Below are 54,485 nucleotides of genomic sequence, written 5' to 3'. Positions count from 1 at the left end.
AAGACCCTGACCGCCGCCACCTTGGCCCTGATCGCCGGCACCGCATCGGCCGCCAGCGTGGACCTGCTCTTCGTCAACAACTCCGGCGAGCTGGAGCTGGACACCTCCTACACCGACACCGCCGGCCGCCAGCTGGAATCCTTCGGTTATGCCACCGGGGCCCTGCAGTTCGAGAACCGCGCCGGTGCCAGCTTCTACGCCTTTTGCGTCGAACTGGCCCAGGACTACGCCAGCACCCGCCGCGGCTTCCAGACCTACTCGGAAGGCAGCTTCAGTGCCGGTGAAAACAAGCTGCTGCAAGGCCTGTTTGCCACCAGCTTCAGCAACTCGCTGAACGCCAGCCAGCAAGCCGCCTTCCAGACCGCGGTCTGGGAAATTACCCACGAAACCGCGGGCAACCCGCTCAATGTGGCCGCCGGCCAGGGTGCTTTCTTCGTGCAAGGCCTGGGCGGCGCCACCGTGGCCGAGCAGAACGCCTTTGTCGCCAGCGTCAACGGCTATCTGCAAGCCGCCGCCAGCTACAACGGCCCCGACCTTTACACCATCACCAAGCTCAGCAACGCCGACTACCAGGACCTGCTGACCGTCAGCGCCGTGCCCGAGCCGGGCAGCCTGGCCATGATCATGGCCGGTCTGGGTGTGATTGGCTTTACCGCACGCCGCCGTCGTCAAGCCTGAGTTGCTCCTCTGTCCTGAGGTCGTTCATCGCGTTCAATCCAGCCGATCCTTGGGATCGGCTTTTTTTTGCGACTTGGATCGTGACTGGCGCGCTGGTGACCCGGCTCAGTCGTGGGCCATCTGCACCGAAGATGGCAAAGCCCGAGGTCTGCAAGCCTGAGTCGATTCAAAGCACCTTCATGCTGCAACGGTCAAAGCTTGCTCCTCAGGGCCCGAGCGCGACGCACAGGCTGCTGGCCAGCAGGAGCAGAACCACAGGCAGCCAGATCCTGCGTTCGCGCGGGCTGGGGGTGATGGCGTTGGCCACGCAGCCCAGGGCGCAGTAGCCCACCACCCACCAGATCAGCGATTGGGCCTGCACTTGGAACGCCGGCCATGCCAGCCCGCTGGCGGCCAGAATGATGGCGGCCATGCCCACCATGATGAGCACGGAGAGCAGGGGGATCCAACGGGTGCGAGGAGGGAGGACGCCTCGCCACTTGCCTCCCAGGGTGAACTCTCCCCACGGGGCCCCCAGGATCAAGGCCAGCTGGAAGATGCACACCCCCAGGCACAGCAAGGCAAAGGTCAGGGCGCTGAGAGGGATGAGGGTCATGGGCGAGCTTGCGGAGAGATTCTTGGGCTGAGGCCTGCACATGGGCCCAGGCCTGGAAGGCCCCTGCAGTCTATCGGTGAGTGCCGCGGGCCCCGCCTCGATCGGCCCGGCAACGGTGCGAGCCTTGGATCGATGAATGCGGGCTGTCGCCAGCCATCTTCATCGCGCCTTCAGCTGAGGCTCAGAACGCCTTCAGCCTGGGCTTGCAGCATGGCGCTGTGTTCGCTTGGAACACGCACTCATGCTGGATTGGACGCATTTCATGTCACGCCTTGCTTCGAAGTCTTCTTCTCCCTTGCTCACCCGCACCTTGCTGGTCACCGCGACGGCGCTGCTCTGTGCCTGCGGTGGCGGCAGTGACGAGCCGCCTAGATCCGCAGACAAGCCCCGGGCCTTGCTGAGCCATTCGGCCTATGCACAGGCTCAGAGTTTCAGCGGTGTGCAGCAAACGCAGTTGCTGCGCTACCGCATGCCGGCATTGAACGGTGGGCAGACCGAGACCGAGGCCTTGTTGTTTGTTCCGCGCGCCCAGCCGGCTTCGGGCGATGTACCGCTGGTGGTCTGGGCCCATGGGACGGTCGGTGTGGCCGATGCCTGCGCACCCAGCCGCAATGCCGATGCGCACAACGAGAAGCAAGAGATCCAGGCCCTGCTCGATGCCGGTTTCGCGGTCTTGGCCCCGGATTACGAAGGTCTGGGTGGGCCGGGTGCGCACCCCTATTTGCATGTCGGCAGCCTGGGCCAGTCGATCACAGCCGCAGTCGAGGCTGTGCACCAGTTGCCCGGTCTGCGCCTGAGCAAGTCGTGGGCGCTGATGGGTCACTCACAAGGCGGCTATGCAGCCCTGGCCGGCGCTGAGATGGCGGCGCGCATGGATGCTGCCTTTCCGCTGCGCGCCACCGTGGCGCTGGCGCCGGCCTCCGATCCCGCGCGCATGGCGGCCGAGTTGTTTCAGCGGATTGATGATCTGGAGCGCGCCATGGCTGCCCAGCCTTCGCCGGAACTGGCCGAGGTTCTGGCCGGCACCGTGTTTCAACTGGCTGCCAATGGCACCGTGCTGTCGCTCGGTCTGCTGGCCCAAGACCCCAGTCTGAAGCTGGAACAGTTGGTGGAAGCCAGTTTCTTGCCGATTGCGAAGCTGGCTGCCGATGATTCCGACTGTCAGCGCTTTGAGCCGGCCCTGGACCAGGACATGATGCGACACCTGAGCAGCGGCCAAGCCCTGTCGACCTACCCCAGCCTCAAGCGCAGTGCCTTTCTGAGCGAGGCGCTGCGCCAGACCCTCAGCAAGAACCGCCCGGCGCAAGTCAAGCTGCAGAGCCCGGTTCTGATCGTGCAAGGCGTGCTGGATGAGCAGACGCCGATCCAGGCGGCGCGTGCGCTGGTGGCCGAGATGCAGCGTTTGGGCAGCTCGGTGCGCTATGTCGAGGTGCCCGACGGCAACCACGGCAGCATCACCCAAAGCCATATGCCCGAGGCCATCGCCTTCATTCGCGAGCGCCTGAATCCCTGAGCGCGTGGCCCCTGCCTTCGCCATCGAGCTGGGCGGCCTGGCGCGGCAGGCGCAAGCTGACGCACAAGCCGCCGCCCGGGGCGTCGTCCAGCTGCATCTGCCCGCCATGCGAATGCAGCACGCTCTGGACGATGGCCAGGCCCAGACCACTGCCGGCTTGGCTCTCGCCCGGCAGGCGGGTGAAGCGTTCCAGCACGGCGCTGCGCCAGGCTTCAGGGATGCCGGGGCCCTGGTCGCTGATGCTGGCGCACAGCATCTCGTCCTGAACCCAGAGGCGCACCTGCACGCTGCTGTGTTCGGGGCTGTACTTCACCGCGTTCTCCAGCAGATTGCCGAACAGCGAATGCAGTCCATCGGCATGGGCCACCAGATACATGGGCTCGCTGCCGGTCTCACAACTCAGGCTGATATGGCGCTGCCGGGCTTGCTGCTCGACCTCGGCCATCACTTCGGGCAAGAGTTGCGCGAGGTCGAGCGTTCGCCACTCGGCCTGGGGACCCTGGATGTCGCTGCGCAGCAAGCTCAGCAATTGATTGACCAGGTGGATGGCGCGTTCGCTGCTGCGCTGCATGCCCTGCCACAGGGGCTGCTGCCTCGGGTCTCGCGCCAAGGCCGCCAGAGAGTCGGCGTACAAGCGCAGCGCTGCCAAGGGCGTGCGCAGCTCGTGCGCGGCATCGGCCACAAAGCGGCGCTCGCGCGCACGCGCCTCGCGCAGTTCTTCCAGCAAGCGGTTGATGGCCTGCAGCAGCGGGCGCAACTCTTGTTCGCGCGCCTGAAGCTGGATGGGCCTGAGGTCATTGGCGTCGCGGCGGGCCACGGCGTCGCTGAGCCGCCGCCAGGGCCGCAAAGCCCAGCGCACCGACAGCCAGCTCGGGACGATCAGCAATGGCAGGCTGAAGCCCAGCGGCAGCAGCAGCAAGGCCAGGCCCTCATCGCTGAGCAGCACCATGCTCAGGTGCCGGGGGATCAAGAACGACACTCGCAGGTCTGAGTCTGCTGCCGCACTCGCAGCCGAGGCTGGGGTCTGCACGGTCAGCACTTGCCAACCCAGCTTGCCGTCGTCCACGTGTTGCAGGCCCGGAGGGAAAGGGCCGTGGAAGCGCGCCGGCAAGCCGGGCGTGGCGTACAACAGCTGCTGGTCGCGCCAGGCCAGCAGGCTGATGCGGCGCAAGGGGTCGTCTTCGCCCTGCTCGGCGCGGTTCCATTGGTCCACCTTGTCCAAGACCTGCCGAAGGGCTTCGGGGCGGTCGGCCAGATGCTGGGCGCTGCTGAGAATGGCCTCTGCCGCCGGGACCAGCTTGAGCGCGGAGGCTTCAGACACATCGGAGCGCAAGCCAATCAGCAACAGCAGGGCCCAGAGGCCACACACCAGGAAAGCCTGGGCCAGCACCAGGCCGCGCAGCATGGATGGCTCGGAGATGTATCGCCACAGCTGGGCAGCGGCGCGGCGCAAACGGCCCCTCATGCGGGCGCTGCAGGCTTGACGGGCCGCTCGATCACATAGCCCACACCGCGCACCGTGCGGATATAGCCCTCGCCCAGTTTGCGGCGCAGGCTGGAGATGTGCACATCCAGCACATTGCTCTCCGCCTGGCTGCAGCCCAGGGCATGCTCTTCCAGAAAGCGCCGCGTCAAGACCCGGTCGGCGCGCTTGACCAGAAGCTCCAGAAGCCGGTACTCGCTGGGCGAGAGCTCCAAGGGCTGGCCGTCCAGGTTGACGCGCAGCGAGGCCTGGTGAATCTGCAGGCCTCCGAGGCTCAGCGCTCCTTCCTGCAGGCCATAGCTGCGCCGGGCCAGCGCGCGCAGGCGCGACAAGAGCTCTTTCAAGGCAAATGGCTTGAGCAAGAAATCATCGGCGCCGCCGTCCAGGCCGCGAAGGCGTTCATCCAAGGCGTCGCGGGCGCTGATGATCAAGACGGGCGGCATCGCCTCGTGTGTGCGCAGCCAAGCCAGCAGGCTGTGGCCATCGCCATCGGGCAGACCCAGGTCGAGCAGCAGCAGATCTGGCCTGTGGGCCAAGATCTGGCCCTTTGCATCGGCCAGGCGCCGCACCCAGCACACCCGATGCCCTTCGGCTTCGCAGGCCAGACGTATGCCATCGCCCAGGTCCAGGTCGTCTTCAATCAGCAGGACATTCATGAACCGATTGCAGCAGAGCGATCTGAAGAAACGATGAAGCCGCGGCCCGAGTGCCCGGCGGCCTCAGCGCCCGGGCTCGCTGCCGTCGTAACGCGGCAGCGCTGCGTCCAGATCGTCCCAGCAGGCCCGCGAGCTGACGAAGTTGTGCGAGAGGGGGCGCTCAAGGATGTCGGAATCCAGGATGCCCAGTCGCAGGCGCAGCCGCTCCGGATCGTCCCGGTTGCTGCTGAACAGCGGCGAGGCGCAGACGCCGCAAAAGTGGCGCAGCCGCCCGGGCTTGACTTCGTAGCTGCGCACCTGGGCTTCACCGTGGGTGATGCGCAGGCCGCTGCGGCCGATAAAGCCGTTGGTGGCGTAGGCGGTGCCGCTGGACTTGCGGCAGCGCGAGCAGTGGCAATGGATGATGGCGTCGATGCCGCCGTGGATCTCCAGCGCGACGGCGCCGCACAGGCAGCTGGCGAGGTAGGGCGGCATGGGCGAGGGCGGCTCGGGCTGGATCATCACAGTGCGAGCTTGAAATACCAGCGCACAGAGTGGAAGAACACGGGCGCGGCGAAACAGAGCACGGCGATGCGGTCGAGCAGGCCCACCGCGCCGGTGATGGAGCTGCGGTTGCCCCAGTAGCGCACGCCGGCGTCGCGCTTCAGCGCTTTCATGACCAGGGTGCCAAAGCTGCCCGCCCCGGCGGCGATGAAGGCCATGACCAGGGCCTGGCCCACCTTGAAAGGCGTGGCCCAGTAGAGCAGGGCGCCGACGAAGGCGGCGGTCAGGGTGCCGATCCACCAGGCGCGCATCGAGAAGCTGCGGCTGATGCGCCGCGCCACCGGGCGGCGGCGCAGGCGCCGGCTGGCCACCAGCTGGGCCAGCTGGCCGCAGCTGACCACCATCACCAGGAAGAACAGCAAAAAGGCGCCGCGGCCCCGGTAGCCGGGAAAGTCCAGCAACAGCAGGGCCGGCGCATGCGACAGGCCGTAGACGCAGACCATGATGCCCCACTGGATCTTGGCGTTACGTTCCAGGAAGCGCGCCGGGTCGTCGGCCAGGGCGCTGACCACCGGGATGGCCAAAAAGGCGTAAACCGGAATCAGCACCGAGAACAGATCGAACTGGCGCAGCCCCGTCAGCGTGTACTGCAGGGGCAGGATGATGAAAAAGGCCAGGATCAGGCCGCGGTGGTCGGCGCGCCGGGTGTGCATCAGGGTGATGAACTCGCGCAGGGCTAGAAACGAGAGCACGCCGAACAGCAGGGTGGCGCCCACCGGCCCCGAGATCCAGGCCGCCCAGAACACGCAGGCACCGCCCCAGAGGAAACCGAGCTCATGGCGCAGGCCGCGCCGGCGCGGCGCCAGGGTCAGCGGCGCGCCGCCCCAGAGAGTGGAGTCGAGGTGGCTGTCCGCCTCGCCCGGGCGGTCATCGTCCTGGCTGAGGCCGCGGTGGCGGGCGCGCAGCTGCATCACAAAGCTGGCCAGGCTGAGCAGCATCAGGGCCCCGAACAGGATCACGAAGAGCAGGGCCACCTGGCCGCTGCTGTCCAGCGATTTGAGCCATTGGATCGGGTTCATCATGCGCTCCCGCCTTCGCCGCAACCCGGCCGGCAGGCCAGCACGGCCGCGCGTGCGCGGTCCAGAAAGGCGCGCTTGTCTTCCTCGGCCTGCAGCTGGATCGGCGCGCCGAAAGTGACGGTGCAGAGAATCGGCACCGGCACCACCTCGCCCTTGGGCATGACGCGCTGGACGTTGTCGATCCAGGTCGGGATCAGGCGAACCTCCGGGAACTGTTCGGCCAAGTGGTAGAGCCCGGCCTTGAAGGCCTGGGGCTCGCCCTTGTTGGAGCGCGTGCCCTCGGGAAAGATCACCAGGGAATCGCCGTTGCGCAGCGCCTCGACCAGGGGCTCCAGCGGGTCTTCATCGGGCGAGCTGCGGGTGCGCGAGACGTAGATGGCGTTGAACACCGCGCGGGTCAGCCAGCCCTTGAGCGGGCTGCTGGTCCAGTAGTCGCGAGCGGCAATCGGGCGGGTTTGGGCGCGCAGCTCGCGCGGCAGCGCGGCCCAGATCAGCACCCAATCGAAATGGCTTTGGTGGTTGGCGAAGTAGATACGCTGCTCCGCCATGGGCGGGCAGCCTTTCCAGTGGCCCTGGGCGCCGGTGATCAGGCGCGCCAGCGAAGACAGGGCCAGACCGGCCGTGGAAGCAAGAGACATCCCGAGATGGTAGCCGCTGGCCGGCCTCGCCTGGATGACGCTTCAGTGGCCGCGCAGCATCCAGTAGATCAGCAGGCCCAGCGTCAGCCCGCCCTCTGCCCAGAGTGTCAGGCGCAGCAGGCGTTGCGCGCCCGTAGCCAAACGCGCTTTCAGCAAGGATTGCAGGCTGAGGCCCAGAAGCAGGCAGACCGCCGCCAACACCGCCCAGGCCATCCAGACGATGCCGACGCCCATGCAGCCAAAGCCCTCACAGCGCAGTCGCCAGGCAAACAGCGCAGCGCACAACATCAGCAGGCTGAGCATCGCGAACAGGGCCAGCAGCAGGCCCTGTGTGAGGCTCAGGCGCTCGGGCGGTTCCACGGTGTGTCAGCGCTTCACCGCAGCAAACGGGTCGCCCGCGCGCCAGGCCGGCATGGCCTCGGCGTCGGCCACAGCGCGGCCCAGCTTGAGGGTGTACTGTGCCTGCTCGCGCATGCCGGCGAGGTCCCAGCTCGGGTCGTACTGGTCGCTGGGCTGGTGGTAGCGCTTGCCGTAGGCGCGGCGTTTCTCGGCCACGGCCGGTGATTCATCAAGGTACTGGCCGCCACTGCTGACCGAGAAGGCCGGCACGCCGGCCTTGGCGAAGCTGAAGTGGTCGCTGCGGAAGTAATAGCCGCCGACATCGACGCGCGGCGGCGCAATGCTCAGGCCCATCTGGCTGGCCACCTGCGCCGCCATCGCGCCCAGATCGCTGCGCTCGGCGCCGTGGGCGCCGATGTCGCGCGTGCGGCCGACGAAGTTGAGGGTGTCGAGATTGAGGCTGGCGGCCGTGCGGGCCAGAGGCCAGAGCGGCGCTTGGGTGTACCAGGCGCTGCCCAGCAGTCCCTGCTCTTCGGCGGCCACCCAGAGGAACATCTGGCTGCGCCGTGCCGGCTGGCGCACGGCGGCCTGCGCCATGGCCAGCAGGGCGGCGGTGCCCGAGGCGTTGTCCACCGCGCCGTTGAAGATCTGCTCCTGGCCGTCGCTGCCGCGGATCTTGCCGAGGTGGTCCCAGTGGGCGGTGTAGATGACGAGCTCGTCCTTGAGCTTGGGGTCGCTGCCCGGCACCAGGCCCGCCACATTGAACTGCTCCAGGCGCCGCACGGCGGCATGCAGTTCGCCCTTCAGGCGCAGGCCCAGGGGCACGGGCTTGAACTCGCGGGTTTCGGCCTGGGCGCGCAGCGCATCCAGGTCCAGGCCGGCGGCCTGGAACAGCTGTTCGGCGGCCGGTGCGCTGATCCAGCCCTGCAGCGGCAGGCCCGGGCTGGCGCCGTCGAGCTGGAACTGTTCGCTGAACGCGCCCTGGCTGACCACGCTCCAGCTGCTCAGGGTCGAGGCCTCGGTGTGCAGCACCAGCACGCCCTTGGCGCCGCGGCGCAGGGCTTCTTCGTATTTGTAGCCGCGGCGGCCGTAGATCGTCATCGCCTTGCCGGCAAAGCGGCCGGGCTCGGCCTTGGTGGGATAGGGGTCGTTGGCCAGCACGATCAGGATCTTGCCGCGCAGGTCCTGGCCCTTGAAATCGTCCCAGCGCTCCTCGGGCGCCGTGATGCCGTAGCCCGCAAACACCAGCTCGTCGGCCACGGCAATGAGCGCCTGGCCATTGCCGCTGCCGTAGACCCAGTCGGCGCCGAACTTCAGCACCGGCGCTGCCGTCTTGCCGCCTTCGATCTGCAGCTGGCTTTGCGCCTGCAGCGTGCGCGTGCCCAGCAGGCGCACGGCTTGGCGATAACTGCCGCCGGGCGCTGCTGGTTGCAGACCCAGCACTTTCGCCTGTGTCTCCAGATACGCCACGGTCAGATCGCCGCCGCGCTGGCCGGTGCCCCGGCCTTCGAACAGATCGGAGGACAGCAGGGCCAGGTGGGCGCGCAGCGGAGCTTCGTCCACCTCGGGCCCCTGGGCGTGCGGCTTCAGCGTTGCGGCCTGGGCTTGAGCCTGGGTGGGCATCCAGCCCCAACCCATGCAGGTAGCCAGAGTGAGAGCCAGGGGTAGGGATCGAAACAGGGAAGGCATGGTCCGTGCAGGATTGTCGCTAGGGAGTACAAGTCGGCATTAGAGCCGCAGGGCCCCAAGCACCTCTCTCGGGTTATCCCCTGGCGGCGTCCAGGGTGTCCGCACTCGGCGCATGCTTGGGCTTTGACTTTGCAGCCGGCAGCTCGCGGTGGGTCGTCCGCCAGATCGGGAAGCGCACCGTTGGCACCTCTTCCAACTCGATGAAATCATGCCCACGGCAACACCCGGCTATTGCTTGCGCTAGCGCTGAACGCGGCAATCTCCCTTCAGGCCCGTCTGTCGGGCTATCGAGCTATCGGGCTATCGGGCTATCGGGCCAGGGGCTTGTCGAGCTGGTCCCAGCCATAGGCGGCAGCCACGCGATTGCGAATTTCACGAATTGCAGCGCCTCCGCCTTCGCCGTTGCTCATGATCACCACACCATAGCCCTTGAGCACATGGCCGCTGAGATCGCATTGAAAGCCCCAGTTGGAGCCCCCGTGCATGAAGTACCAGCCTTGGCCGATCATCTCCAGCTGCAGGCCCACGGCAAATGCGCCGCTGCCCACCGGGCTGCTCATCTCCAGCGCACCGAGTGGCGTCAGCAGCTTGCCTTTGCCGGGGCCGCGACGGGTTTGCTGCACTTCAATCATGAAGCGCGCCAGGTCTGAGGGCGAGGTCCACAGCCCCGCCGCTGCTTGCTCCGGGTAGACATGCCAGGGCGCGCCCATGCGTTGACCTTTCTGGTTGTGGGCATAGGCCAGGCGCGGCGCCCAATCGGCGCGAGGCGGCTGCTGAAAGCTGCTGCCCGTCATGCCCAGAGGCCCCAGCACGGTGCTTTGCATCAGCTCGGCAAAAGGCTGGCCGCTCAGGTCGGTGAGGGCCTGCTGCATGATGAGCGAGCCGCCGCCGGAGTACTTCATCGCTTGGTAAGGCGGGCGGCTGAAGCGCACGCCGCTGACATTGGCCAGCTTGTTGTCCCCTTGGATGATCTGCACCACGCTGGGCAAGGGCGCGTCGGGCGCATAGCCAGGAAATCCGAAGCCATCATCCGAGCCTGAGGTGTGGCTCAAGAGTGCGCGCGGCGTCACCGGCTGCGCGCGGGTCAGCTCGGTCTGCGGCACCTTCCAGGCGCGCAGCATCGTGTTGACATCAGCATCGAGCGACAAGCGTCCATCTTGCGCCAGCTTGACCACCGCCATGGCCATGACAGGCTTGGAAATCGACGCCGCCTGGAAGGCTGTGTTCACATCCACCGCTCGCCCAGTTTCCACATCGGCCACCCCGTAAGCCTTGGCCCAGTGAATCTTGAAGTCTTTCACCACCGCAATGCTCAGGCCCGGCAGGCCAAACTTTTTCATCACCTCCTGCAGCGTGAAGCCATCGAGCCCGCCGCGGTTGGGGCTTTGCGCGGCTTCGATCTGGGCGATCAAGGGGGCGAGGGCTGCCGCAGGGTCCTGCGCCTCTGCGGCTTGCGCATGGTGGAGCGTTGCCGTTGCAGCCAGCGTCAGGGCGAGCAGCGGGGCCAGAGCTTTGAATGTGGGCATGAGGGCTGAGCTGAATGAGGGCGGATGCCGGGTCTGCAGGCTTGGGACCGATGCCTGGACAGGGCCCTCAGGTTCACGGTCTGCCCGACCCGTCCTTGTTTCCCTTGGAATGCACTTGTTCGCCGTTCCAGCCATGGCGGGTGAGGCTGCGCGCGCTCGGGACCGCAAAGTGTGCCACGGGTGATGCGCGCATCGGGCGCCTGCTGGCATGATGCCGCAGTTCTCATTCTGCCCACTTGCCCTCCATGCCCACCCCCGCACCCTTCGCCGCTCAAGCTCGCCGTCACGTCCTTCGCACGTTTGTCACCGGCTTTCTGACGGTGCTGCCCTTGGTGGCCACGCTGGTGTTGCTGGGCTGGGTGATGTCTCTGTTGATGGACTATCTGGGGCCGAAGAGCGTGCTCGGCCATGCGCTGGGGCGCTTGGGCTTGCGCTTGACCGAGTCGCCACTGGCGGCGTATCTGATCGGTCTGGGCTTGGTGTTGGTGTTTGTCTATCTGCTGGGCTTGCTGGTGGAGACTCAGTTGCAGCGTCGGGTGAAGGCGCTGTTGGAAACCTTGATTGCGCGCATTCCGGTGATCAGCACGGTCTACGACCTGCTCAAACGCATGATCGAGATGGTGTCCACGCGCGACGAAGCCGGCGTGCGGGCGATGGCGCCGGTGTGGTGCCATTTCGGTGGTATCAAGCCCGAGGGCGGTGTGTTGGTGCTGGGCTTGCTGTCCAGCCCGGAACCGGTGGACATTGGCGGGAACGCCTACCTCGCCGTGCTGGTGCCCACCGCGCCGGTGCCGGTGGGTGGCGGCTTGCTGTATCTGCCGCGCGATTGGGTGCGACCGGCCGAGATCGGCATGGACGGTCTGAGCAGTTTGTATGTGTCCATGGGCGTGACCACGCCCGAGGTGCTGGGCAGCGGCAAGAAGGCGCGCTGAGCCGGGCGGCCTGAAGAACTCAGGCTGGAAACAGCTGCAGGCGCAAGCCCTCGCAAGCGTCTTCGACGATGTCGAGCACCTGCTCAAAACCTTCGTGGCCGCCGTAGTAAGGATCGGGCACAGCCCGGGCAGATTGGCGCTGGCAAAAGTCGGTCAGCAGGCGCAGCTTGCTTTGTGGTTGGTCGGCCGGGCAGCGCTGGCGCAGCAGGGCGAGGTTGTCGGCGTCCATGGCCAGCAACAGGTCAAAGTGGGCGAAGTCGCTGCTTTGCACCTGGCGGGCGCGCAGCTTGGACATGTCGATGCCGCGTTGCCGTGCATGAGCCTGCGAGCGCGGATCGGGCGGCTCGCCCACGTGATAACCGTGCGTGCCAGCGGAATCCACCTCGCAGCGCTGCGTCAGGCCATGGGCGCGCAGCTGCTCGCGGAGCACGGCTTCGGCTGTCGGGCTGCGGCAGATATTGCCCATGCAGACGAACAAGATGCGGATCGGATCACGAGGCATGGCGGAGCGCCCGGCTTGGCCTGGAGGCTGTGGATGCAGCGGGCATTGTGCCTGGCAGTCTTACTTACCTGCTCAGCTCTGGCTCGGCGAGAACAGGCGCACCTCACGGCCGTTCAGCCGCCGGGCGAGCCCCGCCGTCATGCGCGCCGCCTGGCTGTACACCGTCATCTGCGGATTGGCGCCGATGCTGGTCGGGAAGGTCGAGCCGTCGTGCACCGAGACATTGCGCAGCTGCCAGTGCTGGCCGTCGGGCCGCACCACGCCGCGTGCGGCATCGGCCGCCATGCCACAGCCGCCCATCACATGGGCGCTGGCAAAGCCGGTGATGAAGGGCTTGTAGGGCAGGGCCTGGATGGCCGCCTTGGCCTCGGCCCAGCTGCGATAGTCCTGCGCCAGCTCGTGCACCGGGTGCACGCTTCTCGCACCGGCGGCGAACTGCACCTCGGCCATGGTCAGGTGGGCGCGGCGCGCGCCTTCCAGCAGATAGGCGTTGACGGGGTAGTCCAGGGCCGGGCTGCCGTCGCGGCGCAGCTTCACGCTGCCGCCGATCGAGTCGGGGTGGAAGCCATCGCGCAGCAGGCCGATCAGTACGGCAGTCTGTGGCAGGGCACGGGCGCGCTCGGCCAGTTTGCTGCCGATGCCACCCAGATTGGTCAGCACCAGGCCCGGGTGCACCGGCGCGGTTTCGAGCTTGTAGCCGATCACCCCGTCCATCGCCTGGGTGCTGAGGAAATGGTCGGAGTAGACCGCCAGCGGTGCACCGGCCCAGCCATTCACCACCTCGGGCATGACACTGCAGCTGGCCACGGTGGGGTGCAAAAAGGTGCGGCGGCCGAGCAGATTGAAAGGGTCGGGCGCATCCGAGCGCAGCAGCAGGGCGGGCGAATTGATGGCGCCACCGGCCACCACGAAATGCTTGGCGCGCACGCGCAGCGGCGCGCCGGCCGGGCTGCCATCGGTCTGGATGGGCTGGCAGATCAGGGCTTCAGCCTCGCGCTCATCGCTGTTGCCCAGCTTGCTCTGCAGCTCGAAGCGCTCGGCCCGGGTCTGCACCAGCAGGGTCGCACCCAGGTCCAGAGCGGCCGGGATGGTGGTCACCAGCATGGACTGCTTGGCATTGGTCGGACAGCCCAGGCCGCAGGAACCCAGGTTCCAGCAGCCTTTGACATTGCGGTTGATGGTGGGCGCAGGAACGCCGACCTTCTCCAGGCCGCGGCGCAGCACCTGGTTGTTGGCGTTGGGTTCGGTCAGCCAGGGCGAGATGTTCAGGCGCTTCTCCACCTGCTCGAACCAGGGTTGCATGGCGTCGAAGTTCAGCGTGCTCAGGCCGAAGCGCTCACCCCAGAAGGCCAGGGTTTCGGCCGGGGTGCGGAAGGAGCCGGCCCAGTTGACGGTGGTGCTGCCGCCGACGCAGCGGCCTTGCAGCACGGGGATGGCCTGGTCGGCGGTTTTGCGGCCGCCGCCTTCCTGGTAGAGCTGGGTGTAAGCGTCGGATTCGCGCTGGCGGAAGTCGCGGCTGGATTTGAGCGGGCCTTCTTCAATGATCAAGACCTGGAGGCCGGCGCGCGCCAGCATCTCGGCCGTGATGCCGGCGCCGGCGCCGCTGCCGATGATGGCGACATCGCAGTCGATGCGCTCGGGCAGGGCACCATGCGGGCCGCCGCGCACCTTCCAGCCGCGTGCCAGGCCTTCTGCAATGGGGTCTGGGATGCCAGTGATCGCGCCGCTGGGGCCGTCGTTGTCACGGATGTCACTGCTGCTCATGCTCAATTCGTCCTCGGACCGGGGTAGCCGACCAGGGCCCAGCTGGCCGGGTCGTTGAAGAACACCAGGCAGTTCAGGTCGCGCAGGGCATGGAAGACCTGCTGACGCAGGGCCAAGCTGGAGTGGCCCATGACTTGCAGCCGGGCCTGCACTTCGGCCGCAGAGGCCTCGGCCCAAGGGCTGCGCAAGCCCATCAGGCCCAGGCGGCCTGGCGCCGTGCCCAGCAGGGTCAGCAATTGGCCCAAGTCGCCGCGCAAGGCGGGCGGGAAGCCGGCAATCTGACGGTCCAGTTGGTCCATGTGTCGGGCCAGGCGTGTTTCGCGGGCCGGACCCTCGGGCGGCAGCAGATCGCCGCAGACGGCCACGGTGATGGCGCGCATCAGCTGGCGCGAGGGCGCGCTCAGGCGGCCTTCAACCAGGCCAGGCTTGCTCAGCAAGGCAGTGCCGGCACCGGCCACAGCCAGCAAGGCCGTGGCCCCCAGGCCTAACTTCAGAAAGCGGCGCCGCTGCATTGAGGCTGGGGAGGACATCGGGGTGGCGTTCATGCGATCTTCTTCAGCAAACCCAGCAGGCGGTCAAAGGTCTTGCCGTAGGGTGGGAAAAACAAGCGCGTGCCGGCCCAGCGCGATTGGTGGAAGACTGGCTTCTCCTTGCTGAAGCTGCGGAAGCCGAATTCGCCGTGGTAGGCGCCCATGCCACTGGCGCCAACGCCGCCGAAGGGCTGTTCCTCCTGGCCGAGGTGCCAGATGCAGTCGTTGACCGTCACGCCGCCGGCCTGGGTCTGGCTCAGCACATGCTCGCGCATGGCGGCATCGCGGCCGAACCAGTACAGGGCCAGGGGCTTGTCGTGGCGGTTGATATAGGCGAGGGCATGGTCCACCTCGACGTAGGGCACGATGGGCAGCAGGGGGCCGAAAATCTCCTCCTGCATCACCGTCATCTGCTCGTTCACGCCCAGCAGCAGCTGCGGCACCAGGCCGCGGCCGACGGTTTTTTCCTCGTGGCTGGGGATGATCTTGGCGCCCTTGGCGCGGGCGTCGTCGAGCAGGCCTCGCAGCCGGGCCAGGTGACGCGGCGTGGCGATGTGGGTGTAGTCGGGGTTGCCGGCGATCTTGGGGTAGAGCCGGCGCATGGCAGCGCGGATCTCCTGCACCAGGGGCTCGACCATGTCCTTGGGCACCAGCAGGTAGTCGGGCGCCACGCAGGTCTGGCCGGCGTTGAAGAGCTTGCCATGCGCGATGCGGCTGGCGGTGAGCTTGAGGTCGCAGCTGCGGTCCACCAGGGCGGGTGACTTGCCGCCCAGCTCCAGCGTCACCGGGGTCAGGTTTTGCGCTGCCGCCTGCGCGACGATGCGGCCCACGGCGGTGGAGCCGGTGAAGCACAGATGATCAAAGGGCAGGGCGGTGAAGGCGCGCGCCAGCTCGGCTTCGCCATTGACCACGGTCATCTCCTCGGGCGCAAAGAACTCGGCCACCATGGCGGCCATCAGCTCACCGGTGCGCGGTGTCAGCTCCGAGGGCTTGATCATCACCCGGTTGCCCGCGGCCAGGGCGCCCACGGCCGGGCCCAGGGCCAGGTAGTAGGGGTAGTTCCAGGGCGCCACCACGCCGACCACGCCCAGAGGCTGGCGCATCAGCAGATTGCGGGCCGGCTGGAAGTGCAGGGCGGTGGGCTGGCGGCGCGGGCGCATCCAGTCACGCAGATGCTTCTGCGCATGGCGGGCGCCCGATTCGACCGTGAAGATGTCGGCCAGCAGGGTTTCCTGGCGGGCGCGGTGACCGAAATCGGCCGAGATGGCTTTCACCAGGGCTTCGCTGTGCTGGGCCGTCATGCGGCGCACGCGTTCCAGCCGGTCCAGGCGGACCTCGCGGCTGGGCGCCATCTCGGCGCGGAAGGCGGCGCGCTGCTGTTCCAGCACGAGATGCAGACGCTCTTGCAGCGTTTGATCCATTGAAAGTGTCTCCTGGCGGTCTTTTCCTGTTTGCCGCCAAGGCTAACCGCAAGCGCACCCCCTGCCTAGCGAATCAGCCCTCGGCTAGAGGCAGGTGTCTAGTCGCGTCGGGCGGGCCCGTCGTTCAGAGGCTCGGCGCGTAGCCGCTGTCCTTCAGGATCTGCTGAGGGTCGCGCCGTTCCAGCAAGACCTGCAGGGCGGCCGCCTTGTCGCTGGCGCGGGCGTAATAGGCTTCGCAGATGCGCTTGCCTAGCCAGTAACCGAGGTCGGGCGGTGCGCCGTTCAGTTCTTTCTGGTAGGCCTCGCTGTTGTTGTAGAACCAGTGGCGCAGCCGGCTCTCGTCGGCCATGTCGGCCTGGAAGCGCCGCCAGAGCTCCGCCTCGTGGGCCAGGCCGTAGCGGGCGCGCTCATGGTCGCTGCCGGCGCGGTTGCCGGTGGCCAACTCGGCCACGAAATCGGCAAAGCCTTCATTCAGGGCGACGGCCAGCAGATGCAAAGGGCCACCGGGCCGCTTGACGCGGTCTTGGTAGACATGGGTCACCTCATGAGCGATGAACTCGGTCAGGATGGCGCGGGCTTCGGCTTCGGTGCTCACCTTGCGGCACAGCACTTCCAGCCCCAAGACCAGGCCGTCCCGGCCGGCCGTGCCACCCGAGTTGTTGCCGCCAAAGAGCATGTAGACGGTGGCCGGCTCGCTTTGCTTCAGCAGCCCTTGCACCTGGGCCAGGGTGGCAGCGGCGTCGACACTCATGCCCCGGGCCACGGGCAGGCAGAGGTCCAGGGCTTTGCGGTAAGTCGCCGGGTTGGCTGCCACTTTGGCCGCCAGGTTGTCGGCGTTGATGATGCGGTAGGGCGTGAAGATCTTCAGCCCGGCCGATCCCGGCGCGATGTAGTCGGCTTGCAGCTGTGCGGCGTTGGGCGTGGGATGGGCGTCTAGAAGGCGGGCAAAGCGATCGGCGTCCTCGAAGTGCAGCGGGTTGGCCGCGCCGCTGGTGGCTGCGGGCGCTGAAAACACAGCGGCCGACGGCACCGCAGTGGTGCAGCCGGCCAGCAGGAGACCCAAGCAGGCCAGAATGGCCAGCGGTCGAACTCGAAGACGCGTGACAGGAAAGGGGCGGGCTTGGCTCAGCATCCCGCCATCATGACGCGTCCCCTGCTCAGTGGCGGAAGTGACGCACGCCGGTGAAGACCATGGCCAGGCCGCGCTCATTGGCGGCGGCGATCACTTCGTCGTCGCGCATGGAGCCGCCTGGCTGGATGACGCAGGTGGCGCCGGCATCGGCCAGCACGTCCACGCCGTCGCGGAAGGGGAAGAAGGCATCGCTGGCGACCACCGAGCCCTTCAGTTCCAGGCCGGCGTTGGCGGCCTTGATGGCGGCGATCTTGGTCGAGTCGACACGGCTCATCTGGCCGGCGCCCACGCCCAGGGTCATGCCGCCGCCGCAGAAGACGATGGCATTGCTCTTCACATACTGGGCCACGGTCCAGGCGAACATCAGGTCATCGAGCTGCTGGGCGCTGGGCTGCAGGGTCGTGACGATCTTCAGGTCTTCCTTCTTGAGGAAGTGGTTGTCGGCGCTTTGCAGCAGGATGCCGGAACCAATGCGCTTGCTGTCGCCCAGATTGCGGCCTTGCAGCCAAGGTGTCGAGCCGCCCGGGGGCAGGTCGATTTGCAGCAGGCGCACATTGACCTTGGCCTGGAAGATCTCCAGCGCTTCGGCGCTGAAGCTCGGCGCCATCAGCACTTCGACGAATTGCTTGGAGACATGAGCGGCGGCCGCGCCGTCCACCTCGCGGTTGAAGGCGATGATGCCGCCGAAGGCGCTGGTCGGGTCGGTCTTCAAGGCCTTGGCATAGGCCTCGGCCGCGTTGGCAGCCACGGCCACGCCGCAGGGGTTGGCGTGCTTGACGATCACGCAAGCGGGCACATCGAAGCTCTTCACGCATTCCCAGGCGGCGTCGGAGTCGGCGATGTTGTTGTAGCTGAGTTCCTTGCCTTGCAGCTGCTTGGCGGTGACCAGGGAGCCGGGGGCGGGGTAGAGGTCGCGGTAGAGCGCGGCGGTCTGGTGGCTGTTCTCGCCGTAGCGCAGGTCTTGCACCTTGACGAAGCTGCTGTTCATCTGGCCGGGGTACTCGGACAGCGTGCCTTCTTCGGTGCGTGCGCTCAGGTAATTGCTGATCGCAGCGTCATATTGAGCGATGCGGTTGAAGGCGGCCACGGAGGCGGCAAAGCGGGTCTTGTCGCTGGTCTTGCCGTGAGCCTTCAGCTCGGCCAGCACTTGGGCGTACTGGCTGGCGTCGGTCAGCACGGTGACGTCTTTCCAGTTCTTGGCCGCGCTGCGCACCATGGCCGGGCCGCCGATGTCGATGTTCTCGATTGCGTCTTCCAGCGTGCAACCGGGCTTGGCGACGGTGGCCTCAAAGGGGTAGAGGTTGACAGCCAGGATGTCGATCATGGTGATGCCGTGCTGAGCGGCGGCAGCCATGTGTTCGGGGAAGTCGCGGCGGGCCAGCAGGCCGCCGTGCACCTTGGGGTGCAAGGTCTTGACGCGACCGTCCAGCATCTCGGGGAAGCCGGTGTGATCAGCCACCTCGGTCACTGGCAGGCCGGCATCGGCCAGCAGCTTGGCCGTGCCGCCGGTCGACAGCAGGCGCACATTCAGGGCGTGCAGCTCCTTGGCGAATTCGAGGATGCCGGTCTTGTCGGACACGGAGATCAAGGCAGTCAGTTGCGTCATGGCAGGTGCTCGTCGGGGAGTGTGGATTCGTGGCGTGTGCTGTGTGCGGGGCTCACAGCATCTGGTGTTCGGTCAGCTTGCGGCGCAAGGTGTTGCGGTTGATGCCCAGCCATTCGGCCGCCTTGCTCTGGTTGCCCTGGGCTTTTTGCATCACCACCTCGAGCAGGGGCTTTTCCACCAGCTTGATCAGCATCTCGTGCATGGAATGCGGCTCCTCGCCTTCCAGGTCGCTGAAATAGGCCTGCAGGTTCTCGCGAACGCATTGATCGATCGGGGTGGGCGTGGTGCTCATGCAGAAGCTTTCGGTGCGTGTTCTTTTTGTGAGGAGGCGTCGTCGGTGTCGCCGCCATCGTCCCCGAGGGGCAGCGTCGACACAGGCAGCCGTTCATGCTGGTCGGCCAGCTCGGCGAACCACTGGCGCAGGGCGATGACCTGGGCCTCGCAGCTCTCCAGCAGGTTCATGTGCTGGCGGAAGGCTTCGCCGCCGGGCAAGCCGCGCACGGCCCAGCCGATGTGCTTGCGCGCGCTGCGCATGCCGGCCAGGGCGCCGTAGAGGCTGTAGTGGTCGTGCAGGTGTTCGATCAGCCAGTCGCTGGCGTCCTGCACGCGCGGCGGTGGCAGCGCTTCGCCGGTGCGCAGGAAGTGATCGATCTCGGCAAAGATCCAGGGCCGGCCTTGGGCAGCGCGGCCGATCATCAGGGCATCGGCGCCGGTGCGATCGAGCACGGCCTTGGCTTTCTGAGGCGAATCGATGTCGCCATTGGCCACCACCGGGATCTGTAGCGCGGCCTTGACCGAGGCCACCGTGTCGTACTCGGCCAGGCCTTTGTAGCCCTGCTCGCGGGTGCGGCCATGCACGGTGACCATGGCAATGCCGGCGTCCTGTGCGGCCAGGGCCAGGCGCTGGGCGTTCTTCTCGGTTTCGCACCAGCCGGTGCGCATCTTCAGCGTCACCGGCACGCCGAAGGGCGCGGCCGCTTCGACCACGGCGGCCATGATCTCGGTGGCCAGGGGCTCGTCCTGCATCAGGGCCGAGCCGGCCCATTTGGTGCAGACCTTCTTGGCCGGGCAGCCCATATTGATGTCAATGATCTGGGCGCCGCGCTCGATGTTGTAGCGGGCGGCCTCGGCCATCATGGGCGCGTCGGTGCCGGCGATCTGCACGGCGATGGGCCCGGCTTCACCGTCGTGGTTGGCGCGGCGCGAGGTCTTGAGGCTGTTCCAGAGGTCTTTGCGCGAGGTGACCATCTCGCTGACCGCATAGCCCGCACCCAGGCGCCGGCAGAGCTGACGGAACGGCCGATCGGTGACGCCGGCCATGGGCGCCACGAACAGTCGGTTGGGCAGGGAATGGGCGCCGAGGCGGAGCGACGGCAGGGCGGCGGGCATGGAGAAGGCGGCGGGCGAAAAAGAAGCGTTGGAGCGGCGGGGCGCCAGCGCGGCGGCCGCACTGGCAGGCAGCTGGCGAGCCGTTCACAGCCCTCAATCTGCCCAAAAAAGAGGCAGGATTATATGCCGCGGGTGCCCGTCCAGGCGGCTTGGCCCGCTGCTATTTATTTCACGTTCGGGCTGTGCAGGCGCCAGAGCTGGATGTTCTTGTCCAGCAGTTCGGGCAGCGGGTTGGCGCCGGCCAGCTTGTGCAGGGCGCGGGCGATACGTCCCCGCAGCTCGCCGGTGTTGCAGGGCGATTTGTGGGCCAGAGTCAGGTGCAGGGCCTCATTGGCCACGGCCGGCGTGAGCATGCGCACACCCTGGATGTCCAGTTTGGCCAGAAAGGCCTGGCCGGGGCTGTCTTCATAAATCAGGTAATCGGCCCGACCACGCTGCAGCATCTGGATGGCCTGCTCCAGGCTGGCCACCTGGGTGATCTTGAGGGCTTGGCGGGCGTAGCGGTCGAAGGCCTCGCCAAAGCTGTTGTTGATGACCGTCACGCCCTGCTGGCCGACCAGATCGCTCCATTGGCGGTAAACCAGGCGTGACTTGGCGTTCACCCAGATCACCGAGCGTGTCTGGTGAAACGCCGGGGTGAAGTAGTCCATGTACTCGGTGCGCGGCTGGGTCCAGAAGGCCCCGGCGATCAGATCGATGCGGCCGGCCTTGGCCTCTTCCTGCACCCGGCCCCAGGGGCCGACGTAGCGCATCTCGATGGTCACGCCCAGCTCCTGGGCCAGACGCTGCATCAGGTCGGCATTGGCGCCGACCAGGCGGCTTTCATCGGCTGGATCGCGCCAGAGGTAGGGCGGGTATTGCGGGTTGCCCGAGGCCACCAAGGTTTTGCAGACGGCGGGTTCGGCCCAGGCGCCCGAGCTGCCGCCCAGCCACAAGCCCGCGAGCAGGCACAGCCAGCGGCGATGCTGCTGCCAGGCTCGGCTCAGGGGGGCAGGGGAGGTAGGGCGGGCGCTCATCCGGGCCTCAGGATAATGCCTTTGATGGAAACCGCTTTGCAAAACATGATTCACGGCCTGCTGGCCTGGGCCGCGCTGCCGGCGGTGGGCCTGCCGGCGGTGTTCCTGATCGCCCTGGTCTCGGCCACCTTGCTGCCCCTGGGTTCGGAGCCGGCCGTGTTCCTGCTGGTCAAGGCCGATCCGGCCATGTTCTGGCCGGCGGTGCTGGTGGCCACGGTGGGCAACACCCTGGGCGGCGCCATCAGCTGGTGGATGGGCCGAGGCGCCGAGCTGGCCTACGAGCACCGCGTCAAGCGGGCTCCGCCCAACCCGCGCGCCCTGGCCTGGCTGCAGCAGTTCGGGGCCAAGGCCTGTTTGCTGAGCTGGCTGCCGGGGGTGGGGGATCCGCTGTGTGCCGTGGCGGGCTGGTTGCGCCTGCCCTTCTGGCCCTGCGTGGCCTATATGGCGGTGGGCAAGTTCTGCCGCTATGTGCTGATGACGGCGGCCCTGATCTGGGTCTTCCCGGGTTCGGCGCCCTGACTTGGGGCACGGGCCGGTCGAACGTGGACAATGCGCCCCAGTTCCAACTCTTCGCGAACCGCCTCATGAGCACGCCCGCCTACACCGAACTGTTCCAGCGCCACCAGCGTCTGCACCGCCTGGGTCATCTGCAATCGATCGCGCAATGGGACCAGTCGGCCAATATGCCGCCCAAGGGCAATGAGGCGCGCTCGCTGGCCCTGGCCGAAATGGGCGGCCTGCTGCACCAGCTGGCCACCGAGCCGCAGCTCAAAAGTCTGCTGGAGCAGGCCGCAGCGGAAAACCTGGAGGCCGACCAACGCGCCAATCTGCGTGAGATGGGCCGCGCCTGGCGCGCGTCCAACGCCTTGCCGCAAAGCCTGGTCGAAGCCAAGTCTTTGGCCAACTCTCGCTGCGAACATGCGTGGCGCGCGCAGCGCCAGGCCAATGACTGGGCCGGCTATGTCGAGAACCTGCGCGAGGTCGTGCGTCTGACCCGCGAAGAAGCGACTCTGCTCGCCGATGGCACGGGCCTGTCGCGCTATGACGCGCTGCTCGATCTGTACGAGCCCGGCATGCGCAGCGCCGAAGTGGACCGCGTGTTTGGCGACCTGCGCAGCTGGCTGCCGGCCCTGATCCGGCAGGTGCGCGAGAAGCAGGCGCAGGAGACCGTGATCCGCCCGGTCGGCCCCTTCACGCAAGCGGCGCAAAAAGCCCTGGGCCTGGACGCCATGCGATTGATGGGCTTTGATTTCGAAGCCGGCCGCCTGGACGAGAGCAGCCACCCCTTCTGCGGCGGCGTGCCCGAAGACGTGCGCATGACCACGCGCTACCGCGAGGACGATTTCCTGCCCAGCCTGATGGGCACCATCCACGAAACCGGCCACGGTCGCTACGAGCAGAACCTGCCGCGCGAGTGGCTGGGCCAGCCTTTGGGCCAGGCCCGCTCCATGGGTTTGCACGAAAGCCAGAGCCTGTCTTTCGAGATGCAGCTGGGCAGCCATCCGGCCTTTGCCCGCCTGCTCAGCCCACTGGTCAGCCGCCATCTGGGCGAGCAGCCGGCTTTTGAGCCGGGCAATCTGAATCGCCTGCTGACCCGTGTGAACCCCGGCTTCATCCGTGTGGATGCTGACGAGGTGACCTACCCGGCCCATGTGATCCTGCGCTACGAGATCGAGCGGCCTCTGGTCGAGGGCGAGATCGAGGTCGAGGACATCCCGGCCCTGTGGGACGCCAAGATGATGGAGCTGCTGGGTCTGGACACCCGTGGCAACTACAAGGACGGCTGCATGCAGGACGTGCACTGGGGTTGCGGCCTGATCGGCTACTTCCCCTGCTACACACTGGGCGCCATGTATGCCGCCCAATGGTTCGCCACCATGTGCCGCGCCATGCCCGACCTGGACGCCCGCATCGCCGCCGGCGATCTGGCCCCGGTGTTCGACTGGCTGCGCGAGAACATCTGGCTGCAAGGCAGCCGCTACGAGACGCCCGAGCTGGTGCGCCGCGCCAGCGGCGAGACGCTGAATCCGGCGCATTTCAAGGCCCATCTGCAGTCGCGCTACCTCGGCTGAGGCCCGCAGTCACGGCCGCTGCAAAAGCAAAGGGCGCCCCCGCGAGGAGGCGCCCTTTTTTGGTTCCGCTTTTCTCTTCTCTTCTTTTCTTGTCGTTTCAGGACCCACGACGTCCCGGTGTGCGGATTGTGATCAGTTCAGGCGCCGGCGGCGGGCCAGAAAGCTGAGCGCGGCCAGGCCGCCCAGCAGCAGGGCGGCGCTTTGCGGCTCCGGCACGGCCGTGGTGATGCTGACCTGGTCCAGCGAGGTGCCCAGACGGTCGCTGCTGCCGCTGGCGCGGAAGTAGAGCGTGGTCGCGCCCGTGGCATTGAAGTCGAACTGCAGCTGCTTCCAGTCGTGGCTGTTGCCACCGGTGCCGCTGCTGACCGCGTTCCAGTGGCTGCCGTCCAGGCTCCAGTCCAGGCCGTTGCTGGCCTGGCTGTTGCCGATGCGGTCGGCGTAGAAAAAGCTCAGGGTGTAGCGCTGGCCGGCCTGGGTGGCCACGGTCTGGAACATGCTGCTGTTGGCCGTGGTGTCCAGCTCCACGAAATTGACGCCGTCGCGGGCCAGGCCCACCGCGTTGTTGCGCACCTCGATGCCGGCGCTGCCGCCAGTCCAGCCGCTGATGTTGCTGAAGATGTCCCAGCGATTGCTGGAGTTGATGACCACGGATTCAAAGCTGCCGTTGACCACCAGATTGCTGGCGCTGTCGGCCTGGCTGAGCAGCGGGGTGGCGAGCAGCAGGGCGGAGAGGAGCATCGTGCGCATGGGGACTTCCTTGAGGCGGGCCGCCGGTGCGGAGGCCCTGGAAGCCATTGTTGCGAGGCCTGGTCTGCGGGAATACCCCTGGCTGGAGGGGCTGCAGGGCGCGAACGTGACGGGGGTCACGCCGCAGCGGCCTGTGCGCTCAGGCGTGGCGCGCTTCCAGCAGGCTCAGGGCCGCGCGCAGGCGGCGCAGAGCATCTTCGGTGCGGGTGGCCGCGGGCTCGCTGAGCAGGCGTTGGCCTGGCTCGTTCAGTGCTTCCAGGTTGAGGCTGAGGCCATGGCGCTGCAGGGCGGCCTGCAACTTGGGCGCGCGGCGGCGCAGGCGCGCCCGCGTGGTCTGGTAGGCGTGCTCGGCCAGATGGCGGCGCTGCGAGTAGCTGAAGGTGTTGGCCAGGAACATCTCGGCATCGCGGTGGTCGGGCTCGAAGAGCAGGATGTCGGTGCCGGGGTGGGTGTGCTCGTAGCGCTTCATGCCCAGCTCCAGCCGCGAGTGGATCAGCGAGCGGAAGGTCTGGCTCATCACCAGGGGCAGGCCGCCGTCCACGAGGTGGGGGATGGAGGTTTCCTGGGGCCCTTGGCCCCGTGCCGGCATCTGTTGCGCCAGCGGATGCTCGCGGTCCGATTCATAGGGCACCAGCGGGTTCAGGCAGATCAGCAGATCCACGCCTTCCTGCAGCAGCAGCGAGGCATGCAAGGTCTTTTTGAGGGCGCCGTCCACATAGTGACGGCCGGCGATCTTGACCGGCGGGAACAGGCCCGGCAGGGCGGCGCTGGCCTGCACGGCGCGCGAGATGGGCACATCGTCCCAGCCGGGCAGACCGAAGGGCACAGCCTCGCCGCTGTCCAGATCGGTGGCCACCAGCACCAGGCGGCGGCCGAGTTCGCGGAAATCGTTGCTGCGGCCGGGCAGGGCGAACTGGCGGCGGATCTGCGCTTCCAGCGCGTCGCCTGAAAGCAGGCCGGTGGGCAGGGCGCGGCCCAGGCGCTCGAAGGCGCCCATCAGCGAGCGGCCTTCCATCCAGTGATCCCAAACTGCAGATTTCAGCAGACCGGGCAGCAGGCGCAGGCGCTCGCCGTATTCGGCCCAGGCCGGGTGCATGAGCTCGGCCGGGTCAAAGCTGTCGGGTGCCGGGGCGCTGTTCTCGATGAAGGCCGCGCTGAGCATGCGCGGGCCCATGCCATTGGCCAGGCCGGCGGCGATGAAGCCGCCGGCGCTGATGCCGATGTAGGAGTCGCAGTCGCAGAAGTCCAGGCCCGTGATCGATTCTTCCAGCGCGCAGAGCGCGCCGATTTCATAGATCGCGCCGAGCGGCCCACCGCCCGCCAGGGCCAGCCCGATGCGCGGCCGGCCGGAGCGGCGCGGTGGCGTGGCGGGGGGGGCCGAGCGGGGCTTGCGGCGGGCTGTGGGCATGCGGCGGTGGGACAGTCAGCGAGTGCGCGTGGCGGGCGGTCGATCGATCAGGCGGCGGTGCCGGCCTCGGCGGCGGCTGCGGCAGCCGGGCTGGCGCTGGCAGCGGCGCTCACCGGGGCGGCGGCCTTCTTGGCGCGCGGCTTGGCGGCGGGCTTGGGCGCCGGTGCGGCTGCTTTGGCTGCTGCCTTGACCGGAGCTTTGGCGGCCGGCTTGGCAGCGGCCTTCACCGGGGCTTTGGCTGCCGGCTTGCTCGCGGCTTTGGCGAAGGGCTGGGCGGGTGCCTTGCTGGCAGCGGCCTTTTTGGCGGGCGCTTTGGCTGGGGCTTTGTCGGCGGTTTTAGCCGCCGGCTTGGCCGCAGCCTTGGCCTTGGGTGCCGCGGCCTTGCCGGCCTTCTTGGCCGGCACCTTCAGGCCCAGGGCGTCGCTGAGGGCGTCGATGCGCTCGATCAGCTCGTCGATGTCCTTGGCGGCGGGCACGCCCAGGCGCTTGAGCGCACGGGCCACGCGTTCTTCAAAAATCGATTCCAGCTTGTCCCAGTGCTGGCCGGCCTTGCTGCCGACATCACCGGCCATGCCGCTGACCTTGCTGGCCATGGCGCCGAGCTTTTCTTCGGCGGCCGATTGGGTTTTCTTCTGCAGGGTCAGGCCTTCCTTGACCAGGGCTTCAAACACCTTGCCACCCTCGCCCTGTGCCTTGGAGAAGGCACCCAGGCCAGCGGCCCAGATTTGTTGAGCGGAGTCACGCACGCTCTGCGCCAGCTGGCTGTCCAGCAGGCCGGCGGGCAGGGCGCCGCCGAAGGCTCCATTGGAAGCGGAGTTTTTCTTGGCTGCCATTTTCTGAAGCTTCTTGACCATGTTGTCAGTCCTTGGAGAGCGTTGGTTGGATTGTCGCCAGCCTTTGCCAGCGATGAGGTCACTATAGATCGCCCCGCTGGCATTTGGCACCGGGGAAAGCTAGGCAGTACGCTCTACCTAAGCCCGGATGGGGCGCTGTGCAGCCCTGTGCGGGAAAGCATGCAGCAGCGCCTGCTTTCACTTGGTCAAGAATCCAGGCACAAGAGTTCTCGCACCCCTACGCAGGAGACATGCACATGCAGCAGTATTTCGTCACCGGAGCCACGGGCTTCATCGGCAAGCGCCTGGTCAAAAAGCTGCTGGCCCGGCGCGGCAGCACGGTTCACTTCCTGCTGCGCGAAGAAAGCCGGGACAAGCTGCCCGAGCTGCTGGCCTTTTGGGGTCTGGCCAAGAACAGCAGCCGCGCGCTGCCGGTGTTCGGTGACCTAACGGGCAAGAAGCTCGGTGTGGCGGCGGAGGACCTCAAGCGCCTCAAAGGCCAGATCGACCATGTCTTCCATCTGGCCGCGGTCTACGACCTCAAGGCCGATGAGGCCTCGCAAGTGGCGGTGAATGTCGACGGCACGCGCAGCCTGGTCGAGTTTGCCCAAGCCATCGAGGCCGGCCATGTCCACCATGTCTCGTCCATCGCCGCGGCGGGCCTCTACGAAGGCGTGTTCCGCGAGGACATGTTCGACGAGGCCGAGGGCCTCGATCACCCCTACTTCATGACCAAGCACGAGAGCGAGAAGATCGTGCGCAAGGAGTGCAAGCGGCCCTGGACGGTCTACCGCCCGGCCATGGTGGTGGGCGACTCCAGCACCGGCGAGATGGACAAGGTCGACGGCCCGTACTATTTCTTCAAGCCCATCCAGCGCCTGCGCCAGATCCTGCCGCCCTGGATGCCTTCGATCGGCCTGGAGGGCGGGCGCGTCAACATCGTGCCGGTCGATTTCGTCGTCAACGCGCTCGACCACATCGCCCACCGCGAGCGCAAGAGTGGCGCCTGTTTCCATCTGGTCGACCCGGTCGGCTACCGCGTCGGCGATGTGCTGGACATCTTCTCCAAGGCCGCGCATGCGCCCAAGATGAATCTCTTCATCAATGCGGCCCTGCTCGGTTTCATTCCCAAGAGCGTCAAGAAGGGGCTGATGGCGCTGGCGCCGGTGCGGCGCATCCGCAATGCGGTGATGAAGGATCTCGGCCTGCCCGACGATATGTTCACCTTCATCAACTACCCGACCCGTTTTGACTGCCGCGAGACCGAGGCCGCGCTCAAGGGCTCGGGCATTGCCTGCCCCAATCTGCATGACTACGCCTGGCGGCTGTGGGATTACTGGGAGCGCCACCTCGACCCCGATCTGTCGATCGACCGCAGCCTGCGCGGTGCCACCGCCGGCAAGGTGGTGCTGGTGACGGGCGGCTCCTCCGGCATCGGCTTGGCGGCGGCCAAGAAGTTTGCCGAAGCCGGCGCCATCACCCTGATCTGCGCCCGCGACGAGATCAAGCTGGCCGAAGCGGTGAAGGAGATCCGCGAGGCCGCTGGTGCGCAAGCCCAGGTGCACGCTTACTCGGCCGACATCGCCAACGAGGAAAGCTGCGCGGCCATGATTGCCGCCATCTCCGAACAGTTCGGTGGTGTCGATTTCCTGATCAACAACGCCGGCCGCTCGATCCGCCGCGCCATCGAGAGCAGCTACGACCGCTTCCATGATTTCGAGCGCACCATGCAGCTGAATTATTTCGGCTGCCTGCGCGTGACCATGGGTCTGCTGCCCGGCATGGTGGCCAAGAAGAAGGGCCATGTGGTCAACATCTCCAGCATCGGCGTGCTGACCAATGCGCCGCGCTTCTCAGCCTATGTGGCCAGCAAGGCCGCGCTCGATGCCTGGACACGCTGCGCCTCCAGCGAATATGCCGACCTGGGCGTGACCTTCACCACCATCAATATGCCGCTGGTGCGCACGCCCATGATCGCGCCGACGCAGATCTACAAGAACGTGCCCACGCTGGCGCCGGAAGAAGCGGCCGATATGGTGGCGCAGGCCTGCATTGCCAAGCCGGTGCGCATCGCCACACGTCTGGGCATCACCGGCGAGCTGATGCATGCCCTGGTGCCGCGTGTCGCGCAGATCGTCATGAACACCAGCTTCCGCATGTTCCCTGACAGCGATGCGGCCAAGGGCGCCAAGCCCGGCTCCAAGCCGCAGCTGTCTGCCGAGGCGATCGCCCTGCAGCAGATGATGAAGGGCATTCACTTCTGAGCCTCGAAGCGGGTGCCACGAGTCTGGTGGCGCCCGCTGTTCGAACCGAGCTTCTTCAGTGCGCCGGGTCTCGATCTAGTCTTTCAGGCCGATGCAGATCTGCACATGGCCCGGGCCCAGATAACGCTCCAGGTCCACGCCGTAGGCGCGCTCGGGCGCGCCCGGCTGCTCGAAATAGGCCCAGACCTCGCCCCAGGTCTGGATCAAAGCCTCGGGCAGAGTGCCCTGGGCTTCAAAGACCAGGTAGCGGCCGGCCGGCACCTGCAGGCGGCGGTCGGTGGTGGCTCCGGCATTGACCTTGCGTTCTTCCGCGCTGTGAGGCGCCCGGATGCCAGCCAGCACGCGGTAGTCCGCGTGGTGGCGGTCGGCGTAGTCGAAGTAGGCCCCGAACACATCACCTTGCAGGCCCGAGCCTGCAAAGTCTTGCCAGAGCCGGCCGATGCGCGCGCGCTCGGGATGCTGGTGGTCCATTTCAGCGGCGTTGCTGGTGCGGCAACTCAGGCCGAGGAGTTCAAAGGCGGGGAGGGTTTCGACGTGGGGCATGGCGCACGATGCAGTCTGCTGATGGGCTTGGGAGCGAAGTAGCCCCGATCATCGTTGCAGACGGCGCTGGCGTGCGGCCTGGGTGGCCGGTGAGCTGCGGTAGTAATCACGCGACCTTGCTGGCCGCGGTGGCAAGGCGCTCCGCGGCGCGGCTTCAGTGCCGGCCTGGCTCGGCGCGGAAGATGGCCAGGGCGCGCACCAGCTGATCGGCCTGGTTGCGCAGGCTTTCGGTGGCGGCGGTGGATTGCTCGACCAGGGCGGCGTTCTGCTGCGTGACCTGGTCGAGGTGGTTGACCGCCTCGGTGACCTGGCCGATGCCGGTGCTCTGCTCGCGGTTGGCCTGGCTGATGCTGGTGATCAGCTGGCTGACCTGGCTCACTTGCTGGACGATCTCGCCCATGGTGCGCTCGGCATTGCCGACCTGGCGGGCGCCATGTTCGACCTTCTCGACGCTGTCGCTGATCAGGGTCTTGATCTCCTTGGCCGCCTCGGCGCTGCGCTGGGCCAGGCTGCGCACCTCGGCCGCCACCACGGCAAAGCCGCGGCCTTGCTCGCCAGCGCGCGCCGCTTCCACGGCCGCATTCAGTGCCAGGATGTTGGTCTGGAAAGCAATGCCGTCGATCACGCCGATGATGTCGTTGATCTTGCGGCTGGAGGCGGTGATGCCTTCCATGGTGCGGTTGACCTGGCCGACCACCTCGCCGCCTTGTTCGGCCACGCGGCTCGCATCCTGGGCCACCTGGGTGGCCTGGTGGGCGGTGTCGGAGTTGTTACGCACGGTGGAGCTCATCTGCTCCATCGAAGCGGCCGTTTCCTCCAGGCTGGACGCCGCCTGTTCCGTGCGGGCGCTGAGGTCGTTGTTGCCTTGCGCGATCTCGCTGCTGGCGGTGCGCACGGTCAGCACCTGCTCGCTGACGTCGTCCACGATCCAGCGGAACATCAGGCCCAGCTGGTTGATGGCGCGCATGCTCATGCCAATCTCGTCGACGCGGTCCATCTGGATGTTGGAGTGGGTATCGCCCGCTGCAATGGCGCGGGCCTGCGAAGCGAGCAATTCGACCGGCGTTGAAACCTGGCTGTGCAGCCACCAGGCACTCAGGCCGCAGCTCAAGGCCAGGATGCCCGCCAGGCCGGCCAGCGCGCCCGTTGCCAAGCCGAGCTGGCTGGCTGCCAGCAGGCTCAGCACGGGCATCAGCAAGGCGCCGGCCCAGATGCGGGTTCGCACCGACCAAGTCTGCAGTCCGCGTGAAAACACGCCACGCAGACCGCGTCGCACGATCAAACCTTTGTGGAAGCTCAAGTCACCGGCCTGACCCTGACGAAAGGCGGCATAGAGCGTTTCGGCGGCCTGGATTTCAGCGCGCGGCGGTTTGGTGCGCACCGACATATAGCCGACCACGCGGCCGTGGCGCTCCACCGGCGTGGCGTTGGCGCGCACCCAGTAGTGGTCGCCGTTCTGGCGGCGGTTCTTGACCAAGGCGGTCCAGGACTGGCCGGACTTGAGCGTGGCCCACATATCGGCGAAGGCTTCCGCCGGCATGTCGGGGTGGCGCACCAGGTTGTGGGGCTGACCGAGGATGTCGGCCTCGCTGTAGCCACTGACGGCCACAAAGGCGCCGTTGGCATAGGTGATGTGGGAGTTGACATCCGTGGTGGACATCAGGGTGGCATCGGCCGGGAAGTCATATTCCCGTTGGCTGACCGGCTGATTGTTGCGCATGACAAACCTTGTGTTGTGGGCGCGGCTCTCGGCGCAAGGACACCGGTGTTGGCCGCTGGATGGCTGAACCACGCACAGGCCTGAGACTGCTCCGTCTGGGTGCAAGTCAGACCTGATGGATGGAGGACCTCTTCCCTGATCCGGCGTCGCCCATTCACTTCTGCAGGAGGTGAGGCGGGCAGGCCGGGAGATCCCCTGGCGTTATCGGCAGTGTGACGAATTTGTGAAGGCGCATGTGTGCGAATTTCGCACCTCTGTCGCTCCAACCGAATGCCGGTGCAGTGCCTGCAAGGTGGCCAGCAGCAACTGGCTGCCAAAGCCTGCCAACAGCAGGGCCAGTGAGCACCCTGTGCTCAACTCGGTGAAGCTCCGCTCCGTGGGGTCAGGTCTTGTGGGCCTCAGTCTTTGCGCGGAATGGCGTAGGTGCCCACCACATGCGCGACCGGCTCATCGCTGCCCTCGGAGTACAGGCTGACCTCGCCCACCGCCAGGGTTCGGCCCAGCTTCATCAGGGTGCAGACGCCGAGGATGTCACGGTCACCGGCCGGCTTGCGCAGAAAATTGATGTTCAGGCTGGTGGTCACCGTCAGTGGCACGATGCCGATCTCGCCAAGAATGGCCACGTACAAGGCCACATCGGCCACGGTCATCAACACCGGCCCGGACACGGTGCCGCCGGGCCGCAATTCCGAGTCACCGACCGGATGCCGCACTGTCGCGCTGCGCGGCCCCAGCGCCTCGATGCTGCATTTGGATTGCGGAAACTCCCGGGCCAGGAAGTCGGCCAACTCGGCCTGGCTTGGGTGTGGAAGCTGGGGAGTCGAGCGCGTCGTCATGTGCGGAAGGAGTCGAACCGAGTTGGGCTGATTTTGATCCCCATGTCGTCGATTGACGGGGTCGCTGCCACAAAAAGCACAGACGGCCTGGCCTGATCTTGCGGACGCCCCCATCCGCGGCCTCGGCGAGCACCATGGATAACGGGGCCGATTGGCCCCGTTTTTGTTCCTGGCCAAAGCGACGGACTCAGCCCGCCTTGTGCTGCTTGCGGCGGCGCACCCAGGCGCCCATGCCGGCCAGGCCAGCGAGCATCAGGGCGTAGCTCTGAGGCTCTGGCACGGCGGCGATGGCGGCTACGGCCGCGACGCCGAGGTCGGGTTGGTCGGTGAAGAAGCCGTCCATGCCCAGATCCACAAAAGCCTTGATCTGGCCGGTCAGGTCGCCGAAAGCGGCGGGGTCGGCGCTGCTGTCGAATTCATTCGGCAGAAAGGCATTCTCGGCGCGGAAGGTCCAGCCATGCACGATCAGACCGCGCTGGTGGGCATTGGCGATCAGCTGGGTGGGGGCCCCGAGCTTGCCATTGGCCAGGGCAATCATCAGATTGGTGTTGGAGCCCACGCCATCGGCATAGCTCTTGATGAAGTCCAGGCCGGCAGCGGAGGCCAGTTCGGCGTAGCTGCGGTTGTCGTCAAAGGGGCGGCCGCTGCCGTTGAGCAACTGGGCGATGCGGATGTCGGTCTTGCCGTTGATGTACTGCAGATTGCCGACTTCGAAGGACTGGATGAACACCGGCGCGTTGCGGTCGTTGCCGTAGTTGGCGTGCAGGGTCTCGACCAATTTGTCTTCCATGCGCTTCAGTCCGTTGGCATCGGTGAAGTTCTTGAAGTAGGTCGGGTGCTTGGTCTCGGGATAGATGCCGATGGTGCGACCGGTCTCGATGGACTTGGCCTTGGCCAGGTCGATCACCTCTTGCAGGGTCGGGATCACGAACTGATTGTTGTAGCTGTTGTTGCCGGTGCGCAGATCGCGCAGGCGTTCCTGGGCGCGGATGTCGCTGCGGATCTCGGCGGCCGTGAAGTCTTCGGCAAACCAGCCACCGACCTTCTGGCCGTCCACGGTCTTGACCGTCAGGCGGTTGGCGTACTTGCTCAGCTCCCAGACATTGGTGCTGCTGTCGGTGCGGTTCAGCACCGGCGCACCGTTGACGAGCTTGATGCTGCCATCGGCATTCAGGTCCACACGGGCCAGCAGAGGCTCGTGGCGGGCCAGCAGCTCGCCGTCCTTGGTCATGACCAGATCGGGCTCGATGAAGTTGGCGCCCTGGGCGATGGCCAGGCTGTAGGCCTCCAGGGTGTGCTCGGGGCGGTAGCCCGAGGCGCCACGGTGGCCGATGACGATGGGGGCGTCACCGCTCAGGGTGTTCCATGCTTGGGCAGGCAGGGCAGTGCCCAGGCTCAGCAGGACGGCAAGGCTCAGGACAGAGGCTTTCATGAGATGGAGCTCCAGAGAATGCAAAGAGGAAAGAAGCCGGCAGCATGAAAGCCGGCGATGACGCGGCCATGAAATGAGCCGCTCTGCGCCCTGGTACGAACGGCTCACGCCCGGCGCTTGCTAGAGTGCGCGCCATGAGCACCGATGACTTGAGCTGGCACCAGCTGGAAGACGTGGACGCGGCCCAGCTGCTGGCGTTTGAACTGCAGCACCGCGCCTTTTTTGAAGCGCGCATCAATGCCCGCGCGCCGTCCTACTACCGGCTGGAGGCCGTGCGTGCCTCGCTGGACGAGGCACGCGCGCAGCGCCTGGCCGATCAGGCCTACGGCTTTGTGCTGCAGTTGGGCGGCGAGATCGTCGGCCGCATCAATCTGACGGCCGTGCAGCGCCAGCATTTCAACCGCGCCCAACTCGGCTATCGCATCGGAGAACCCTGGCAGGGCCGCGGCATCGCCAGCCGGGCCGTCGCCCAACTGCTGCAGCGGGCGCGTGCCGAGCTGGGCCTTTGGCGCATCGAGGCCGTGGCGCGGGCCGGCAATCTCGGCTCGGTGCGTGTGCTGGAGCGCAATGGCTTCACGCCCTACGGCCGCACGGCGCAGAGCATGTGCATCCAGGGTGAGTGGCATGACCAGATCCTCTTTGAGTGGCGCAGCGGCGAGGCGCCGCATCTGCAGCCAGCGCCGGTCTGATGCCACTCGAATCAACAACCCTTGCCCAGTTCCCCATGCATCCCCTGAAACGCCTGCTTGCCTATGCCCAGGGCCACCGCCGCGAGATCCGTGCGGCCACGCTGTACTCCATCCTCAACAAGTTCTTCGATATCCTGCCCGAGGTGCTGATCGGCGCCGCGGTCGATGTGGTGGTGCGCGGCGAGCAGAGCTTTCTGGCCAAGAACATCCTGGTCGGCGTGGGCATCACCGACACATGGCAGCAGCTGCTCTTCCTCGGTGCGCTGAACATGGTGGTGTGGATGGGCGAATCCTGGTTCGAGTTCCTGCTGGAGTTGAAGTGGCGCGGCCTGGCCCAGAACATCCAGCATGAGCTGCGCCTGGACACCTACGGCCATGTGCAGAAGCTGGAGTTGGCTTACTTCGAAAATCAGCGCACCGGCTCGCTGATGTCTATCCTCAACGACGACATCAACCAGCTCGAGCGCTTTCTCAACGGCGGCGCCAACCAGATCATCCAGGTGGTCTGTTCCTCGCTGATGGTCAGCGCGGTCTTCTTTGCTCTGCAGCCAGGCCTGGCCCTGATCGCCCTGCTGCCGGTGCCGGCGATTTTGTTCGGCACCTTTTGGTTCCAGAAGCGCCTGGCGCCGCGCTATGCCGAGGTGCGCGAAGCGGCCGGTGATGTCTCGGCCCGGCTCAACAACAACCTGCTGGGCCTGGCCACCATCAAGGCCTTTGCCACTGAGAAGCTGGAGGCCGATCACATCGCCCAGGCCAGCCAGGGCTATCTGGAGTCGAACGCCCGTGCGATTCGCCTGAGCTCGGCCATCACCCCGGTGATCCGCATGGGCATCCTGGCCGGCTTCACCGCCACCCTGGTTTACGGCGGCTGGCTGACGATTCACGGCGATCTGGCCGTGGGCGCCTACTCGGTGCTGGTCTTCCTGACCCAGCGCCTGCTCTGGCCCATGACCCGCCTGGCCGAGGTGGCCGATATGTACCAGCGCTCCATGGCCGCCACCCAGCGCGCCCTGGGCTTGCTGGACACCCCCATCCGCATTGCCTACGAGGGCGAGCATTTCCCGGTGGCGCAGGCGCGCGCGGCCCTGCGCTTCGAAGGCGTGGGTTTTGCCTACGCCGAGCAGCCCACGCTGCAGGACCTGAATCTGGAGGTGCCAGCCGGCCAGACCGTGGCCTTTGTCGGAAGCACCGGCTCGGGCAAGTCCACCCTGGTCAAGCTGCTCTTGCGCTTCTACGAACCGCAGCAAGGCCGCATCCTGTTCGATGGCCGGCCGATCTCGGAGCTGAATCTGCAGGACCTGCGCCGCTGCATCGGCTATGTCGCCCAGGACAGCTTCCTGACCGACGGCACCATCGCCGAGAACATCGCCTACGGCATGGCTGAGGCCAGCGACGCGCTGATCCATGAGGCCGCGCGCCTGTCCGAAAGCCTGGAGTTCATAGCCCGCCTGCCCCTGGGCTTCGCCACCCGCGTCGGCGAGCGCGGCCAGAAGCTCAGCGGCGGCCAACGCCAGCGCCTGGCCCTGGCCCGCGCGATCTTGAAGAACCCGCCGCTGCTGATCTTGGATGAGGCGACCAGCGCTGTCGACAACGAGACCGAGGCCGCCATCCAGCGCTCGCTGAACGTGGTCAGCCAGGGCCGCACCACGCTCGTCATCGCCCACCGCCTGTCCACCGTGCGCCAAGCCCATTGCATCCACCTACTGGAGCGCGGCCGCATCGTTGAGAGCGGCACGCATGAGCAGCTGCTGGCGCGCGGCGGCGCCTACGCGGCGCTCTGGCGCCTGCAGACGGGCGAGCTCTGAGCGGCGCCGGAGGGCGCGCTGAACTTCAAGGTTGAGCTTCAGGGATGGGGCAAGGCCTGCCGCAGCTCGGGCGGCAGGTCGGCGCCAAACCATTTCAGGGCCAAGCGTGCCAGCTCGCCCTGCTGGCGCAACTGCTGCAGGCCCTGGCTCAGCTGGTCCAGCGCGGGCTTGGGCAGATTGCGCCGGGCGAGCAGGTGGTAGGGCTCGCTTTGCAGCGCCGGCAGCAGCACCCGGACCTGGTGCTGCACGCCCATGCGCTGCACCGCGAACCAGGCATTGCTGAGCGGAAAGTAGAAGAAGCGCCCGCGCCCGGCCAGCAGCATGCGCAGATTGGCCTCGGTCGTCAGGCCGCGGGCGTGCAGATGCAGGCCGCCCTTGGCCTTCAGCAGGGGCAGGCGTGAACTGTCGTAGTTGAGCAGCACCAGGCCTTGCTCACCGAGCGCCCGCAGCGCCTCCCAGCTGCGCACCTCGACCGGGTCGTCGGCACGCGCCAGCAGCACATAGGGCATGTTGTAGAGCTCGGGCTGCACGAAGACGAAATCCTGGTCGCGCTCCTCGGTGTGGGTGAGCGCGCACAGCAGGTCCAGCTCGCCGCTCTTGACCTGTTGCAGCAGGCGTTTCTGCGGCAAGGCCTGCTCGACCAGCTGGATCTTCAAGCCCGTGACGCGCTGGTTCAGCGCCGCGATCACATCCGCGCAAAAGCCGCTGTGCATCTGTGGGCCATGCTGCAGCCATTTCGGCGCGCCGCCCTGTTCGGCCGCCGTGCGCAAGAGGTAGCGCGTGTTGGTTTCACCGTGCGGGGCTGCATGGGCCGTGGCGCACAGGCTGCCCGTCAAGGCCCACGCCGTCAGCCATGCCATGCAGGCATGGACCGCGACGGCCGGGCGCCCTGCCGCTACGGGAATCATTCCCGCCGCCGTGTGGCCGCGAGGCGGAACTTGGCCATGTGGTTCACCAGGGTCTGCGCCTGCTGTTTCAGGCCTTCGGCCGCGGCCGCCGATTCTTCGACCAGCGACGCGTTCTGCTGCGTCATCTGGTCCAGATGGCCGACGGCCTGGCCGATCTCGCCCAGGGTGCTGGCCTGGGCGCTGGTGGCACTGGAGATCTCGGCCACGATATGGGTCACGCGCTGTACGCTTTGCACCGCATCGGCAATGGTGGCGCCGGTGGCGCTGACCAGCTTGCCGCCGGCCTCCACCTTCTCGGCCGAGGCGCCGATCAGGCTCTTGATCTCACGCGCCGCCTGCGCGCAGCGCTGGGCCAGGGCCCGCACCTCGCTGGCCACCACGGCGAAGCCGCGCCCCTGTTCGCCGGCACGGGCCGCTTCCACGGCCGCATTCAAGGCCAGGATGTTGGTCTGAAAGGCGATGCTGTCGATGACATTGGTGATGTCGGCAATGCGGGCCGAGGACTGCTGGATGTCGGTCATGGTGTCCACCACCTGCTGCACCATGGCGCCGCCGCGGTCGGCCACGGCCGCAGCCGATTTGGCCAGCTCGTCGGCCTGACGCGCGGCCTGGGCATTGGCCTGCACGCCTTCGCGCAGCTGCATCATGGCCGCCCCCGTTTGCTCCAGGCTGCTGGCGGCCTGCTCGGTGCGGTTGGACAGGTCCATATTGCCGCTGGCGATCTCGCTGGAGGCCATCTGCACCTGCTCGGCCACATGGCGCACATCGGCAATCGTGGCGCCCAGCTGGGCGCGCATCTGGTCCAGCGATTCGGCCAGCTCGGCCAGCTCATCGCGGCCCTGCACGACGACCGCCTGGCTCAGATCGCCCTCGGCGATGCGCGCGGCCATGTCGCGCGCCTGGTCCAGCGGCGCGGTGATGCTGCGGGTGATTGACAGGGCGATCCAGACGCCGCAGGCGGCCGCCCCGATCAGCAGGCCGGTGATCAGCCGGAAGGCCGATCGCGCCTGGTCCTCGGCCACATCGCGGGCCTGTTGCAGCTCCTTGCGGCTTTGCTCGGCATAGCCGTGGATGGGCTCCAGATAGGCCTCCATCGCCGGGATCAGCTCGCCCACCACACGGGCGCGCACGTCGGTGCCGGCGGCTCTTTGCTTGACGATGTCGTCGCGCAGCTCCTGGTAGCGTTTGCGGGCCTGGTCGATCTGGGCCTTGATGCGTTCGCTTCCGGCGGATTTGGGCAGGTCGCCCAGAGCGTCCTGGATCTTGTCGACCCGGGCGCTGACTTCCTTGGACCTGGCGGTGAAGGCCTTGACGAAATCGGCATCGTCCGACCAGATGGTGATGATGCGGCGCTGGATGTTCGATTCGGTCAGCCCGGCCCAGCTGCGCGCCAGGTCCAGGGCTTCCATGTCGATATTGACCAGGCGCTCGATCCGGTCGTTGAGCTGCTGGATGCGCCAGATGCCCAGCGCCGATCCGGCCAGCAACAAGCTCATCACCAGGGCAAAGCCCGTCAGGACGCGCGCTTTCAGGCGCATCGATTGCACGACAGCAAGCATGGGGGTCTCCTTCGCAGTCTCGGCTGCGGACTTCGGGGTTCGTTGTGTTGCTCGCTCCCTGCGAACACTCTATTGCGCGAGGGGCGGCAAGCCCAGCCCCATCGACACCATTTCAGAACCCTGAGATCGACATCCACATGCCTTCTCTTGAGCGCACGCAGCACCGCCGGTGCGCTCTGCAGCTTGTGTCGAGTTCAATCGATAGCTGCGCCGCGCCGCTGCTTTCGTTTCAGGCCAGGCCGCGCGTTTGTGCCATCAAGCGTGTGAGGCCCAGCATGCCGTCGGTGAAGGGCGTGGGCAGTTGCAGATGGCGGCCGATTTCGCTGACGGCGCCGACCAGCGCATCCAGCTCCAGCGGGCGGCCGGCTTCCACATCCTGCAGCATCGAGGTCTTGAAGGCGCCCAGCTTGCGCGTCACGGCATGGCGCTGCTCGGGCGTCTGCTCGACGGCGCAGCCGATGCGCGCGCCGATGGCGGCGGCCTCCAACATCACATTCGTCACAAAGCCGCGCACCAGCTCGTCGTCGAGGATGCGGTCGCAGGTGGCGCCGGTCAGGGCCGAGATCGGGTTCATGGTCATATTGCCCCAGAGCTTGAACCAGATGTCGCGCTGGATGCGCTCGGACACCGTGGCGTTGAAGCCCGCGCGGCACAGCAGCGCCGCCAACTCGCTGATGTGCGCCGGCTGGCCGCCGGCCGGGTCACCGAGGATGAGCCCCATGCCCATCACATGCTTGACCAGGCCGGGCTCGGGCGTGGCACAGCTCGCGTGCACCACGCAGCCGATCACGCGATCGGCCGGGATCAGGCCGGCCACCACACCGCCGGGGTCCACCGATTCCAGGCGCAAGCCCTCCGCCTCGCCGGGCAGGCCTTGGAAGAACCACCAGGGCACGCCGTTCATGGCCACCAGCACGCGCGTCTGCGGGCCCAGCAAGGCCTTCACCGCGGGCGCCACGCCGGCCAGGGCCGGGCCTTTGACGGCCAGCACGATCAGGTCGGGCTGGCACAGTTCCTCAGGCTTGTCGCTGGCGCGCAGCGGCACCTGGATGCGCTCGCCGCTGATCAGGTCCATGCGCAGGCCACCGTGCTGACGCAGGGCGGCCAGGGTGGCGCCGCGGGCCAGGGCGCTGAGTTCGACCTCGGCACCCAGATGTTGCCCCACATGGCCGGCGAACCAGCCTCCGATGGCGCCCGCGCCGACGATGCAAATCTTCATAGACAAATCTCAAGCCACCCAGCGAGGGCGCTACTGCAATCACAACGTGGGCAGTCTCGCACAGGGGCGGCGCCGGATTCCTGCGTGGCGCCGCCCGGGTTCAGCGGGCCTGCAGGGCGCGCCAGCGCCGCTCCTGCACGGCGATGGTGATGAGGTAGACCGCCACCACCACGGCCGGAATCGCCACGAAGCGTTGAGCCGGGAAGGCGTACCAGGCGCCCACGCAGAGCAGGGCCCGGGCGATGGCGTGGAAGGCACCGATCCAGTGCTGGATGATCCAGCCGTAGGGCAGCCACATCAGGCCGGCCAGCACGCCGAAGCTCAAAGGCAGGGATTCGTGGTTCTGCGAGGCCCAGGGCAGGGCGATGGTGAAGACCAGCAGGCTCATCAGCATGCCGGCCATGAAGAGGCGATCGAACTCGTTCCTGGGCCGGCCTTTGGCGAAAAAGTTTTCGCCGGTCAGACGCGACAGCCCCATGCCCAGATAGAAGATCGAGCCGGTGGCGATGTAGAGCGTCACCACCGCCTGAAACGGCGTGCCCAGGGCGCCGACCAGGCCGATCAGGCCCCAAGCCAGGGTGCCAGCCAGCGGCATGGCCAGGCCGCGGCGGTGGCTGAACTCCTCGCGCTGGGTCTCCAGGCTGCGCTGCTCGGTGAGGGGGCTGTGAACGGTCATGGCGTCTTCCTTGCTTGACGGGATCGTTGATGGCGCCATGGTGCCGGCCGAGGTGAAGCGCTGTGGCAATGAGGCGACGAATCGACAGCTGCCGGGATGCGAAGACCGGGAGAGCGATGAAGGGTGGCCCGGCTTGCGACAATGTGGGCCCCCTGTCCAACGCTCCGCAGCCCCCGTTGGCCCTGCCGGGCTCGCCGGGCTCGCCGATGATGTCGATGAATGAGTCTTCTGTGTCTGATGCGCCGCGCCTGCCATTGAGCGGCCTGCGCGTGATCGAGTTCACCCACATGGTCATGGGCCCGACCTGCGGCATGGTGCTGGCGGATCTGGGGGCCGAGGTGATCAAGGTCGAGCCTCAGGCCGGCGACAGCACGCGCCAGCTGCTCGGCTCGGGCGCTGGCTTCTACCCGCTGTTCAATCGCAACAAGCTCAGCCTCAGCCTGGACGTGAAAGACCCGCGCGGGCTGGAGATCGTGCTCAAGCTGGTGGCCGGCGCCGATGTCTTCAGCGAGAACTTCAAGAGCGGCACCATGGGGCGCCTGGGCCTGGGCTATGAGGCCTTGAGCCGCCTGAACGAGCGCCTGATTTACGTCTCGCACAAAGGCTTTCTGCCCGGGCCCTACGAGCACCGCACGGCGCTCGACGAGGTGGTGCAGATGATGGGTGGCCTGGCCTATATGACCGGTCGCCCGGGCGACCCGCTGCGTGCCGGCAGCAGCGTCAACGACATCATGGGCGGCATGTTCGGCGCCATCGGTGCCCTGGCCGCCTTGCAGCAGCGCCACCAGACCGGGCGTGGCCAGCAGGTGCAGTCCAGCCTGTTCGAGAACAACATCTTCCTGGTCGCCCAGCACATGATGCAGTTCGCGGTCACCGGCAAGCCGGCGGCGCCCATGCCCGAACGCATCTCGCCCTGGGGCATTTACGACGTCTTCACCGTGGCCGGTGGCGAACAGATCTTTCTGGCCGTGGTGGGCGACACGCAATGGGCCACCTTCTGCCAGGCTTTTGACTTTGGCGATCTGCAGATGGATGAGCGCCTGCTGACGAACAATCTGCGCGTGCTGGCGCGCGAGTGGCTGATCCCCGAGCTGCGCCACCGCCTGCTGCCGCGCGCGGCCGCAGAGATCGCCGCCGTGTTCGAGGCCGCCGGCCTGCCCTTTGCTCCCATCACCCGGCCCGAGCAGCTGATGGACGACCCGCATCTGCGGGCCACCGGTGGCCTGGCCCCCATGACCCTGCCCGACGGCCGCGCCACCCGCGTGCCCCTGCTGCCCCTGAGCCTGGACGGCGAGCGCCTGGGCCTGCGCCGCGACCCGCCGCGCCTGGGTCAGCACAGCCGCGCGCTGCTGCGCGAGCTGGGCTATGCCGATGCGGCCATCGAAACCCTGGTCAGGGAGGGCGTGCTGGGCGTGCAGGGCGAGGCGGCACCGGCCGATTTGGGGTGACTTGCGCCTGGCTTGGGGTGAACCGACCCGCGTTGCGGTGAAGCATAGCGTCGGCTGCGGTAAGGTGCGGCCATGGAGAACTCGATGAGGCCAGCGCCTCCATTCATGGCCGCTTCGGCCGCAGCCCGGCAGCGCTTCAGCTGGGGCTTTGCCGCGGTGATGCTGGCCGTGGGCCTGCTGCACAGCATGTCCGAGCTGCAGCAATACCGGGCCGGCGGAGGCCAACATCCCTGGGAGCCCTTTCTCTGGGAGCTCAGCTCCACCTTGCTGACCGCCCTGCTGGCGCCCTTGATCTATCGCCTGCACGCGCGCAGCCGGCGGCAGCAGGGCTGGTTGCCAAGCCTGGGACTGCATCTGGCCGGTGCGCTGGGCTACACCTTGCTGCATGTGACGGGCATGTTCGGCCTGCGCTTTGCCGTCTATGCCGCGACGGGTGTGAGTTATGAGCCCGGCCATCCGGCGGACATCTTGCTTTATGAGGCCGGCAAGGACCTCGTCAGCTATGGCTTCATCGTCGGCCTCTGCCATGGCCTGCAGCTGCACGAAGCCAGTCGCCAGCGCGAGCAAGACCTGCTGCGCCTGCAGACCGAGCTGGCCGAAGCCCGCCTGAACCGCCTGGCCGAGCAGATCCAGCCGCACTTTTTGTTCAACACCTTGAACCTGATTTCCTCGGTGATGTACGAGGATGTGCCGCGCGCCGACCGCATCGTTTGCGATCTGGCCACCTTGTTGCGCCAGGCCCTGACGGCACAGGAGAACAGCCGCCACTCCCTGGCCGCCGAGCTGGCCCTGGTGCGGCCCTATCTGGCCATCATGCAAGCCCGCTTCGGCGAACGCCTGCAGGTGCAGGTGGATGTGGAGGAGGCCGCCAGCGTCTGCCTCCTGCCCAGCTTGCTCTTGATCGCACCGGTGGAAAACGCCATCACCCACGATGTGGCGCACAGCGCGGGCCAGGTGCAGGTGCGCGTGAGCGCGACACTGCGCGAGGGGCGCTTGTGTTTGCAGGTGGCCAACAGCGGCCGCGCGCCGGAACGCAGCGAGCGCCCGGGCTCGGTGGGCCTGAGCAACACCCGCGAGCGCCTGCGCGTGCTTTACGGCGATGCGGCCAGGGTGCGCCTCAGCGCCGACGACGCCGGTGGCAGCTTGCTGGAGATCGAATTGCCGGAGCAGCGCGCATGAACGAGGGGATGGAACTGCGGCCGGACGCCGCGCCGCTGCGCGTCTTGATCGTGGATGACGAACCGCCGGCCCGCGCCAAGCTGCGCCGCCTGCTGAGCAGCCAGCCCGGCATCGACCTGCTGGCCGAGGAGGCCGGCGATGCCGAGCAGGCGCTGCAGCTGGTGCACAGCCATCGTCCCGATGCCCTGTTCCTGGACATCCAGATGCCGGGGCAGAGCGGGCTGGAGCTGGCTTTGGCCTTGCCCGAGGACACACTCTGTGTGTTCTGCACCGCTTTTGACCAGCATGCTGTGCGCGCCTTTGATCTGCATGCGGTGGACTATCTGCTCAAGCCCTTCACGCCCGAGCGTCTCGCGGAAAGCGTGCAGCGCCTGCGGCAGCGGCGCACAGCGCTGGCGCCCAAACCCGCTGAAACTCAGCGTCAGGGCTGGCTCAGTGCCTTGCAGCAGATCCAGCCGGTGCCCGGCCACTGGCTGGTGCCGCAGCGCGGAGGCGGCCTCTTCAAGCTGCCGCTGGCTGAGATCGAATGGGTGGCCGCGGCTGACAACTACATCGAGCTGCACGCGCCGCCGGCCTGCCATCTGGACCGTTGCACCCTGGCAGACTTCCTGGCCCACGCCAGCGTGCAAGGCCGCTTTGTCCGCGTGCATCGCAGCCATGCCATCAACCCGGCCCATGTGCAGGGCCTGAGTGCCCTGCCACGCGGCGAGGCCGAGGTGCAGATGCGCTCGGGCGCAAGGCTGCGTGTCTCGCGCAGCCACCGGGCCCAGCTGGGCTGAGGGTGCCGCCTCGAAGCCGCGAAGAAAAACGCGCCGAAGTGTCAGAAATTGCAAGCAAAAACGGCTTGCGGCAGGGCTTCAAGCGCCTGTTTTCGGGGCTTGTGGCGAGCAAGCCCTCGGACGCAACGATAATCGCGCTCCCCGCAAAGGGATTTTCTTTTCCGTACCCACTGGATATCTGATGAACAAAAGTGAACTGATCGAAAGCATCGCCACCAAGGCTGGCGTGACCCGCGCCGTCGCCACGTCGACGCTGGACGCCACCCTGGCCTCGATCACCGAAGCCCTGGTTGCCGGCGACACCGTGGCCATCCTCGGCTTCGGCAACTTCAAGGTCAGCGAGCGCGCTGCCCGCACCGGCAAGAACCCCGCCACCGGCGAAGCCCTGGAAATCGCGGCCGCCACCGTGCCCAAGTTCACCCCGGGCAAGGCGCTCAAAGACGCTGTGAACGTCAAGAAGTAAGCAAGAAGCCAATGCGCTGGGGCCTGCTTCGGCCGGCTCCGACGAAAAGACAAGGGCGCTCGTCATCGGACGGCGCCCTTTTCTTTGTGCGCTCAGCATGAGCAAACGCCTGTGGCTACGCCCGGCCGGGCAAAGCCATAGACCATAAAAAAGGCCTCCCGAGGGGAGGCCTGTGTGAACCGAGAGAAAGGACCGGCGCGCGCAGCGCCGGTGCCGCTTTCAGGCTCAGGGGGTGCAGCGATACACCTTCACGTCATCGACATACCAGCCGATGTTGCCACCGCAACCGTCGGTGGACATCTCGAAGCGCAGCTTGACCTTGTCATTGGGCTTGGCAAAGCGAGATAGGTTGACGATGGAGCGACCCCAGGAGCCACTCACCGAACCACCGTCCGTGCCCGAGAAGGCGGCTTGGCCGGCCAGCGGGTTGTCGTTGCCTTGGGCGACCGTTTTCAGGGTCGTGTTGTAGGCGTTGTAGACAAAGTCCGAGGCGGCGATCAGCTGCCAGGCACCGCCATTGACGCTGATCTTCAGATTGCCGCCGTCCCAGGTGGACTCGGTGGCGACCCAGTGATCAAACGTCAGCTTCGGCGCTGCGGCATCGGCCGTGATGGCGAACTCGGGGCTTTCGATGCGGACGACGCCCGCTTCGTTGCCGCCGGGGCTGCAGGTGCCGATATTGGGGTCGGCAGCAAACAGGGCATAACCCGGGCGTCCGTTGGGCAGCTTGGTCACCACGCCCCAGTTGCGAGGTGTGAACTCGGGGTTGCGGCCTTGGTAGCTGACTTGCCAACGCACACCGCCGGCCTTGCCGCCGTCGAAGCTGTCCGACAGCAGCGGAGCCACATTGCCGGTGGGGCACAGGGCTGGTGGCGACTTGGCCAGCAGGGGCACAAAGTTGCACTGAGACGGTGGGGTGCGCAGCTCAACGGCTTGGGCCATCTTGCCAATCTGCGCGCAGTCCTGGGCGTTGATGACCTCGCCCGAGGGAGCGCCAGTCTTCAGGTCGTTCAGGTTCTGGCCGGTCAGGTCGGTGCAGGACTGAGCCAGGGCGTCGGCGTGATCGGCGAAGCCGCTGGCCGGGCCTTGGTACACGCTTTGGGCGCGGTAGTAGATGTGGGCGGCCTTGGTCAGGCCGATCGGGAGGATCGTCTGACCGTTGTAAGTGCCGCCGTCCACCAGCAGGGCGTAACCATGGTTGGGCACGCCGGAGTTGCTGTGCACGCCACCGGAGTCGCCGGTGCTGCAGCGGTAGCGGGTGTCCGTCACCTTGGCCGGGTGGCCGTAGCAGGTCGGGTTGTACATATCGCGGATGGCGCCGCTGAAAGCGGTGGCATCTTCGCCCATCAGCCAGCGCACCGAGTTGTCGGTGCCGGGCACGCCACCGACCTTGGTGAAGACCGTGCAGGCGCCGGCGGTACGGGCCGCATCGGGAACGTCGGTGCCGCGGCTGTTCAGGCGGTCCACGGTTTCACCCCAGATGTCGGAGTAGGCCTCATTCAAGGCGCCCGGTTGCCATTGGTAGATCAGGCCGTGGGTGTACTCGGTGTAGGCATGACCCCATTCGTGCGCGGTCACGTCGTCGGTTGTGGTGCCCGGGCAGAAGGAGATGTAGGTGCCGTTCCAGGACGCGTTCGGGCAGAGGTCGCCGCGGTTGAAGATCGAGTCCATGGTCTTGCCCTTGCCGTCAAAGGCGTCGCGACCGAAGGCGTTCTTGAACATGTTGTAAATGTCGGCAGAGGCGGCAATCATGTTGTCAGCCTCGACGGTGCCGGTCGGGAATGCCTGGCCTTCCACCCAGAACGGTGAGTTCGGGTAGTTGGGCACCGGCGGCAGCTTGCCCTGACCGTCGAAGGCGCGGCGGTTCATGGACTCATGGATGCCGCTGATCTTGTCGATCACCTTGCCGGTGTGGGCATCGACGTACACGAACTCGCGCACATCCTGCTTGTTGCCCACTTCGACCTGCCAGGCCAGGTGGTTGATGCCTTCCACGCCCTTGGCCAGACCTTCGCGGAAGATCATCAGGGTCGGGGTGCCGGCGCTCAGGCGAGTCGGCCGCTTCAGTTCGGCATTGACGGCGGTCACGGCGATCTTGCTGGCCTGCTCGGCCGTGCGGCTGGGCGTGGCCTTGACGTTGATGCCGGGGATGAAGGTGCCGTTGACGACCACCAGATTGTCGGCGGCGTCGTAGTGGGCCTTGAGTTCGCCGCCGAACACCGGCAAGCCTTGGTAGACCTGCTGGTAGCTCAGGCGGGTGCTGCCTTGGCGGTCCTTGCTGATGGCCGGGGCCGACAGTTCGCTGCTAGCGTCGCGGATGCCGAACAGCGCGGCGTATTCGTTCAGGAATTGCACCGTGGCGGTCTGCTTGGCGGCATCGCCGACGGCACTGGCACGGGCAGCCAGCTTGGCGCCGGCCGGCACGCGCACGAAGCGGGCGGCACCGGTGGCGGCATGGTAGGACACATCAGCGCTGCTGCCGGTGGCAGTGGCCAATCGGTCCAGGGCTTCGCGTTGGCCGTTCAGGGCGTTCTGTGCCTGCGCTTGGCTGGCCAGGGCCAGGCCCATGGACAGGGCCAGCAGGGACAGCTTCTTTTGGTTTCGGGTCATAAGGTCTCCGGAGCGCGGTGGCTTCACCGCATCAACGTGGATGGAAGAATCGGCGGCATCGAGGCGGACGCTTTCGGTGCGCCCGCTGCTATGGGGCGATCAGTGTTGCGTGGCGCTGCTGCGGCGGCGGGCGAGGGCACCCACGCCGATCAGGCCCAGGCCCATCAGGGCCCAGCTGCTGGGTTCCGGCACCGGGGTGACCGAGCCCACGGTCAGGTTGTCCACGCTGGCGTACAGCGTGGCGCCGGGTGCGCTGATGGTCAGCGAGCTGATGACCTGGGTCGAGGCGAAGCCGCGGAAACTGTCAGCCGCGCTGGCCGGGGTGAAGGTGGTGGTGGTGCCGTCGCTCAAGGTCAGGGTCACCGCAACCTGCTGGAACTCGTCCGACAGGTTGACATTGAAGAAATCGCCGCCCACGGCGGTGACATTGCCGCTGGTGAAGGTGATGGTCAGTGCCTGGTCGGGCAGGCTGGTGCCCAGGACGGAGCCCGATGCGTACAGATCGCCGAGAGAGCTGATGCTGTAGCTGAAGCCTCCCGAGCTGAAGCTCAGGTTGGCGCCGCTGGCCGGGCTGCTCAGGCCAGTGAAAGCCTCTGTGTAGCCAGGGCCGCTCAGGCCGGCCAGGAAGGCGGCCGAGTTGGTGTAGGTGGTGGTGTCGGCGAACGACGGTGTGGCCAGGGCGGCCAGCACGGCGGCCGTGACAGCCAGGCGGTGTGCAGTCTGCATTCAGATTCCCTCGATCAAATGGATGAGACGAACCCCAGAAGGTTCTCGTGCCTTCGACGTTCTCACGTGACGCAATTCACGGAAAGGGGGGAAGCACTAGGAGTGAAGTGCCTGTCCTGAAAACGCGGGATGCGGCATCACCGGATTGCGAGATCGTCTGTTTTGTGGTTCCTCTTCCCGAAATGGCTCAACTTTGAGTGGACCAAGGAGCAAAAAAAAGAGCTCCCGAAGGAGCTCTTGTCTTGTGATGCGAGGGGCATGGGCACTGAGGGCCCTGACCCTGTGCTTCAGCGCACCCGGCGGCGGCGGGCGACGAAACCGATCACGCCCAGGCCCGCCAGCAGCATGGCGTAGCTGCCCGGCTCCGGCACGGCCGAGACCAGGGGCGAGTAGCCGATTTCCAGATTGCTCTTCAGGCCGAGGGCCATGAGCTGGCCTTCGAGGTGGCCGCCGCCGGTGCGTTGCTCGCCGCCGTAGACCAGGGCGTAGGGCGCCAGGATGCTGCCGCCGACAAAGCTGCCCACGGTCACATCGGTGGCCTTGCTGAAGTTGAACAGCACATTGCTGTTCAGCGCGTCCAGCTGGGTGGCGGGATTGCCCCAGGGGTCCAGGCCGCCGATGGCCACATTCTGGGTCAGTTGGCCGCCGGCAAACAGCACGGCATCGCTGCCGGTGTAGTTGATCACCACGGTGGCGCCGGCCTTGATGCCGCTCAGGCTCAGATTGCGGAAGGTGGCGGTGTTGACGTTGAAGACTTCAAAGTCAGCGCCGGTGCCGACGAAGCTGATACCGCTGATCTCGGTCTTGCCGTTGGCGGTGTAGCTGCTGATTTGCGTCTTGCCGGTGGCGCTCAAGCTGCCCAACTGGTCGGTGGTGTTGCGCAGGGTGGTGGCCGCGGCGTTGAAGTCGATCAGGCCGCTTTGCTGACGCAGGTCCAGCGAGGCGGAAGAGCCGGCCTTGCTGCCGCCGAACACGCCGTAGCTGTTGCCGTACTTGCTCAGGCTTTGGTCCCAGTAAGGCAGGTGAGAACCCTTGGTGGAATCGACGCCGGCCGGCGCATTGCTGTAGATGCGGCCGCCCTGGAGTTTCACATCGCCGCCGACCACCAGGGCCGGGCCCGTCACCGTGGACGGAGTGCGGTAGTTGATGGACAGGCCGTTGGCCGTCAGATTGCCACCGACGGCCATGCGGCCCTCGATGTCATTCGCTTGCTCGACATTGCCAAGGATGAAGGCGCTGAAGCCCTTGGCAGCGCCGAAGTCGATGGTGGGCACAGCGTGCGCAGCGCCGGCACCCAGCAGCGCCAGGGCTGCAGAAACCAGTTGGAGGCCAGTCTTGAGCTGGGTCGTCTTCTTCATGGTCAGTTGCTTCACTCGATTCCCTTGTTTCGGTTGCGCTCTCTCGAAAAGCCTGTGTTTTCGAGCTGAGTAAATTCTAGGAAGCGTTCCCGCCTGCGGGTATCCCCGGACTCAAGTGGTATTTCATTGGTTTGTGCTCTTTGCACGGAAGCGGGGCACTTGAGGTGTCAAGGCTTGACCCGATGGCGAGCGGCCCGGCTGGGCGCAAGACTGGCGGCCCGTGCCACTTGGCTGGATTCAGCCAGTTTCTGCCCATGCGTTTGCGCCTGCTCCACGCCATCTGCGCCTTGATCCTCATGTCTGCGACCTGCCCGAGCTGGGCGGGCGTCTACACCCTCCGTTGGGGCCTGGATCAGGTCTGCGCTGACCGGGCACCGCCCGCCGAGGCGGTGACATCGCATCTGGCCCGTTTCGAGCGCCCGGCTTGGTCGGTGCGGCCCTGGCCCAAGTTGGCAGGGGTGAACGGCCGGGGCAGCGTTGTGATCGAAACCCAGCCCGCCCAGGCGGTCCGGCTGTCGCTGCTGTATTTCCCTGGCGGGCGCGCCCGAGCCGTGGATCAGCTGGAGCGCCTGGCCGAGGCCTACCAGGGCCTGCCGGTGTCGATCTGGGTGATCGAGTACCCGGGTTGCGGCTTGGCGCCCGGCCTGCCGTCTCTGGCCGCCAATCACGCCCTGGCGCAGGCGGCGTTGCGCCACATCCGCCAGCAACACCCCGGGCGTCCGGTGCTGGCGCATGGCCTGTCCTTTGGTTCCCTGTTGGCGGCGGAGCTGGCCACGCCCGCGGGTGCTCTCGATGGCCTGATCCTCGAAAGCGCGATCACCCGTTTCGAAGATTTGCTGCGCGGGCAGGTGCGCCGCAAGGTCAGCCGCTGGCTGGACTGGGCGGTCGATATCGAGCTCCAGGATGGCTTGGCTGCTCTCGATGCGCGCCAGGCCTTGATGAAGGCAGCTTGCAAGCCCGTTTTGATTCTGCAAGGCGAGTCGGACACTCTGACGCCCCAGCGTTTTGCCCAGGAGTTGCGCGAAGCAGTGCCGTGCTCGCCACAGGCGCAACTGGTCCTGGTGCCCGCGGCCGAACATGCCCAGACCTTGGAGCTCCAGGCCGGTCGTCAGGCCTTGAAGAAGTTTCTTTCCCCCTTTCTCAGCGGCCGGCCCTAGCCAAGCTGGTTCGCTGCGTCTTCACCGGGTGCCGTGCCGGCCTCCAGCGCACCCAGCGCTCGGCGTAGGCTGCTGGCGCTGGGCGATTCGACGTAGACGCAGCGCTTGCCGTGGCGTTTGCAGTGGTCCTTGACCCGCCAGTAGGCGTCGTGGCTGATGCAGCCGGTCTGGCAGATCACCAGGTCGGCGGCGGCCAGGCTGGCGTCGAGCTTGGCGACGGCGTCTTCTTCGCCGCCGTCATGGTGCAGAAAACGGCCGCCCGTGCCCTCGATCAGCTGGCGGTAGATGGGCACCACGCTCGGCCGGCCGCCGACGCAGAGCACGGCGCGTTCGCCCAGGTCAGGCGATGACGCGGGCTCGGGTGCAGCGTTCGCCACCGGCTCGGCCGGCGCGAGCGTCTGCAGGCGCTGCAGCTCGGCCTGGCTTTCACGCTGGCGCTGCTCGGCCAGGGCGGCGTCCTGGCGGGCGCGCAGCAGGGCGCGTTCCAGATCCTGGATGCGGCTGAGTTGATGACGGATCTGCTCGGCCTGCTCCTGGCGGTGGCGCAGGCCCGGCGCGGCGGCCTCGAGCGCCTGCATGTCGTCGCGCAGGCTGGCGAGCAAGGTGTCGCGGCCCAGCAGCTGGGCGCGCAGCTGCACCAGCTCGGCAGCCTGGCGTTCTTGCGCCGCGGCGCGCTCCTGCAGCACCCGCTGGCTGCGCTGCTGCACGCGCGCCAGCTCGGCGGCCAGCACCGCGTTCTCGTCGGCCAGGGCTTCCAGCCGGCCCAGATCGGCGCGGTTGGCCGCGCCCACCTGGTGCTGCAGCATGTGGATGTCGCGCAGCACCTGCTCTTGCAGGCTGTGCTCGCAGCGCGCGTGGGTCAGGGTGGCCCAGAAGCAGGCGGCCACATCAAGCGGCGGCTCGCCCTCGCGCAGGGGCTGGCCCTGGGAGGCCGCGGCCCACCAGGCGGCCAGGGCCAGGGTGGTCTTGCAGGCGGCGGCCAGGCGCAGGGTGCGGATGAAGCGCTGGTCCAGCTCGCGCTGCAGCAGCTCGGCCACATCGCTGCGCTGGCCGCAGGCGTCGATGGCCAGGCAGTGCAGCTCGTAGTCGTTGGCGCGCGGGTTGATGCCGGGCAGGCGCCCCAGGCGGCGCCGCAGCAAGGGCATGGGCAGGCAGACGCCGATCACCGGGCACAAGGCCTGGCTGGGCAGCTCCCAGAGCCGGCGTCGGCGCGAACCCAGGCGGTGCTCCGCCGCCGCGGGTTCTTTCGGCAGCGCCGGCTTGCGGGCCAGTCCACCGAGCAGGGCGGGGGCGGCCGAGCCGGTTTGGGCTTCGCCCTCGATCAGGGCGGTGAAGACATTGGGGCTGTCACACATGCGGGTCTCCTTGTAGGCGATGTAGGCGAGGGACGAGTCGAGGGAAGGAGCAAGGGGGTGGGTGAACTCAAAAGGGGCGGACACGAAAACGGACTGAACTGCCTCTGCGCTCAGTGCGGCGACTCGGAGCTGGTCGGGTTGCCGCCACTGCTGCCGCGCTGCAAGGCAAAACGCACCGGCACCTCCACCCAGCTGCTCAGCGCCTGCAGCTGCTCCTGCGTGCGAGCCTGGGCCGGCACATAGCGGCAGGCCAGGGCCAGGGCCTGTGCGGCCTGATCCAGCAGGCGCCAGCCGCTGCCGCGTTGCACGCGCACCTCGGCCGCCCGGCCGTCTTCGGCCACCTGCACCCGCAGCAGCACCTGGCCCTCGATGCCGCGTTCGCGCAGCGCCGCCGGGTAGAGCCGGGCCGCCTGGCGCGCGGCGCAATCGCCATGCTCGGCTGGCAGCTGTGCCGGGCTGCCGATGTCGACCGGATGCGCGGGCATGGGCCGGGCGCTGACAGGGCTGGCTGCCACGTGCTGGGCCACTGCGGCCAGCAGAGGCAGGTCTGCACGGGCCTTGCTGGCTTCGGCTTCGAGCGTCACAGGGGCACTGACGACAGAGGGTGCCTGTGGCATCGCCTGCAACACGGGCAAGCTCGGGGCGGCAGCCAGGGGTGGCCTCGGCGCCCGCTCAGGTCGTGGCGCAGGAGCGGAATCCTTCGCCTGCGGAATCCTCTGCGGCAGCAGCGACACGGCAACCGTCATCGGCCGTGCCGCAGGCGGGCTGGCCGGCCGCCCGTGCAAGGCCCAGGCCAGGCCCAGCACACCGCTCAGATGGGCCGTCAGCACCAGGCCCAGCACGACCGGGCGGCGCGGTGTGGCGAGGGCAGGTGTCTTGTGCATCGACATGGGCTCCGGGCGCTGGCCGTTGAAGCTTCAGGCCACGCGCCGCGGCGCGGCCGCAGGCGCCAGGCTGGCCACCAGGGCCGAGCCCTCGCCATCGCGCAGCAGACGCAGGCGCACGCCGTAGAGCTGCTCCAGCAAGGGCAGAGCGGCGGGCACGGCGCCGCAGTCGGCCAGCAGGCGCCCGGCTTGCAGCAGCCAGAGGCGCTCGAAGTTCTGCATCGCCAGGTTCAGGTCGTGCAGCACCGCCACCAAGGCATGGCCGCGGGCGGCGGCAAAGCGGCGCCAGCGCTCCATCAGCTCCAGGGCCAGGCCCGGGTCCAGGGCGGCCAGGGGCTCGTCCACCAGCAGCAGGCCGGCCTCGCAGTCCCAGGCCTGGGCGAACACGCGCGCCATCTGCACGCGTGCCTGCTCGCCGCCCGAGAGGCTGTCGAAGCGCCGGCCGGCCAGGTGCCCGGCCTGGGCCTGCTGCAGCGCAGCGGCGACGATCTGCGCCTGCTGCGGGTCGCCATCGCGCGCGGCTTGCGCCACCCGGCCCAGCGACACCACCAGCTCCACCGGCAGGCCAAAAGCCACAGCGTGTTGCTGGGGCAGCACCGCGCGCCGAAGGGCCAGCGCCGCGGCCGGCCAGTCCTGCAGCGGCCGGCCGTCCAGGCGCAGCTGGCCGCGCTGCGGGCGCAGCTCGCCGGCCATCAAGCGCAGCAGGCTGGATTTGCCAGCGCCGCTGGGGCCGAGGATGGCCACGCGCTCGCCCGCCTGCAGGGTCAGGTTAAAGGGGCCCAGCTCGGGCGCAGCCGGCCCCGAGCCCAGGCGCAGGCCCAGCTGGTCCATTTGCAGCAGGCGGCTCATGCGACAGCTCCGTGGCGCAGGGACTGGCGCAACAGCCACAAGAAACAGGGCGCACCGAGCAGGGCGCTGAAGATGCCGACCGGGATCTCGGCCGGCACGGCCAGGGTGCGCGCCAGGGTGTCGGCCAGCAGCAGCAAGAGGGCGCCGCTCAGCATGGCGCAGGGCATCAAGCGTCGCAGATCGGGCCCGACCAGCTGGCGCGCCAGATGCGGCGCCATCAGGCCGATGAAGCCGATGCTGCCGCAGGCCGACACGGCCAGGGCCGAGAGCAGGGCAATGCCCAGCACGCTGCGCCGCCGCAGGCCCTGCACATCGACGCCGACATGGGCCGCCTGCTCGCGCCCCAGGGCCAGGGCATTCAAGGGCTGGGCCCAGCGCCGGGCCTGCAGGGCCACGGCCAGCAGGGCCGCACCCATCATCAGCAGCAGCCAGCCATTGGCGCCGGCCAGCGAGCCCAGGCTCCAGAAGCTCAGCGCGCGCAGCTGTTCATCGGTGGCCAGATGGCTGCACAAGCCCACCAGGGCGAAGGCCAGAGCCTGCACCGCCAGGCCGCAAAGCAGCAGGGCCGACACCGAGCCCGGCGCCAGCCAGCGCGCCAGGCGCTCCAGCGCCCAGCACACGCCCAGCGCCCCGGCAAAGCCGGCCACCGGCAGCAGCCAGATCCGCCAGGCCGGGGGCAGCTGGAACTGCAGGCCGGCGAACAGGGTCAGGCACAGGGCCACCGCGGCGGCCGCGCCGGCGCTGATGCCCAGCAGGCCCGGGTCGGCCATGGGGTTGCGAAACAAAGCCTGGCTCAGGCAGCCGGCCAGGCCCAGGGCCGCGCCGACTGCGAGGCTCAAACCCACACGCGGCAGGCGCAGATGCCAGAGCACATGGGCGCCGCCGCTCAGCGGCGCCTCGCCACCCGGCCAGAGCAGCCAGTCGCCCGGCGCGATCTGCACCGCGCCCAGATGCAGGGCCAGGGCGCTGCCCAGCAGCAGGGCCAGGCCCAGCAGCCAGATGGCCGAGAGCTGTGGCCGCAACGGGGTGGCCGTGCTCAGCGAGAGATTCATGCGCCGGCTCCAGCGCGGCCGGGCTCGGGATACAGGCCTTGCGCCAGCCGGCTCAGCGCCTGGGGCAGGCGCGGGCCAAAGCCCAGCAGTTCCAGGGCATCCAGCGCAAGCACGCGGCGCTGCTGGCCGGCCGGGGTCTGGGCCAGGCCGGGCAGCTTGAGCAAGGCCTCCAGGCCGCCGGCCGCGGCCAGGCCTTGCTCGGTCAGGAGGATGTGCTCAGGGGCGGCGGCGATCACCGCTTCCGGCGTCAAGGGCTTGTAGCCGCTCACGCCCTGCAAGGCATTGCGTGCGCCGGCATAACTGAGCATGGCATCGGCAGCCGTGTCCTGGCCGGCGATGCGCACCTGGCCCATGCCGTGCGAGAGGATGAAGAGCACGCGCGGTGCGAGCCGGCTGCCGCGCGGGCCGGCGCTGCGCTGGGCCACCTGGCGCAGGCTGGCCTGCCAGTCACGTTCCAGGCGCTCGCACAGGGCGGCGGCTTCGGTGCGGCGGTTCAGCAGCTCGCCGAGTCGGCGGGTGCGTACGATCAGGCCTTCGAAGCGGTGCTCGGCGCGCAGGATCTGCAGCGGCACGCCGGCCGCCTCCAACTGGCGCAGCACGGCCGGCGGGCCGGCGTCTTCGGTGGCGATGATGAGCTGGGCTTGCAGGGCCAGCAGGCCCTCGGTGGCCAGCGTGCGGGCGTAGCCGACATTGGGCAGGCGCTGGGCCTGCGGCGGGTAGAGCGAGGTGCTGTCCACGCCGACCAGGCTGGCCTCCGCGCCCAGGGCATAGACCAGCTCGGTCAGCGCGCCGCCGATGCTGATCAGGCGTTGTGGGCTGGGCGCAGCGCACAGAGGCGTCGCCCCGGCGGCCATCAGCAGACCCAGGCCTGCCCCGGCGCTGAATTGGCGGCGCTTCACGGGCAGGCCTCCACAGCGGCGGCCTGACGGTCGGCCAGGCTCTC

At 67.4% G+C, this 54,485-nt stretch carries 51 protein-coding genes (2 of these 51 only partly in view); 13 read left to right on the top strand and 38 right to left on the bottom strand.

Translation table 11 applies throughout. The features are described 5' to 3' along the window. Nucleotides 1-678, top strand: the 3' portion of a protein-coding gene (locus OOB33_RS22640; RefSeq protein WP_102766609.1) for a PEP-CTERM sorting domain-containing protein. 18 nt of this gene lie to the left of the window's left edge; only the last 678 of its 696 coding nucleotides appear in the window; its start codon lies beyond the left edge, outside the window; it ends in the stop codon at nt 676-678. Nucleotides 679-883: 205 nt separating this feature from the next. Here the strand turns inward: OOB33_RS22640 and OOB33_RS22635 are convergent, their stop codons facing one another. Continuing rightward, on the bottom strand, nt 884-1,273 hold the full coding sequence (locus tag OOB33_RS22635; protein ID WP_271010318.1) for a hypothetical protein: 390 nt from the start codon (nt 1,271-1,273) through the stop codon (nt 884-886). A 262-nt stretch (nt 1,274-1,535) separates the two neighbouring features. Between OOB33_RS22635 and OOB33_RS22630 the strand changes: the two genes are divergently transcribed. Then, nucleotides 1,536-2,786, top strand: coding sequence for an alpha/beta hydrolase family protein (locus OOB33_RS22630; protein ID WP_271010317.1), 1,251 nt, complete (start codon nt 1,536-1,538; stop codon nt 2,784-2,786). On the opposite strand, the gene OOB33_RS22625 is transcribed toward OOB33_RS22630, so the two are convergent. The 8 genes from OOB33_RS22625 to OOB33_RS22590 all read right to left on the bottom strand — a co-directional run bounded on the left by OOB33_RS22625 (nt 2,761) and on the right by OOB33_RS22590 (nt 10,679). After that, nucleotides 2,761-4,251, bottom strand: a complete 1,491-nt coding sequence (locus OOB33_RS22625) for a sensor histidine kinase (protein ID WP_271010316.1) — start codon at nt 4,249-4,251, stop codon at nt 2,761-2,763. The genes OOB33_RS22630 and OOB33_RS22625 overlap by 26 nt on opposite strands. Further along, the gene (locus OOB33_RS22620) at nt 4,248-4,925 is read right to left on the bottom strand and encodes a response regulator (RefSeq protein WP_102766270.1); all 678 of its coding nucleotides are present in this window, start codon (nt 4,923-4,925) and stop codon (nt 4,248-4,250) included. Before OOB33_RS22620 ends, OOB33_RS22625 begins: the two co-directional genes overlap by 4 nt. Nucleotides 4,926-4,988: 63 nt before the next feature. After that, nucleotides 4,989-5,426, bottom strand: coding sequence for a GFA family protein (locus OOB33_RS22615; protein WP_207795879.1), 438 nt, complete (start codon nt 5,424-5,426; stop codon nt 4,989-4,991). After that, nucleotides 5,426-6,487 carry a phosphatidate cytidylyltransferase gene (locus tag OOB33_RS22610; protein WP_102766271.1) on the bottom strand — a complete coding sequence of 354 codons (1,062 nt, stop codon included), beginning with the start codon at nt 6,485-6,487 and terminating at the stop codon, nt 5,426-5,428. The genes OOB33_RS22615 and OOB33_RS22610 overlap by 1 nt, the downstream gene beginning before the upstream one ends. Continuing rightward, nucleotides 6,487-7,125 (bottom strand): lysophospholipid acyltransferase family protein, encoded by a 639-nt coding sequence (locus OOB33_RS22605; RefSeq protein WP_102766272.1) that lies wholly within the window; start codon nt 7,123-7,125, stop codon nt 6,487-6,489. The genes OOB33_RS22610 and OOB33_RS22605 overlap by 1 nt, the downstream gene beginning before the upstream one ends. A 42-nt stretch (nt 7,126-7,167) precedes the next feature. Then, a complete protein-coding gene (locus tag OOB33_RS22600) occupies nt 7,168-7,485 on the bottom strand; it encodes a hypothetical protein (RefSeq protein ID WP_102766273.1) in 318 nt (105 codons plus the stop codon). Nucleotides 7,486-7,491: 6 nt separating this feature from the next. Next, nucleotides 7,492-9,102 carry a M28 family peptidase gene (locus OOB33_RS22595; protein WP_271010315.1) on the bottom strand — a complete coding sequence of 537 codons (1,611 nt, stop codon included), beginning with the start codon at nt 9,100-9,102 and terminating at the stop codon, nt 7,492-7,494. A 359-nt stretch (nt 9,103-9,461) separates the two neighbouring features. Beyond that, entirely contained in the window at nt 9,462-10,679 is a 1,218-nt protein-coding gene (locus tag OOB33_RS22590; protein ID WP_271010314.1) for a serine hydrolase domain-containing protein, read from the bottom strand. A 245-nt stretch (nt 10,680-10,924) separates the two neighbouring features. Between OOB33_RS22590 and OOB33_RS22585 the strand changes: the two genes are divergently transcribed. Then, entirely contained in the window at nt 10,925-11,611 is a 687-nt protein-coding gene (locus OOB33_RS22585) for a DUF502 domain-containing protein (protein ID WP_102766276.1), read from the top strand. A 19-nt stretch (nt 11,612-11,630) separates the two neighbouring features. On the opposite strand, the gene OOB33_RS22580 is transcribed toward OOB33_RS22585, so the two are convergent. The 9 genes from OOB33_RS22580 to OOB33_RS22540 all read right to left on the bottom strand — a co-directional run bounded on the left by OOB33_RS22580 (nt 11,631) and on the right by OOB33_RS22540 (nt 20,971). Beyond that, the gene (locus OOB33_RS22580; RefSeq protein WP_271010313.1) at nt 11,631-12,113 is read right to left on the bottom strand and encodes a low molecular weight protein-tyrosine-phosphatase; all 483 of its coding nucleotides are present in this window, start codon (nt 12,111-12,113) and stop codon (nt 11,631-11,633) included. 72 nt (nt 12,114-12,185) lie between these two features. Beyond that, nucleotides 12,186-13,877: a GMC family oxidoreductase gene (locus tag OOB33_RS22575; protein WP_271010312.1), complete on the bottom strand. Its 1,692-nt coding sequence runs from the start codon at nt 13,875-13,877 to the stop codon at nt 12,186-12,188. 2 nt (nt 13,878-13,879) lie between these two features. After that, nucleotides 13,880-14,422: a hypothetical protein gene (locus tag OOB33_RS22570; protein WP_271010311.1), complete on the bottom strand. Its 543-nt coding sequence runs from the start codon at nt 14,420-14,422 to the stop codon at nt 13,880-13,882. Beyond that, on the bottom strand, nt 14,419-15,828 hold the full coding sequence (locus tag OOB33_RS22565) for a coniferyl aldehyde dehydrogenase (protein WP_271010310.1): 1,410 nt from the start codon (nt 15,826-15,828) through the stop codon (nt 14,419-14,421). Before OOB33_RS22565 ends, OOB33_RS22570 begins: the two co-directional genes overlap by 4 nt. A 124-nt stretch (nt 15,829-15,952) precedes the next feature. Beyond that, complete coding sequence (locus tag OOB33_RS22560; protein WP_271010309.1) at nt 15,953-16,891, bottom strand: gliding motility protein GldB-related protein; 939 nt, start codon at nt 16,889-16,891, stop codon at nt 15,953-15,955. A 94-nt stretch (nt 16,892-16,985) separates the two neighbouring features. After that, nucleotides 16,986-18,566 (bottom strand): bifunctional phosphoribosylaminoimidazolecarboxamide formyltransferase/IMP cyclohydrolase, encoded by a 1,581-nt coding sequence (gene purH / locus OOB33_RS22555; RefSeq protein WP_271010308.1) that lies wholly within the window; start codon nt 18,564-18,566, stop codon nt 16,986-16,988. Nucleotides 18,567-18,618: 52 nt separating this feature from the next. Further along, the gene (locus OOB33_RS22550) at nt 18,619-18,858 is read right to left on the bottom strand and encodes a helix-turn-helix domain-containing protein (RefSeq protein WP_102766281.1); all 240 of its coding nucleotides are present in this window, start codon (nt 18,856-18,858) and stop codon (nt 18,619-18,621) included. Next, on the bottom strand, nt 18,855-19,955 hold the full coding sequence (dusB, locus tag OOB33_RS22545) for a tRNA dihydrouridine synthase DusB (protein WP_271010307.1): 1,101 nt from the start codon (nt 19,953-19,955) through the stop codon (nt 18,855-18,857). Before dusB ends, OOB33_RS22550 begins: the two co-directional genes overlap by 4 nt. Nucleotides 19,956-20,119: 164 nt before the next feature. Then, entirely contained in the window at nt 20,120-20,971 is an 852-nt protein-coding gene (locus OOB33_RS22540) for a substrate-binding periplasmic protein (protein ID WP_102766282.1), read from the bottom strand. 24 nt (nt 20,972-20,995) lie between these two features. On the opposite strand from OOB33_RS22540, the gene OOB33_RS22535 reads away from it, so the two are divergent. Both OOB33_RS22535 and OOB33_RS22530 read left to right on the top strand, forming a co-directional pair. Then, nucleotides 20,996-21,490 carry a YqaA family protein gene (locus OOB33_RS22535; protein ID WP_102766605.1) on the top strand — a complete coding sequence of 165 codons (495 nt, stop codon included), beginning with the start codon at nt 20,996-20,998 and terminating at the stop codon, nt 21,488-21,490. A gap of 65 nt (nt 21,491-21,555) precedes the next feature. Then, a complete protein-coding gene (locus OOB33_RS22530) occupies nt 21,556-23,043 on the top strand; it encodes a carboxypeptidase M32 (protein WP_271010306.1) in 1,488 nt (495 codons plus the stop codon). 132 nt (nt 23,044-23,175) lie between these two features. On the opposite strand, the gene OOB33_RS22525 is transcribed toward OOB33_RS22530, so the two are convergent. The 3 genes from OOB33_RS22525 to OOB33_RS22515 all read right to left on the bottom strand — a co-directional run bounded on the left by OOB33_RS22525 (nt 23,176) and on the right by OOB33_RS22515 (nt 26,031). Next, on the bottom strand, nt 23,176-23,790 hold the full coding sequence (locus OOB33_RS22525) for a PEP-CTERM sorting domain-containing protein (RefSeq protein ID WP_271010305.1): 615 nt from the start codon (nt 23,788-23,790) through the stop codon (nt 23,176-23,178). Nucleotides 23,791-23,929: 139 nt separating this feature from the next. Further along, entirely contained in the window at nt 23,930-25,198 is a 1,269-nt protein-coding gene (locus OOB33_RS22520; RefSeq protein WP_271010304.1) for a patatin-like phospholipase family protein, read from the bottom strand. Nucleotides 25,199-25,245: 47 nt separating this feature from the next. Then, complete coding sequence (locus OOB33_RS22515) at nt 25,246-26,031, bottom strand: phasin family protein (protein ID WP_333780349.1); 786 nt, start codon at nt 26,029-26,031, stop codon at nt 25,246-25,248. A gap of 257 nt (nt 26,032-26,288) precedes the next feature. Here OOB33_RS22515 and OOB33_RS22510 point away from each other — a divergent pair, with 257 nt between their 5' ends. Beyond that, complete coding sequence (locus OOB33_RS22510; protein WP_271010302.1) at nt 26,289-28,295, top strand: SDR family oxidoreductase; 2,007 nt, start codon at nt 26,289-26,291, stop codon at nt 28,293-28,295. A gap of 75 nt (nt 28,296-28,370) precedes the next feature. Here OOB33_RS22510 and OOB33_RS22505 read toward each other — a convergent pair whose 3' ends face one another. The 4 genes from OOB33_RS22505 to OOB33_RS22490 form a co-directional block, all read right to left on the bottom strand. Continuing rightward, complete coding sequence (locus tag OOB33_RS22505; protein ID WP_102766285.1) at nt 28,371-28,838, bottom strand: GyrI-like domain-containing protein; 468 nt, start codon at nt 28,836-28,838, stop codon at nt 28,371-28,373. Nucleotides 28,839-28,992: 154 nt separating this feature from the next. Continuing rightward, nucleotides 28,993-30,558 (bottom strand): methyl-accepting chemotaxis protein, encoded by a 1,566-nt coding sequence (locus tag OOB33_RS22500; protein WP_271010301.1) that lies wholly within the window; start codon nt 30,556-30,558, stop codon nt 28,993-28,995. Between the two features lie 398 nt (nt 30,559-30,956). Further along, a complete protein-coding gene (locus tag OOB33_RS22495) occupies nt 30,957-31,394 on the bottom strand; it encodes a PaaI family thioesterase (protein ID WP_271010300.1) in 438 nt (145 codons plus the stop codon). A gap of 187 nt (nt 31,395-31,581) precedes the next feature. After that, nucleotides 31,582-32,826, bottom strand: a complete 1,245-nt coding sequence (locus OOB33_RS22490; RefSeq protein ID WP_271010299.1) for a glycerophosphodiester phosphodiesterase — start codon at nt 32,824-32,826, stop codon at nt 31,582-31,584. A gap of 134 nt (nt 32,827-32,960) precedes the next feature. On the opposite strand from OOB33_RS22490, the gene OOB33_RS22485 reads away from it, so the two are divergent. Both OOB33_RS22485 and OOB33_RS22480 read left to right on the top strand, forming a co-directional pair. After that, complete coding sequence (locus tag OOB33_RS22485; RefSeq protein WP_102768334.1) at nt 32,961-33,515, top strand: GNAT family N-acetyltransferase; 555 nt, start codon at nt 32,961-32,963, stop codon at nt 33,513-33,515. A gap of 35 nt (nt 33,516-33,550) precedes the next feature. Next, the gene (locus OOB33_RS22480) at nt 33,551-35,320 is read left to right on the top strand and encodes an ABC transporter ATP-binding protein (RefSeq protein ID WP_271010298.1); all 1,770 of its coding nucleotides are present in this window, start codon (nt 33,551-33,553) and stop codon (nt 35,318-35,320) included. A gap of 38 nt (nt 35,321-35,358) precedes the next feature. On the opposite strand, the gene OOB33_RS22475 is transcribed toward OOB33_RS22480, so the two are convergent. The 4 genes from OOB33_RS22475 to OOB33_RS22460 form a co-directional block, all read right to left on the bottom strand. Then, complete coding sequence (locus OOB33_RS22475) at nt 35,359-36,180, bottom strand: substrate-binding periplasmic protein (RefSeq protein WP_271010297.1); 822 nt, start codon at nt 36,178-36,180, stop codon at nt 35,359-35,361. Nucleotides 36,181-36,224: 44 nt separating this feature from the next. Continuing rightward, nucleotides 36,225-37,787 (bottom strand): methyl-accepting chemotaxis protein, encoded by a 1,563-nt coding sequence (locus OOB33_RS22470; RefSeq protein ID WP_271010296.1) that lies wholly within the window; start codon nt 37,785-37,787, stop codon nt 36,225-36,227. A gap of 229 nt (nt 37,788-38,016) precedes the next feature. Continuing rightward, nucleotides 38,017-39,006, bottom strand: coding sequence for a 2-dehydropantoate 2-reductase (locus OOB33_RS22465; RefSeq protein WP_271010295.1), 990 nt, complete (start codon nt 39,004-39,006; stop codon nt 38,017-38,019). 100 nt (nt 39,007-39,106) lie between these two features. Then, complete coding sequence (locus tag OOB33_RS22460) at nt 39,107-39,682, bottom strand: DUF7010 family protein (RefSeq protein ID WP_102768339.1); 576 nt, start codon at nt 39,680-39,682, stop codon at nt 39,107-39,109. A gap of 209 nt (nt 39,683-39,891) precedes the next feature. Here OOB33_RS22460 and OOB33_RS22455 point away from each other — a divergent pair, with 209 nt between their 5' ends. The 4 genes from OOB33_RS22455 to OOB33_RS22440 all read left to right on the top strand — a co-directional run bounded on the left by OOB33_RS22455 (nt 39,892) and on the right by OOB33_RS22440 (nt 43,551). Next, complete coding sequence (locus OOB33_RS22455) at nt 39,892-41,130, top strand: CaiB/BaiF CoA transferase family protein (protein ID WP_271010523.1); 1,239 nt, start codon at nt 39,892-39,894, stop codon at nt 41,128-41,130. A gap of 84 nt (nt 41,131-41,214) precedes the next feature. Beyond that, entirely contained in the window at nt 41,215-42,309 is a 1,095-nt protein-coding gene (locus tag OOB33_RS22450; protein WP_271010294.1) for a sensor histidine kinase, read from the top strand. Beyond that, complete coding sequence (locus tag OOB33_RS22445) at nt 42,306-43,088, top strand: LytR/AlgR family response regulator transcription factor (protein ID WP_271010293.1); 783 nt, start codon at nt 42,306-42,308, stop codon at nt 43,086-43,088. Before OOB33_RS22450 ends, OOB33_RS22445 begins: the two co-directional genes overlap by 4 nt. A 181-nt stretch (nt 43,089-43,269) precedes the next feature. Beyond that, complete coding sequence (locus tag OOB33_RS22440; protein ID WP_102768342.1) at nt 43,270-43,551, top strand: HU family DNA-binding protein; 282 nt, start codon at nt 43,270-43,272, stop codon at nt 43,549-43,551. A gap of 225 nt (nt 43,552-43,776) precedes the next feature. On the opposite strand, the gene OOB33_RS22435 is transcribed toward OOB33_RS22440, so the two are convergent. From OOB33_RS22435 to OOB33_RS22425, 3 genes are all read right to left on the bottom strand, one after another. Next, a complete protein-coding gene (locus OOB33_RS22435; RefSeq protein ID WP_271010292.1) occupies nt 43,777-46,161 on the bottom strand; it encodes a M4 family metallopeptidase in 2,385 nt (794 codons plus the stop codon). Between the two features lie 99 nt (nt 46,162-46,260). Beyond that, on the bottom strand, nt 46,261-46,887 hold the full coding sequence (locus OOB33_RS22430) for a PEP-CTERM sorting domain-containing protein (RefSeq protein ID WP_171826834.1): 627 nt from the start codon (nt 46,885-46,887) through the stop codon (nt 46,261-46,263). 287 nt (nt 46,888-47,174) lie between these two features. Further along, a complete protein-coding gene (locus OOB33_RS22425) occupies nt 47,175-48,245 on the bottom strand; it encodes a collagen-binding domain-containing protein (protein ID WP_271010291.1) in 1,071 nt (356 codons plus the stop codon). 254 nt (nt 48,246-48,499) lie between these two features. Between OOB33_RS22425 and OOB33_RS22420 the strand changes: the two genes are divergently transcribed. Continuing rightward, entirely contained in the window at nt 48,500-49,402 is a 903-nt protein-coding gene (locus OOB33_RS22420; protein ID WP_271010290.1) for an alpha/beta hydrolase, read from the top strand. On the opposite strand, the gene OOB33_RS22415 is transcribed toward OOB33_RS22420, so the two are convergent. From OOB33_RS22415 to OOB33_RS22390, 6 genes are all read right to left on the bottom strand, one after another. Beyond that, the gene (locus OOB33_RS22415) at nt 49,399-50,757 is read right to left on the bottom strand and encodes a DUF2325 domain-containing protein (RefSeq protein ID WP_271010289.1); all 1,359 of its coding nucleotides are present in this window, start codon (nt 50,755-50,757) and stop codon (nt 49,399-49,401) included. The genes OOB33_RS22420 and OOB33_RS22415 overlap by 4 nt on opposite strands. A 110-nt stretch (nt 50,758-50,867) precedes the next feature. Continuing rightward, entirely contained in the window at nt 50,868-51,641 is a 774-nt protein-coding gene (locus OOB33_RS22410; RefSeq protein ID WP_271010288.1) for a TonB family protein, read from the bottom strand. 33 nt (nt 51,642-51,674) lie between these two features. After that, nucleotides 51,675-52,490, bottom strand: coding sequence for an ATP-binding cassette domain-containing protein (locus tag OOB33_RS22405; RefSeq protein ID WP_271010287.1), 816 nt, complete (start codon nt 52,488-52,490; stop codon nt 51,675-51,677). Beyond that, nucleotides 52,487-53,542 carry a FecCD family ABC transporter permease gene (locus OOB33_RS22400; protein ID WP_271010286.1) on the bottom strand — a complete coding sequence of 352 codons (1,056 nt, stop codon included), beginning with the start codon at nt 53,540-53,542 and terminating at the stop codon, nt 52,487-52,489. The genes OOB33_RS22405 and OOB33_RS22400 overlap by 4 nt, the downstream gene beginning before the upstream one ends. After that, on the bottom strand, nt 53,539-54,441 hold the full coding sequence (locus tag OOB33_RS22395; protein WP_271010285.1) for a heme/hemin ABC transporter substrate-binding protein: 903 nt from the start codon (nt 54,439-54,441) through the stop codon (nt 53,539-53,541). The genes OOB33_RS22400 and OOB33_RS22395 overlap by 4 nt, the downstream gene beginning before the upstream one ends. Then, on the bottom strand, nt 54,438-54,485 hold the 3' end of the coding sequence (locus OOB33_RS22390) for a hemin-degrading factor (RefSeq protein WP_271010284.1). It continues 1,056 nt past the right edge of the window; only the last 48 of its 1,104 coding nucleotides appear in the window; its start codon lies off the right edge, out of view; it ends in the stop codon at nt 54,438-54,440. Before OOB33_RS22390 ends, OOB33_RS22395 begins: the two co-directional genes overlap by 4 nt.

Source organism: Paucibacter sp. B51 (assembly GCF_027863535.1).
Classification (GTDB): domain Bacteria; phylum Pseudomonadota; class Gammaproteobacteria; order Burkholderiales; family Burkholderiaceae_C; genus Paucibacter_A; species Paucibacter_A aquatilis.
Note: the sequence above shows the minus strand (reverse complement) of the source record. Positions and strands in the feature narration are given on the sequence as shown.

Excerpts from the sequence above, each read along its gene's own strand:
- OOB33_RS22475 (WP_271010297.1), bottom strand. The coding sequence starts at position 36,180 with ATGGCATGGCTGACGGCGTGGGCCTTGACGGGCAGCCTGTGCGCCACG.
- OOB33_RS22430 (WP_171826834.1), bottom strand. The coding sequence starts at position 46,887 with ATGCAGACTGCACACCGCCTGGCTGTCACGGCCGCCGTGCTGGCCGCC.
- OOB33_RS22410 (WP_271010288.1), bottom strand. The coding sequence starts at position 51,641 with ATGCACAAGACACCTGCCCTCGCCACACCGCGCCGCCCGGTCGTGCTG.
- OOB33_RS22450 (WP_271010294.1), top strand. The coding sequence starts at position 41,215 with ATGAGGCCAGCGCCTCCATTCATGGCCGCTTCGGCCGCAGCCCGGCAG.
- OOB33_RS22630 (WP_271010317.1), top strand. The coding sequence starts at position 1,536 with ATGTCACGCCTTGCTTCGAAGTCTTCTTCTCCCTTGCTCACCCGCACC.
- purH (WP_271010308.1), bottom strand. The coding sequence starts at position 18,566 with ATGACGCAACTGACTGCCTTGATCTCCGTGTCCGACAAGACCGGCATC.
- OOB33_RS22425 (WP_271010291.1), bottom strand. The coding sequence starts at position 48,245 with ATGAAGAAGACGACCCAGCTCAAGACTGGCCTCCAACTGGTTTCTGCA.
- OOB33_RS22470 (WP_271010296.1), bottom strand. The coding sequence starts at position 37,787 with ATGCTTGCTGTCGTGCAATCGATGCGCCTGAAAGCGCGCGTCCTGACG.
- OOB33_RS22585 (WP_102766276.1), top strand. The coding sequence starts at position 10,925 with ATGCCCACCCCCGCACCCTTCGCCGCTCAAGCTCGCCGTCACGTCCTT.
- OOB33_RS22485 (WP_102768334.1), top strand. The coding sequence starts at position 32,961 with ATGAGCACCGATGACTTGAGCTGGCACCAGCTGGAAGACGTGGACGCG.
- OOB33_RS22455 (WP_271010523.1), top strand. The coding sequence starts at position 39,892 with ATGTCGATGAATGAGTCTTCTGTGTCTGATGCGCCGCGCCTGCCATTG.
- OOB33_RS22495 (WP_271010300.1), bottom strand. The coding sequence starts at position 31,394 with ATGACGACGCGCTCGACTCCCCAGCTTCCACACCCAAGCCAGGCCGAG.
- OOB33_RS22465 (WP_271010295.1), bottom strand. The coding sequence starts at position 39,006 with ATGAAGATTTGCATCGTCGGCGCGGGCGCCATCGGAGGCTGGTTCGCC.
- OOB33_RS22610 (WP_102766271.1), bottom strand. The coding sequence starts at position 6,487 with ATGAACCCGATCCAATGGCTCAAATCGCTGGACAGCAGCGGCCAGGTG.
- OOB33_RS22435 (WP_271010292.1), bottom strand. The coding sequence starts at position 46,161 with ATGACCCGAAACCAAAAGAAGCTGTCCCTGCTGGCCCTGTCCATGGGC.
- OOB33_RS22595 (WP_271010315.1), bottom strand. The coding sequence starts at position 9,102 with ATGGGTTGGGGCTGGATGCCCACCCAGGCTCAAGCCCAGGCCGCAACG.
- OOB33_RS22505 (WP_102766285.1), bottom strand. The coding sequence starts at position 28,838 with ATGCCCCACGTCGAAACCCTCCCCGCCTTTGAACTCCTCGGCCTGAGT.
- OOB33_RS22515 (WP_333780349.1), bottom strand. The coding sequence starts at position 26,031 with ATGGCAGCCAAGAAAAACTCCGCTTCCAATGGAGCCTTCGGCGGCGCC.
- OOB33_RS22405 (WP_271010287.1), bottom strand. The coding sequence starts at position 52,490 with ATGAGCCGCCTGCTGCAAATGGACCAGCTGGGCCTGCGCCTGGGCTCG.
- OOB33_RS22420 (WP_271010290.1), top strand. The coding sequence starts at position 48,500 with ATGCGTTTGCGCCTGCTCCACGCCATCTGCGCCTTGATCCTCATGTCT.
- OOB33_RS22540 (WP_102766282.1), bottom strand. The coding sequence starts at position 20,971 with ATGAGCGCCCGCCCTACCTCCCCTGCCCCCCTGAGCCGAGCCTGGCAG.
- OOB33_RS22570 (WP_271010311.1), bottom strand. The coding sequence starts at position 14,422 with ATGAACGCCACCCCGATGTCCTCCCCAGCCTCAATGCAGCGGCGCCGC.
- OOB33_RS22440 (WP_102768342.1), top strand. The coding sequence starts at position 43,270 with ATGAACAAAAGTGAACTGATCGAAAGCATCGCCACCAAGGCTGGCGTG.
- OOB33_RS22550 (WP_102766281.1), bottom strand. The coding sequence starts at position 18,858 with ATGAGCACCACGCCCACCCCGATCGATCAATGCGTTCGCGAGAACCTG.
- dusB (WP_271010307.1), bottom strand. The coding sequence starts at position 19,955 with ATGCCCGCCGCCCTGCCGTCGCTCCGCCTCGGCGCCCATTCCCTGCCC.
- OOB33_RS22460 (WP_102768339.1), bottom strand. The coding sequence starts at position 39,682 with ATGACCGTTCACAGCCCCCTCACCGAGCAGCGCAGCCTGGAGACCCAG.
- OOB33_RS22635 (WP_271010318.1), bottom strand. The coding sequence starts at position 1,273 with ATGACCCTCATCCCTCTCAGCGCCCTGACCTTTGCCTTGCTGTGCCTG.
- OOB33_RS22510 (WP_271010302.1), top strand. The coding sequence starts at position 26,289 with ATGCAGCAGTATTTCGTCACCGGAGCCACGGGCTTCATCGGCAAGCGC.
- OOB33_RS22445 (WP_271010293.1), top strand. The coding sequence starts at position 42,306 with ATGAACGAGGGGATGGAACTGCGGCCGGACGCCGCGCCGCTGCGCGTC.
- OOB33_RS22415 (WP_271010289.1), bottom strand. The coding sequence starts at position 50,757 with ATGTGTGACAGCCCCAATGTCTTCACCGCCCTGATCGAGGGCGAAGCC.
- OOB33_RS22520 (WP_271010304.1), bottom strand. The coding sequence starts at position 25,198 with ATGCCCACAGCCCGCCGCAAGCCCCGCTCGGCCCCCCCCGCCACGCCA.
- OOB33_RS22565 (WP_271010310.1), bottom strand. The coding sequence starts at position 15,828 with ATGGATCAAACGCTGCAAGAGCGTCTGCATCTCGTGCTGGAACAGCAG.
- OOB33_RS22615 (WP_207795879.1), bottom strand. The coding sequence starts at position 5,426 with ATGATCCAGCCCGAGCCGCCCTCGCCCATGCCGCCCTACCTCGCCAGC.
- OOB33_RS22400 (WP_271010286.1), bottom strand. The coding sequence starts at position 53,542 with ATGAATCTCTCGCTGAGCACGGCCACCCCGTTGCGGCCACAGCTCTCG.
- OOB33_RS22605 (WP_102766272.1), bottom strand. The coding sequence starts at position 7,125 with ATGTCTCTTGCTTCCACGGCCGGTCTGGCCCTGTCTTCGCTGGCGCGC.
- OOB33_RS22535 (WP_102766605.1), top strand. The coding sequence starts at position 20,996 with ATGGAAACCGCTTTGCAAAACATGATTCACGGCCTGCTGGCCTGGGCC.
- OOB33_RS22590 (WP_271010314.1), bottom strand. The coding sequence starts at position 10,679 with ATGCCCACATTCAAAGCTCTGGCCCCGCTGCTCGCCCTGACGCTGGCT.
- OOB33_RS22625 (WP_271010316.1), bottom strand. The coding sequence starts at position 4,251 with ATGAGGGGCCGTTTGCGCCGCGCCGCTGCCCAGCTGTGGCGATACATC.
- OOB33_RS22580 (WP_271010313.1), bottom strand. The coding sequence starts at position 12,113 with ATGCCTCGTGATCCGATCCGCATCTTGTTCGTCTGCATGGGCAATATC.
- OOB33_RS22500 (WP_271010301.1), bottom strand. The coding sequence starts at position 30,558 with ATGCGCAACAATCAGCCGGTCAGCCAACGGGAATATGACTTCCCGGCC.
- OOB33_RS22480 (WP_271010298.1), top strand. The coding sequence starts at position 33,551 with ATGCATCCCCTGAAACGCCTGCTTGCCTATGCCCAGGGCCACCGCCGC.
- OOB33_RS22575 (WP_271010312.1), bottom strand. The coding sequence starts at position 13,877 with ATGAGCAGCAGTGACATCCGTGACAACGACGGCCCCAGCGGCGCGATC.
- OOB33_RS22620 (WP_102766270.1), bottom strand. The coding sequence starts at position 4,925 with ATGAATGTCCTGCTGATTGAAGACGACCTGGACCTGGGCGATGGCATA.
- OOB33_RS22530 (WP_271010306.1), top strand. The coding sequence starts at position 21,556 with ATGAGCACGCCCGCCTACACCGAACTGTTCCAGCGCCACCAGCGTCTG.
- OOB33_RS22525 (WP_271010305.1), bottom strand. The coding sequence starts at position 23,790 with ATGCGCACGATGCTCCTCTCCGCCCTGCTGCTCGCCACCCCGCTGCTC.
- OOB33_RS22490 (WP_271010299.1), bottom strand. The coding sequence starts at position 32,826 with ATGAAAGCCTCTGTCCTGAGCCTTGCCGTCCTGCTGAGCCTGGGCACT.